This window comes from Corynebacterium sp. S5S1 (assembly GCF_001913985.1).
GTDB lineage: Bacteria > Actinomycetota > Actinomycetes > Mycobacteriales > Mycobacteriaceae > Corynebacterium > Corynebacterium marquesiae.
The window spans coordinates 1-57,671 of sequence record NZ_MKXT01000010.1 but is presented as its reverse complement, the minus strand read 5'-3'; the positions used below and the strand labels follow the sequence as shown (position 1 = coordinate 57,671).

Here is a 57,671-nt window from a genome sequence, read left to right as displayed (position 1 = left end):
CAGCGCCTTGGAAACCTGTTCGGGCTTGGTTTCTAGCAGTTTGGGGCCAGTGGCGCCGTCGGAAAGCTGCTTTACCGAATCTGGGGCGCTAATAATCAGATCAGAGGTAAACGGCGAGGTACCTAGAATGTGCATGAGCCGCTGGCCCACAATTCCTTCATCGCGCAGCATGCGCAAGAACCACGATCTATCGTTCGCGGCCTCCGAGAGCTTGCGATAGTTCAACAGGCCCATATCGGGGTCTGCGGTATCAGCCAGCCATTCCATCAAGGTTGGCAGCAAAATCGCCTGGATGCGTGCCTTGCGCGAGGTTCCCGCCGCCAAGGAGGTCAGGTGCTCGAATGCGCGGTCGGGGTAGTTATAGCCCAGCGCGGCCAGCTGTAGCTTGGCGGCCTCCGGTGAAAGCTTAAGCTCATCGGCGGACATGGTGACCACGGAATTGAGCAGCGGCCGGTAAAACAGGCGCGAGTGCAGCTCGGAGATCCGCAGGCGGATCCGGCGCAGGTGCGACAGCATGCGCTCGGCCGCCGACTTGGTGCCCTGCGGATAAAAGCCGGCGATGCGCGCCAGCCACTTCATCCCCTCTTCGTCGTCCTTTTCCGGCAGCGTGTGCGTGCGGCGGAAGCGCTCTAATTGCAGACGATGCTCAAGCAGGCGCAGAAACTCATAGGCTTCAATGAGCTGGGTGCCATCCTCTCGGCCGACGTACCCCGCTGAAATCAGCGCCTCCAGCGCCTCCACCGTGGAAAGTGCGCGCAGCGTCTCATCGGAGCGCCCGTGGACCAATTGCAAGAGCTGAACAGCAAATTCGATATCGCGCAGACCGCCCACGCCTAGCTTCAGCTCGCGATGTTTAAGGTCATCAGGAACATTGGCCAGCACGCGGCGGCGCATGGCCTGTACGTCCTCCACGAAGGACTCGCGCTGCGACGCCGTCCACACCATCGGGCGGATCTGGTCCAAATAGTCTTGGCCTAGCGGGAGGTAGCCCGTCATAGCGCGTGCTTTAAGGAGCGCCTGGAATTCCCACGTCTCCGCCCACCGTTTGTAGTAGGCCACGTGGGATTCCAAAGTGCGCACCAATGCGCCCGACTTTCCCTCGGGGCGCAGGTTCGCATCCACCTCGAAAAAGGTGGTGGATCCAATGCGATTAAACTCCGCCGCTAGCCGCGTGGCCCTAGGGGTTGCCTCGCTGCCGACGAAGATGACGTCCACATCGGAGATATAATTCAGCTCGCCTGCACCACACTTGCCCATCGCCATGACTGCCAGCTGTGCATCCAAGGGTTCATCGCCGTAGATGGTGCGCACGGCGCAGGCAAGGGAGGCGGTTAAGGCGGCGTCGGCAAGCGCGGTGGTCAGCGCCGTAATCTGGCGGAATCCTACCTCCGGCTGCTGCCTGGTCTGGCCCTTGCGGGAATGGAAGGTGCCCGCCACATCGCAGGCGGCAATGCGCATCATCAAAGTGCGGTAGGTCGTGCGCAGCGCCTGCTTATGCTCCCCCTCGCCGGCGCGGTAAGTGCCCGCCGCGCTCAAGTCCTCGCACGCCGGATCGGGCCGGTCCACGTCGTGAGCAAAGTCCGCAGGCTGGGCATCGACGGCACCAAGCAGGTTTTGCAGCATCTCTTCGGGCTGCGGAAGGGGTTTTTCTAATTCTCGCCACAGTTCAGGGTGCGCCGCGAGATGATCGCCAAAGGCGGTCGACGCCCCCAGTAGTGCGAAGAGGCGCACGCGCAAAGTTTCATTGGACCGCACGGCATCATCTAGCTCTGGGGCTTGTTCATAGATGCGGATCAGATTATTGAGAGCCAGGTCTGGGTCACCCACGGCAGCGAGGGTCCACAACAGATCCGCTGATTCCGGATTCTTCCACCCCAGCTGCTCAATATCTTGCGCAGCATGCGGGCGGGTAAGACCTAGTGTGGCCGGTGAAGGCACAGCAGCAGGACGCATTTTTCTCCTAGAAGTCCAGGTTATTGCGCAGCTCAAAGGTGGTGATTTGGCTCTGATAGTGGTGCCACTCATCCCACTTAGAGCGCAGGAAGAACTCAAAGACGTGCTCGCCCAAGACTTCTGCCATGAACTCGGATTTTTCAAATTCTCGCAAGGCCTGATCCAAGCTGGTGGGTAGATCCTTATAGCCCATTGCCCGGCGCTCGCGGCGGGTGAGCTGGTGGACATCGTCCTCGGCCGGATCATCAAGCTCGTAGCCCTCGCGGATGCCTCGCAGGCCTGCTGCCAATAGCACCGCATACCCTAGGTAGGGGTTCATCGAGGCATCAATGGAGCGGATTTCTACCCGGCGCGATTCTTCCTTGGTAAGCCGGTAGGTGGGAACGCGGACCAACGCGGAGCGATTCGATACTCCCCAGGTGGCTGCGCCCGGCGCCTCGTTGCCGAACATCAGACGCTTATAAGAATTGGTCCACTGGTTCACAATCGCGGACATCTCCGTGGAGTGCTCCAAGATACCGGCGATGAACTGGCGGCCGGTCTGGGACAAAGAGAATTCATCATCCGGATCGTGGAAAGCATTGGATTGGCCTTCAAAAAGGCTCAAGTGGGTGTGCATGCCAGAGCCCGGCAAATGTTCGAAGGGCTTAGGCATGAAGGTGGCGCGCACGTTGGAATTGGTGGCCACCTGCTTGATCACGTGCCGGAAGGTCATGATGTTATCGGCCACGGTGAGCACGTCCGCATGGCGCAGATCAATTTCTTGCTGGCCTGGCGCGGTTTCGTGGTGGCTAAACTCCGTGGCAATTCCCAGCGATTCCAGCGCTAACATTGCCTTCCTGCGGAAAAGCGGGGCGGTATCGTGCGTTGCTTGATCAAAGTAACCGCCGTTGTCCGTGGGCACCAAGTCTGTAAGTTCGCGGCCGCGCTCGAAAAGATAGAACTCGATTTCTGGCGAGGCCATGCAGGTAAATCCATCGTTGGCGGCCTCTGTGACCTGGCGGCGCAGGATATGGCGCGGGTCCACCATGGAGGGCTGGCCATCTGGCTGGGCGATATCGCAAAACATGCGGGCCGATTGCAGGTCCGGCTCATCCATATCAAAGGGCAAAATTTGGAAGGTGGAGGGATCTGGCAGGGCGATGGTGTCAGACTCAGAGATACGGGAGAACCCTTCCACGGAAGAACCATCGAAGCCAACACCTTCTTCAAAGGCCGATTCCAGCTCGGACGGGCTCATGACCACGGATTTGAGGGCGCCCAGAATATCCGTAAACCACAGGCGGATAAAGCGGATATCGCGTTCCTCAACGGTTCGTAGGACAAATTCGTGTTGGCTATTCATGCCTTAGACCTTACCGGCTTACCTCCGAGGGATGTACAGTTCATGCGACAGTTTTTCCAGGGAGAAAAGCGCAGGTCGCAAGAGTATCTAGGGGGTATCTAGCGGGGGCTTTTCCTTCACGTGCCAATTGGTGCGCATGCTTTGCTGAGAAAGCAAGCGAACACACGTACACCTGTTAAAGGACTAAGTTTTATGACCTCACACTGCGATGACCTTTCCGCTCACGTAATCGAACGCCTCATCACCGCCGCGCAACATGGTTGGGCACCGGCGGATTTAGAGCATGTCTTAGGCCCACACGCCTATCCCATTATCTACCGTGCTAGCCCCCATGTGCCGGCACGGATTACCTCCCCTGCCTTACGCAAGGCTTGGCTACAAATGGCACCGCCGGAAGAAAATTTCATTCCGCGCGATAAGCTGCGCGCCATTATTAAAGAGCTAATTCATCTGCCTAGGTTGCGCGATACTGAACTTTTGGCCTCTGGCGAATCCTTGCGAGAAGACGGCCTTAGCGATAAACAACGCAAAATTCGTGCAAAGGTCCTAGGCCTTCTACGCAAGGCTGAGTCCACCAGTTTTGAAGATGAGGCCGAGGTTCTTATTTCTAAAGCGCAGTCCCTGCAACAGAAGTATCGCATCGAGGATCTGCTTACGTCCGAACTCCCCGATCTCATTTCTCATCGCGTGCACATACACCCGCCCTATATCAAGCACCAGGCTTCCCTGCTCAGCACCATCTCCGACGCCAATGGATGCACCACGCTCCTCATCCATGACAAAGGTCTAGCCTGTGTGATTGGCGCTCCTGCCGATGCCGCCCATTGCGCCGACCTTTTTGCCTCCCTCAACCGCCAATGTGACTGGTTTATGCGTAACGGCGATGGAGCGGAAATCGCCCGCGCTACTAATTCCACTGCCGCTTATCGCCGCAGCTTCCGTCTGTCTTATGCAGCCCGCATCGGTGAATTGCTCACCCAAGCCAATGAGGACGGAATTGCTGAAAACCTGCGTGAGTCTCAGTATTGCTCACACCATGCAGAGGCTGTAGCCACCCAAACGCTTCCCGCATTGCAAGCACGCACCGATCACGCCATCGATACCCGCAACCGTCTCTTCCCCAATCTCACAGAGATGTCACTATCAATGAACAGTCTGCACGGCATCAACGATGGCATTGCCGCTGCCGATAAATCTCACTTAGGAGGAGACGCTTCAGGGCTCGGTTCAGTTCCAGAAATTACACGGTAATTTCCCCTGTTCAATACGCATCTTCGCCCCCGTTCCCTGCTAGCGAACGGGGGCGAATAATGGCACCACAACGAGGTCATTACAGGTAAGATCACCGATGAGATTGATTAGGTCTAGAAAGTAGAAGGTACGTGAATGTCTACACAGTCTTTTCTCGAAGTTGAAGCGAAATTCTCCGTAGCCGAGTCCACTCAGCTCCCTGAACTGACCCGCCTTGAGGGAGTTGACCACGTCGCGGACACGCGCCACCACGCACTATCCGCCATCTACTACGACACTGAAGACCTCCGCCTCACCCACGCAAAGATCACCCTCCGCCGCCGCACCGGTGGCAATGATGATGGTTGGCATATCAAGATTCCTAGCGAGGCTGGCCGCACTGAAATCCACGCCGAGCTGGGAGAACCTGTAGATGGCCGCTACGAAGTACCTGAGGAGCTTCTCCACCAGGTCCGCTCAATTGTCCGTCACAATGAGCTCGCCCCAATTGCTCAGGTAGACAACAAGCGTACCGAGATGGTCCTAGCGGATACCGAGAATAAGCCGGTAGCAGAATTCTGCGATGACCACGTCACCGCCTTTTCCTTCCTTCCTGGTGGCCAGCAGCAGTCGTGGCGCGAGTGGGAAGTAGAGCTCGCGGGTGAGCTACCTGGTACCGAGGAAGGAACGCAGTTCATTCGCCGTGCTACTTCCCTGCTTATCGGTGCCGGCGCTCGCGTATCTTCTTCCCCATCCAAGCTGAAATCGGCCTTGGGTGATTCTTATGCCAACGCCCCGCTTCCCCCGGCCTTGGTAACGCCGGACGTGGACTCGGACTCCCCTGCCGCCGCCGTGATCACCGCGCTGCAAGCTAACCGCGACAAGCTGGTTGATTATGATCCACGTGTGCGCCGCGATGAGTGGGATTCGGTGCATCAGATGCGTGTAGCTACCCGCGAGCTGCGCAGCCACCTTCAGACCTTCCACGGCATTGTGGTCGGCCCAGAAATCGAAAAAATTGAAGCCGAGCTCAAGGAGCTCGCCGGCATCTTGGGCGTTGCTCGCGATGCGGAAGTTGTGGAAGAGCGCTGGCAGAAGCTGTTGGAATCCGAAGATTCTGACACCTTGGATGACTCCACCCGCGAGCACATTGCACAAGATATGGGCACCGCCTACCGCCGTGCGCACCGTCGCGTTATCGCTGCCCTTGATTCCGAACGTTACCTAGAGCTGCTGGAGTCCCTTGACCGCCTGCTCGCAGACCCGCCAACGGCCGATAAGCAGCAGGAGTCCGTTCGGGCAGCAAGCGAGGCGGAGGCGACGGAGGAACAGTCCTCTGCGGAAGAGGACGCCGCTACCCCTACCGAATCCAGCGAGGACAGCGCGCCTGCTGCGGAGAAGTCCGAGCACAAGCCGGAGAAAAAGAAGTCCAAGGACAAGTCCGCCGACATGGATACCGTGATGGCGCAGCACCTTGAAAAGGCCTATAAAAAGCTGGTTAAGCGCCATAAGAAGGCCGTGGAGAACTGGGATAACCAGGAATTGTCCCTGCACGAGCGCGAGGATTATTTCCACGATATGCGCAAGGCAGCAAAGAAGCTGCGCTATGCAGCTGAAGCAGCTGGTTCTGCCACCAACCTCAAGACCAAGCGCCTCTACAAGGCCTGCAAGCAGATGCAGTCGGTGCTCGGTGACTTCCAGGATTCGGTGACTTCGCGCGATAAGCTGCTCGATCTGGCAGAGTCCGCTCGCCGTCGTGGGGAAAATACCTTTGGCTACGGTCTGCTCTATCAGCGCGAGCGCACCATCGGGCTAAAGGCTCTTGACGATTACGCCGAGTCTTTCAAAGACATCAAGGCGGCGTTTAAGCCGCTGCGTAAGAAACTAAAGTAGCCGCGCTTCCCAGACAGTTACTGGGAAACACGGCGTAGAAAAAGATGGCTGGAGGTTATTTACTTCCAGTCATCCTCTTTGTCTGCGGCATCTGCCGCATCATTGCGGGCTTGGGCGATTTCGATGGCGTTTTCTGCCTCTTCGCGGGTGTCATACGGGCCCATCCGATTTTCCCAGCCAGAAGTTTTGCCTTGGCTGACTTCCTTAGTGGCGGGATCAAAGAACCACTTCTGGTCTGCATCGCTCATGAAACTATCCTCTCAGTCGTTGCATCAGCGGCACCGGCTAAGTGCTGCCGCTGATATGGCTTGTGCCCACACTACCTACGCCGTCTCACCGATGCCCGCTAGAATGTGGGCAGCACAATTCTTTTATACGAATCCATGTCGTATTCCCCGCCACCGCGCACATAGGTGGCGGGCGTTCGTTGCTTTAAACGCACCACCGCGTGTGTGGGGCAACGAAGACTACTGGTCTCAGAACCTGGAAAAGGAGCTTTAGCACCCATGCCACTGTGGTCAACGCCTGCAGAGCCTGTAGCCGAGCGCGCCGCCCAAGCACATACCGAGTTCACGGGCAGCGCTCCAACGCATACCGCCAGCGCGCCGGCAACGTGGTCCCTCATTGGTGAACACATTGACCACTTCGGCGGCATTGTTGCCATGTGCGTGGACAAGCTACGCACCGCTGCTGCAGTAAGCCCGCGCACCGATGGCGTGGTGGCCGTACATTTCCACCCATCTCAGGGCGAGACTGCTCATGACTCGATTAGTCTGCAAGCGCTCGCAGAGCTGGCAACAGCGCAACAACCCACCACGGATGCAGAGGGACAGCCAATCATTCCACCGGCACCGGAAGGAGGTCTGGCCGCTCGCGTGGGTGGCATCGTCCACACGATGATTAACCGCCAGTTGCTCTCTCGTGAGACAGCCGGCGCGGATATCACCATCGCCTCCGATATTCCGGAAGGTGCGGGTTTGGGTGCAGATGCCGCCGCGGATGTCGCGGTAGCGCTGGCCCTCATGGGGGCCGATGCGGACCTGGATGCGCCGCTAAGGGCCCGGGTGGCGGATGTATGCACCCAGGCCGTTACTACCTTTGGTGCGCGGCCGCCTTTGCGTGCCCGCCACAGCGCAGCCCTGCGCAGCACGGGTGAGGGCGTATGCATCATGGATTACGCCGATGGTTCTGTTACCCACGCCCCGCACCTTGTAGGCCGCGAGATAGCTGCCTTCGCAGTGGCGGTGCCGGAAGATTTTTCCGCGCAGGAGGAAAAGGCTATCGCCGATATCCGCCAACGGCAGCGCTTTATCGACGATGCGTGCCACTCCTTTGGCACCGATTCACTGCGCTTGCTTCCAGACGCCCAACAGCGCGTCCTCGACTGGCTCAAAGCCGTCCACAAGGTCTACGGCGAGGAGGGCCGCCCGAGTATCAGCGCCGCCACGGAGTGGATGGCCTTTTATGAGGAAGAAACTGAGCGCGTAGAAAAGTTCACTCGCTTCCTGCGCTCGCACCGCGGCGCGGAGCTCTTCCCTATCCTTTTGCAGTCGCAGTCTTCCTTGGCCAATATCTACGGCTTGGATTCGGCGGAAAAGCTCGCCGAGCTGGTCACGGTCCGCGGCGCCGTAGCGGGCCGTTCGGCACACGCGGGGACTTCAAATGCGGTCATTGCCTACGTTCCGGCGAAAAGCGCGCACAACTTTGCGGCCGACTTGGCGGAAGACGGCCTGCTCGTAGTCGAGTTGCAGCCAGGCGAGGCTGCGCGCGGCGAAAGCTAGTAGCCTCTCCGGCTAATCAGCAGGCCACGCAAAGAGCACCTCGCGCGAATTGGTATCCGCTGTCACCAGCGAGACGGTGGTTTCGCTGCCGGTTTCTGGCGCGCCTACAGATTGGCCGAAGACGGGTGGCTCCGGAACAAAAATCCGAGCTTTATCCCGCTTCGGATCGCCGCTGACAACGGTGGCCGGGAAATTGGTGCCCAGCCAAGGGCGCAGCACGGTGGCCTCGGTGAGGTTAAGGCAGGCCTTATCCACCTGGGAGGCAAGCTGCGAAGTAGAGCGCATTGCGCCAATGACGTCCGTGGCGCGCTCCCCCACCCAGCCGGGAACCTCGTAGTCGCCGCATAGGGCTAGGCAGATCTCAGTGGCGAACCTATCGGACAGGCGCCGCAGCGGCGCGGTGACGTGGGCATAGTAGCCACCAATACCGGCGTGTACCTGCGCCTCTTGCTCGCCTAGCCAGGCATAGTCGGCGCCCCGCAAAAGGCTTTGGGCCTCACGCATGACGGCCATGCCCCGCGGGGAATCGGCGTCGACGGTAAGGAGAAACTGGGGAATGGGGGCATCGCCAAGCGCAAAGCCTAGGGCTTGGGCCTCGGCGCGAAATTGGTGCTCATGCTCCGGCTCGGCCGCGGGCAGGGTGCGCAAGAAGCCCACGCCGGCTTCCTGCATGAGGCGCCCAGCGCACATGCCGGCGAGCAGGGAGATCTCCGAGTTAAAATCCATGACCTCATAGCGCGGCTCGATGATGAGCTCAAAGGTGCCGTCAGCATTTTCCACGACGCGCTGGGAGGGCAGGCGCAAGGAAATGGCCGCACGGCGCAGGGAGGATTCCTGGCGCAATCGTCCGACCTCCGGCAATAATGCAATGGACGGGTGCAGGCTGCCGGCCGCGAGGTCCGCATGCGCGCCTTCATAATCCAGGCGGGCCTGGGAGTAAATCAGCGCGCGCTCGACGTGGAAGGACTCCACCTCGCCGTTGCCATCCAAGTCAAAGGTCCACAGCACGGCCGGTTTATCGGTGCCAGGCAACAGCGAGGCTCGGTCCTCCGAAAGCTCGGGCGGGTGCAGGCGCGCGGGTTCATCGGGAAGATAGATGGTCTGGCCGCGGCGGAAGGATTCGCGCTCCAGCTCGCTGCCGGGCTCAATGAAAGCAGCAACGTCCGCGATGGCATAGTAGACACGGTATCCGCCCTCGCGTTCTTCGATGTAAACCGCCTGATCCAAGTCCATGGAGCCGGCGGGATCCAGGGTCACGAAGGGAATTTCGCGGGCGTCGCGGCGCGAGTCGGCGTATCGGTCCTGCGCGCGGACGGCCTGGTCGGTGACCTCGGCCGGAAAATCGGTGGCTACCGAAAATTCTGTGGCAATGGCGCGGAAATCAAGCGGGGCGGCATAGAGCTTCATGCCCACCACCATAAACGTAGTAGGGCGAATGAGTCGGCCTATAAGCCGGATTCTGTCTAACCGCGGCACTCCCTGGGAAGCACCGCGCGGTGAACATCCATCTAGACCAACCGTTGCCAGTTGGTTCCAGCAGCTACCTTCAGGCTCGAGCGAGCAGCCTTAAAACGCCTGATCGGGCCCCGCAACGTGGCGGGGCCGTGATGCCTTGCTCCCGGTGGGGTTTACCCAGCCACCGCCATCACTGACGGTGCTGGTGCGCTCTTAACGCACCGTTTCACCCTTACCTTGCTGCTCCAACTTGGGCCGAAGCTCAAGCGGAGGCACAAGGCGGTCTACTTTCTGTTGCACTTGCCCGCGGGTTTCCCCGGGTTGCCGTTAGCAACCACCGTGCTCTGTGGAGTCCGGACTTTCCTCGGCGCCCACGCGGCAGCACGTGGCTACCCGTTTGAAGCGACGCGATCACCCGGCCGGCTCATTCGCGTTCCTTATTCTAGCGCAGGCCTGCCAGGTGGCCCACATCGTTAAATCCGTGCACCATAGAGCCGCCATCCCAGAACTCCACCCGCGAAATAGCAGCCAGGTCGAGGAAGAGGTGTCCAAAGGTGGCTGGGCCGGCATCGAGCGCCTGGCGGATGAAGGACTTAATTGGGTTGACGTGGCTAACCACCAACACGGTCTTGCCTGCGAAGCGCTCTTGGAGCTCCTTGCGGGTGGTGCGCACGCGGCGATTGACCGCTTGCAGCGATTCGCCGCCCGGACAGGCGACGCTCGCATCGTGCAGCCATTCCTCGTGGAGTTCCGGATCGCGCTGGTGGGCCTCGGCTGCGGTCTTGCCTTCCCACGCACCGAAGTCCACTTCGATGAGGCCTTCGACGGTTTCTACCGCGATATCGCGGCCATTGGCTACGGCCGCAGCGGTTTCTTGGCAGCGCCGCAGGGGCGAGCAGACGATGGCATCAAAGTCGGTGCCGGCAAGCGCTTGGGCAGCAGCAAGCGCCTGCTTTTGTCCGAGCTCCGTAAGGCCCGGATTGGCGCGGCCGGAGTACTGCTTGGCGGCCGACATCTCCGTCTGCCCATGGCGCAGCAAGATAAAGCGAGTGGTAGGTCCACGATCCCCCAGCCAATCGGTGGGGTGCGGCGCGGTGGTGTCCTGCTCTGCGGCTGGGGCTGACTCGGAGTCTTCTTCGCCACCAACAATGCCTTCTGGGTGCCCGGCGGCCGCGGCATCCATGGCGTCATTAGACAGGGCGTCTGCCACCTTGTTTTTGGCGCGCGGTACCCAGTCCAGGCTGAAAGAAGAAAAGCCGTTGATGTATTCGCGGGCGCGCAGGGCCAGCTTCTGCATATCAGGGTGCTTGATCTTCCAGCGGCCGTTGATCTGTTCCACCACCAACTTGGAATCCATGTGGAATTCCACCTCGGTAGCGCCCAGCTCGGTGGCGGCTTCAAGCCCGCGCAACAAGCCGTTGTACTCAGCGACGTTATTGGTGGACTTGGTACCTACCACATAGACAATTTCGCGCAGGATGTGCTGCCCACTGCCGTCATAAATGACGGTGCCGGAACCGGCTACTCCGGGGTTGCCGCGGGAGCCGCCATCGGCGTAAATGATGACCTTCATTAGACCAGGCGCACCAGGTAGGAGCCGCAATCGCCGCACTGCGGCAGCTCATCGGCCGGGGCATTGCGCACAGCGTTTTGCTCGGCCGGCGGCAAGACGATGAAGCAACCGCCGCAGGCGCGGTTGGCCTTGAACTGGGCAGCGCCTACGCCATTTTCCTCGCGCTGGGTATCGTACTCGCTGAGCACTCCGGCGGGCAGTTGATCGCGCAGCTCGCCGATGCGCACGGCCGGATCTTCTTGATTGGCGGCCGCTTCCTTAGCCGCCTCGGCCGCACGGCGCAGCTTTTCCAGCTTGCGCTCGGAATCGGAAACGCGCGCGCCGTGGACATCCAGGTTGGAACGCAGCGCGTGCACCTCGTTATGCGCCTCCTGCAGCTCGCTCATGAGATCTGCGATGCGGGACTTGGCAGCGTAGAGGTCGTGCTCCAGATCCTTGCGGGTTTCTGGGTCCACTGCGGCGCCGAGCTGGCGCTTATCATCGCGCTCGCGCTGGCGCAGCTTGCGCTCATCGGCCTGGATGCGCAGGATTTCGGTCTCCATGTCATCGACGGCCATCTGCGCAGAACCGGAGGCATCCAGCAGGCGCTTGTGCTCCTCCTTGGCCTTGTCATACTCGGCTTGTTCCGGGATTTCCTTCTTTGCGCCATGGCCCTGCGAGCGTTCCAGGTTGGCCAGCTCCAGCAGTACCGGCTGTAGTTCTTGCGATAGTTTCACTTATGACTCCTTTGGGTGCGCAGAGATAGTCCACGGGTCGGTGCGCAGGCTAATAATTTCCGTATCCAGTTCTAAAGCATTCTCTACGATATCGCGCGCCTGGGCCGTCCACGGAAATTCGCTGGCCCAGTGGGCGGTATCGATGACGGCGGGGCCGCCGGCGCGCAGGTGCTCATCCACCGGGTGGTGGCGCAGATCCGAGGTAACGTACACGTCCACGCCTAGCTTCGCGGCCGCGGAGAGGAAAGAATCTCCCGAACCGGAAGACACGGCCACGGTGCGCACCTTCTGTTCCGGATCGCCGGCGGCGCGGATACCCCAGGCGGTCTCCGGCAGGGCATTGGCCACCTGCTGGGTGAACTCGCGCAGGGTCATCTCCTGCGGCAGCTCTCCCACACGCCCCAGGCCGAGCGCATTTTCCAGGTCGTGGTGGCCGGCGGTTTCCGTGATGTCATAGGCCGGCACCTCATAAGGGTGGGCGGTATGCAGGGCCTTCAGCAAAGAAGAGCGAAGTGCTGCTGGGGCGACGAACTCGACGCGGAGTTCCTCGCCGCGATGCAGCGCGCCGATCTCGCCTTCGGTGGGGTCAGCACCCTCCTCGGGCTGGAATTGGCCCGTGCCCGCGATATCGAAGGAGCAGTGGGAGTAAGAGCCGATGTGGCCCGCGCCGGCGTCGAAAAGCGCCTGCTTTACCTCCTCGGCCGCGGCGACCGGCACGTGCACGCCCCACTTATCCACGCCCTGGGGCTCCGGCACGATGGGCCGGCCGGGGTTGATGCCTACCAGCTCCGCGAGCTTATCGTTGACGCCCGGCCGCGCCTTATCCGCGTTGGTGTGGGCCGCAAAGAGCGCAACGCCATTGCTGACCAACGTGTGCACTACCTTGCCCTTGGGCGTATCGGCCGCCACGGACTCCACCCCGCGCAAAAGCAACGGGTGGTGAACCACGAGCATGTCCGCGCCGAGCTCCACCGCGCGCTCGGCCACCGCTTGGGTGCAGTCCAAAGCGAAAGCCACCCGCTTTACCTCCGCGGTCGGATCCCCGCAGATAAGCCCCACGGCATCCCACTTTTCCGCCAGGTGCGGCGGGTAGGCCTCATCGAGTACGCGGCGGACATCGCCCACGCTCACAGTGGACATGGAGGTGCTCCTTTATGCTCGTTTCATGGAATAGTTACTACTGCTATATCCTATCTTCCGCACCACAGTACTATTCGCGCGAAGGGGTTTTCCGCATGACCGAGACCGATACCCGCTCCGGCCTTTACCTCGTTTTTGTTTGCACCGGAAATATCTGCCGCTCCCCCATGGCAGAGATCATCGTGCGCGATGAAATGGAAAAGGACATGCTAGACCTCGTCGCCACCGTAGATTCCTGCGGCCTCGGCGGCTGGCATGTAGGCCAGGGCGCGGACGAACGCGCAGTTGCCGAACTGCGCCGCGGCGGTCACGATGGCGGTTCCCACCGCGCGGCCAAGCTGGGGGCAGAGCACATGGACGCTGATCTCTTCATTGCTATGGACAAGGGCCACCGCGCGGCCCTCATTGAGCACGGCATCGATCCCGACAAGATTCGCCTGATGCGCAGCTTCGACCCCAACTCCCCGGAGGACGCGGACGTGGCAGACCCGTATTACGGTTCCGCAGCGGATTTTGAAACCACACGCAAGAATATCGAGGCCGCCGTGCCTGGCCTGCTGGATTGGATTCGCGCTAACCGCGACTAGACTAGGCCCCATGCTAAAGACGTTCCTTAAGCCGGGTTGGGTTCTACTGCTACTTTTCGTCGTGGCTTTTTCCTACCTTGCTTTTACCGTCCTTGCCCCGTGGCAATTGGGCAAGGACGATGACATTGTGGAACGCAACGAGCTCATCACCCACGCCTATGAGGCTGACCCCCAGCCGGTGGAAGACCTCGTGGATGGCAACGGCGCCATCAAGGACGATGAGTGGTCCCGTGCCACCCTGCACGGCCATTACCTGCCGCAGGATGAGGTGCTGCTGCGCCTGCGCCCGGTCGATTCCGGTCCGTCCTACCAATCTCTGGTTCCCTTCCGCACCGATTCCGGCCTGACCATCCTGGTTAACCGCGGCTGGGTCAAGGCCGGCGAGGCCAACGCCGTGCCAGATATCCCTGATGCTCCCTCGGGCGAGACCACTCTCACCGGCATGATCCGCGCCGATGAGGCCGAGCACCAGTCCGCCCCCATTAAGCAAGAGGGCTACCAGCAGGTCTACTCCATCCATACGGAGCAGATTGCCTCGCTTATCGACGCCCCCCTGGCCCACGACTACATCCAACTCTCCGCCGACCAGCCCGGCGTGCTCAACCCCATGCCGATCCCACAGCTAGACCGCGGCAACCACCTCTCCTACGGCTACCAATGGATTGCCTTCGGCATCATGGCCCCGCTGGGCTTGGGCTACTTCGTATGGTCCGAAATCCGTGAGCGCCGCCGCCTGCGCGAGGAGGAAGAGGCCCTCGCCGCCCTCGACGCCGATGCCTCAACCCCATCCGATCCCGCCACTGCTGAGGCCCCTGCTGCGGACCACAGCCCCGCAGAGCCAACAGCCGGCACCGACTCCGCCCCCCACGAGCATGCAGCCGCGCACGACGATTCCTCCGCCGTTGCCGCCGCATCCTCCTCGCACGCCGCCAGCCGCCGCAATCGCTCGCGCTACGGCGACTCCAAACCAGATCACTACGCCAAGCTGAACAAACGCCGCCGTGAGCGCTACTAACCCCTCTCCTCTTGGAGCATAACGTGGCCACAAGTTAGGGCTAAGGGTCAAAAAGTGTGTCTGGGATCGGGGATTTCTAGGGTCTGTCCTGTATATTCTCGCAGGTGCTGTTCAAGGGCAATTTGCTTATAGAGGCTCACCCACGGGTCTGCCTTTTCCTGGGCTGATTATGGCTATATTTCCGCGAGCTCATGTTTTGAGATAACTAACCGACATCACTGTTGTGCTGAGGTGCTCTTGGTGCTCCCGGCTCGCCTGGCGGCTCGTCGGGTTGCCGTCGAAAGTACAGGTGATACTGCTTTCTGAGAGACATATGTCCCGCCATATAGCAAGAAATATGTCAGGGGCGACGGTGGTTAGTGGTATGCCCTACAGGTAAATATTGCGCCGGTGGCCAACATCGATGACGTTAATGACTACGACATCTTCGTAAATAGAGGAGGTTACCCGGTAGTCTCCTACTCTCCACCGCCACAAGCCAGACTTGTCTCCAACGAGTCCCTTACCGCCCACGCGAGGATCGTCTAACTCTGCTACCTCGCGGAGAAACTTACTGATGTGTTTTTGTACTGGCTTATCAAGCTTCCGGAAAGATTTTGCAGCACGCGGAGTAAACCTAATCGACCAAGCCACACTCGTCCTCTAGTTCCTGGAGCGAAATCGTCTCTAGCTCGCCGCGTCGAGCTGCCTCAGCTTCTGCCTCAAGTATGTATACGTACTCAAGTTGATCTAAATAGGAATCAAGGGCCTTGCGAAGATAAAACGCTCCAGATCGCCCTGTTCGAGCAGCAAGCGCATCAAGGCGCTCTTTTTGCTGGGCATCAACGCGCAAGCTAATTACCGATCCACTCATGTAAACATGTTTACATGAGGTAGAACGATTTGTACACCTATAGCGCCGTTGTTCAAAATAAAACTCACCGTGGGAGGAGTTTCGCCGTTTTTCAAGAGACCTCTTCCTGTCCCCAAAGATAGCTTCGGAGAGCCTCCCCCTCTTTCATACGCGCGGTGGAAAATGGGCGCATCACGCTTGCAGAGCGTCTTTTATTTCTTGATTAATCTATAAAAGCCCAGATGGCACTTAAAAATCGGGGCATTTCAAGTTGATATGCCTAATCCTTTTATAGAAAAAGGGGTAATTGGCATTAGCTATTGCGTTGACTCTTTCGGTGGCGGAGGCATCTACGGATTCCATTTCGGTAAAGCGAGCCGGTGAACGTGGTGTCTACGCACGAGTTGAAAAGACAAATGGTGATGATAGTGTTCCTGCCGTTCAACCGTACGCTGCGACTCCAGATTATGGACCGTGCGTACTCGAGCCTACAAAAGTTCATGTACGAACTAGGGCCTGACCCCCGGAAAGTGGACACGTCGGGGGCCAGACCCAAGAATCACCCCGATGTCACCAGTGCAGCAGCATTTTCCCAGATCATCGCCTGCTGCGCTGCGCTGACAAGCTGAACAGCACTAGCTCAATGAATTGGCTCTAGTGTCGCGCACGTTGGGGCGGTGGCGTAGTAGTTGCTGCCTGGCCGGCATTTCCTAGCGCAGCGTCAGCCGTACTGATTAGCCCAACGATTAGGACTTCGCTGACACCGTCTATCCCCAGTCAGCCGGCCTGGAAGCTGGAAAATCTAGCCCCAATGACGCACCCATCCAGACACATATTTTGACCCTTACCCCTCGGGTGTCGTGGGATTGTCGTGGATATGCGTAAGACCCCCTCTCCGATTTCTCAAAAAGGGGGTCTGACCTGGTGCGGCCTGAGGGGATCGAACCCCCGACCTATTGGGTGTAAACCAATTGCTCTTCCAGCTGAGCTAAAGCCGCATGCGCTCTTGCGCTGTTAGAAACAGTAGCGCAGGTTGCTAAAGCAACACAAATCGGCAGGTAAAGCCCTACTTCTTAGTGTAGCCGCGCTGCACCAAGCACGAGCCTTGCCACTCGCCTAGGCGCTCCGCCTTGGTCTGCACTAGGCCTGCCAGCTGAGCGGACTCAGAGATGAGCCCAGGCTCTACGGTTCCCGGCTTGCCGGCACCCGGGGTAAGCAGCCAGACTGCGCCGTTATCGGCCAGCGGGCGGCTCGCGTCCACCAGTCCATCCACAAGGTCGCCATCTTCTTCGCGCCACCAAAGAAGAACTACATCGCACAGCTCGTCATTTTCTTCTTCCAAGAAGTCATCACCGAGCACGGCCTCGATCGATTCAGAGATCGCGGTATCGCAATCCTCGTCCCAACCAAGCTCCAGGGCGATTTGCCCTTCCTTGATTCCGAGCTTGACTGCAGCGTCAGCCACTATGCATTTCCTTCCTGATTTAGTGAATGTCTGGTCCGCGTATTGCCCACATCCTGCGGGTAAATCGCGGCTTAATAGAAGTATTTTAACGCCCACCGGACCCTTTTACCCGCCTAAGGGCCACAATTCCCCCATTTTGCAGGCCCTCCCGCTGCCGCAACCGAATCCACAGAGTTAGCAAACTACCCTCTTTTACCCCACCGAACTTCGCAAAGATACTGGTTATAGCAATGTAACGTACCGCACGTACCCTTAAGTCGGACTTCACAACGACTGTGGATCTGTGAGCGCGTATCGTAGTAAGCAAACTGTGCAGACCCTTAAATAGGAGGTTTAAATGGCCGAGAAGGACGCCCACCAGGGCGACTCCAACTTCCCCCTCATCCGCGACGGCGTTGCATCGTATCTTCACGATAATGATCCAGAAGAGACTCGCGAGTGGATGGACTCCCTCGATGGTCTGCTGGACCACTCCGATCCGGAGCGCGCACGCTACCTGATGCTGCGCCTGCTCGAGCGCGCTACCGCGAAGCGCGTTGAGATGCCATCGCTGACGTCTACGGACTTCGTCAACACCATCCCCACCACCATGGAGCCGGAGTTCCCAGGTGATGAGGAGCTGGAAAAGCGCTACCGCCGCTGGATTCGCTGGAACGCAGCCGTCATGGTGCACCGCGCACAGCGCCCAGGCATTGGCGTGGGCGGACACATCTCCACCTACGCAGGCGCTGCCCCGCTGTATGAGGTCGGCCTGAACCACTTCTTCAAGGGCAAGGACGATCCTTCGGGCGGCGACCAGGTCTTTTTCCAGGGCCACGCTTCCCCAGGCATGTACGCGCGCGCATACATGGAAGGCCGCCTTACCGAAAAGGATCTGGACAGCTTCCGCCAAGAGGTCTCCCGCGGTGAGGGCGAGGGCCTGCCCTCCTACCCGCACCCGCGCCTGATGCCATGGTTCTGGGAATTCCCCACCGTATCCATGGGCTTGGGCCCGATTAACGCTATCTACCAGGCGCGCTTTAATAAGTACCTGGAGACCCGCGGCATCAAGGACACCTCCAATCAGCACGTATGGGCTTTCTTGGGCGATGGCGAGATGGACGAGCCAGAATCCCGCGGCCTGCTGCAGATCGCATCCCTCTACGAGCTGGATAACCTCACCTTCGTGGTCAACTGCAACCTGCAGCGCCTCGACGGCCCGGTTCGCGGCAATACCCAGATCATCCAGGAGCTGGAATCCTTCTTCCGCGGCGCCGGCTGGGAGGTCATCAAGGTTATTTGGGGCCGCGGCTGGGATAAGCTGCTGGAAAAGGACACCGAGGGTGCCCTGGTCAACGTCATGAACACCACCTCCGATGGTGACTACCAGACCTTCAAGGCGAATGATGGCGCCTATGTACGCGAGCACTTCTTCGGCCGCGATGAGCGCACGGCCAAGCTGGTAGAGGACATGTCCGATGATGAGATTTGGGCACTGCGCCGCGGCGGCCACGATTACCGCAAGGTCTACGCCGCCTACGCTCGCGCGCTGGAGAACAAGGGCACCGGCAAGCCAACCGTCATCCTGGCGCACACCATTAAGGGCTACGGCCTGGGCCATAACTTCGAGGGCCGCAACGCCACCCACCAGATGAAGAAGCTCACCCTGGATGATCTGAAACGCTTCCGCGATAAGCAGGAGATTCCGTTCTCCGATGAGGAGCTGGAGAAAGATCCGTACCTGCCGCCGTACTACCACCCGGGCAAGGATTCCCCGGAGATCAAGTACATGCTGGAGCGTCGTAAAGAGCTCGGCGGCTTCCTGCCGGAGCGCCGTGAGGACTTCACCCCGCTTGAGGCACCTGCGCTGGATAAGCTGCGCTCCGTGCGCAAGGGCTCCGGCAAGCAGGAAGTAGCTACCACCATGGCCTTGGTGCGCACCTTTAAGGAGATCATGCGCAACAAGGAGCTGGGCAAGCGCGTCGTGCCGATCATTCCGGACGAGGCCCGCACCTTCGGCATGGACTCCTGGTTCCCCACCATGAAGATCTGGAACCCACGCGGCCAGAACTACGTCCCGGTTGACCATGACCTGATGCTCTCCTACCGCGAGGCCACCGACGGCCAAATCATGCACGAGGGCATTTCTGAGGCCGGCGCCGCTGCCTCCTTCACCGCGGCAGCAACGTCCTACGCCACCCAGGGCGAGGCCATGATTCCGCTGTACATCTTCTACTCGATGTTTGGCTTCCAGCGCACCGGCGATGCCTTCTGGGCAGCTGGTGACCAGATGGGCCGCGGCTTCATTATTGGCGCTACCGCCGGCCGCACCACCCTGACCGGTGAGGGCCTGCAGCACATGGACGGCCACTCCCCTGTCCTGGCCGCTACCAACCCGGCTGTAGTTTCCTATGACCCGGCCTTTGGCTATGAGGTTGCCCACTTGGTCACCCGCGGTATTGAGCGCATGTACGGCGAGGACAACGAGGCCGTCATGTACTACCTCACCGTCTACAACGAGCCGGTGCACCAGCCGGCCGAGCCGGAGGATCTGGACGTGGAGGGCCTGCACAAGGGCATCTACCACTTCAACACCGCTGAGGGCGGCTCTATTGCTGCCAATATCTTGGCTTCCGGCGTGGGCGTGCACGAGGCGCTGCGCGCGCAGCAGCTGCTTGCCGACGACTTCGATGTCAAGGCCTCCATCTTCTCCGTCACCTCCTGGAACGAGCTGGCCCGCGACGGTGCCCGCCGCAACAAGGAGGCCCTGCGCAAGGGTGAGGAGCCGACCGAGGCATTTGCTACCTCCCAGCTCAAGGGCTACGAGGGTCCGTTCGTTGGCGTCTCTGACTTCACCACTGAGCTGCAGGAGCAGATCCGCCCATACGTCCCAGGTACCTACATCACCTTGGGTGCGGATGGCTTCGGCTTCTCCGATACTCGCGAAGGCGCACGCCGCTACTTCAACATCGATGCCGAGTCGATCGTCGTCGCCGTACTCGACGGCCTGGCTCGCGAGGGCAAGATTGAGCGCTCCGTTGTGGAGAAGGCAGCCAAGGATCTCAAGCTGGATGATCCGACCGCTACCACCCACATCGAGGACTAACCCCCGCAGTGGTGCGGGCTAGACCCGCACCACTGCGTTGCAAGTAAGGCGCCGCCGGCTTCCCGCCGCGGCGCCTTTTGCGTGCCTTAGGAAGTGCTCTGGGGCTGGCCAGCTTAAATCGCGTCGAGGACGCGGCCGAGGGCCGTGGAGATAGCCTCAGGATCTTCGAGAATCACCATGTGCCCTGAGCCTTCTACCGTCTGCAGGCTCGCGGCGGGCCAATTCTCACACAGGACTTCGGATTGCGACCGCGGGGTGACAATATCGGCGGTGCCCACTACTACCTCGCCGTGGAGTTTCGCTAGCCTTTCGGCGGCGCCGTACTCAGCGTGTTGCAGAAGATCGTCGAAGAAACCGGAGTAGGAGGCCAAGGGGGTATCGAGAAGCATGGCAACGTGAAACTGCAACTTCTCCATTTGAGGAAAGCCGGCCAAGGTCACGGCAAAAAGCGGGGCGATAAAGCGAGCAACTTCAAAGCGGGCGTTATCGACGCGACCTGGCAGGCGCAGGCACAGGCGGTAGAGCGCGTGCAGGGACTTGGATTGCAAAATCTGGGCCACGCCCTTGGCCGCAAAGCGGCGCATAGAGGTAGAAATCAGCAACGCGCCCTTGATACGCCCATAAACCTCGGTCGGCGCACGGCGGATAAGATTCAAGGCAACCATGCCTCCCAGGGAATGGCCCACGATGACCAAGTTGCCGCGGGGAGCGCGCTCGCGGATGACGGCTAGGACGTCGTCGGCAGCCGCGTCAACGGTGCACTCTTCCGGGTCGACCGTGGAGGACTGCCCATGCCCGCGCAGGTCCACCAAGAGTGCGCGCGCATTGCGGCCACGCAGGTAATTGGCCTGGTCATAATAGGCTTCTGAGGACAGGCAATAGCCGTGGATGAAGACCACCGTCACCGGGGCGTCCTCCTGGCCAACTTCATACCAGGCAATGTCTAGGCCATCGTGGTCCACGGTGCCGGACGCGCTGATGTGGGTAAGCCCCGGCTCGGTAGAGGGATCATGCAATCCGCCATAGAGCTTTTCTAGCTCGGCGCGGTGCGAGGGGCGCAGGCGCTTGAGCCAACTACGCGCCACAACGGAAGAACGTTTTCTCAATGCCATAACGCAATCAATACTAGACTGGTGGGCATGGCAAACGACCTCAGTGCCCAATTGCAGGCAAAATTCAATGCAAGTGCGCCGGACAAGGAGCCGGAGCGAGATACTCTCGGCCAGCTCATCGCACTCATCCACAAGGTCACCGGGACCGAGGAAGACTTGGGCCGCGAGACCCGCCTGAAGGATATCGGGGTAGAGTCGCTTGATCTGGTGGAGCTCACCGTGCGCGCGGAAGAGACCTTCCAGGTGCGCTTTTCTGAGGAAACGATGCTCAACTGCGAAACCATCGGCGATATCGCCGAGTATGTGGAGGATCACCAATGATTTCTTATCTATCAGACATGGACGGCGTGCTCATCAAAGAAGGTGAGATGATCCCTGGCGCCGATAAATTTATCCAGGCACTCAAAGACAATGACATCGAGTACATGGTGTTGACCAATAACTCCATGTCAACCCCGCGGGACCTATCTGCACGCCTGCGCAATACCGGCCTGGATATCCCTGCAGAGCGCATCTGGACCTCCGCTACCGCTACCGCGAACTTCCTTTCCAGCCAGGTAAGCTCCAGCAAGGCCTACGTAGTGGGCGAATCCGGCCTGACCACCGCCATGCACGAGGCGGGCTGGATCCTCACCAACGATGACCCGGACTTCGTTGTACTTGGCGAGACCCGCACTTACTCCTTTGAGGCGATTACCACCGCCATTAACCTCATCCGCGATGGTGCGCGTTTTATTGCCACCAACCCGGATGTCACCGGCCCCGCCCCCACGGGCGTGCTTCCGGCTACCGGCGCCGTAGCTGCGCTCATTACCGCCGCCACCAACCGCGAGCCTTATTACGTGGGCAAGCCAAATCCGGTCATGATGCGTTCTGCGCTGAATACTATCGGCGCCCACTCGGAGCACACGGTTATGATTGGTGACCGCATGGATACAGACGTGAAGGCGGGCCTTGAAGCCGGTATGCGCACGGTGCTGGTGCGCTCCGGCATTTCCGATGACCACGAGATTTCTCGCTACCCGTACCGCCCGTCAGCCGTGCTGAAGTCCGTGGCAGAGCTGCCAGACAAGATCCTGGATCCTTTCGCAGAGGCGGAATAGTCCATAGCCGAGCGCACCACCCGGCGGCAGAAAAAAGGGGTTGGCCAGCAACAGCTGGTCCAACCCCTTTCGTGCCTTCTACGGCAGGCGCACGGCAGCACTAAAGCCGTGGCGCTGCGCGAGGTAGCGCACGACGCAATCAAGCGCGTCCAGCTCCTCGCGGGTGCCAGTAAGCACCTGGTGGCAGCCGATACCGCTGCCCGCGTTGGCGCAGGCGCTGCCGCCTTGGGCAAGCGCCGCTACGGAAAGCCCATCCCGGAACCAACGAGTGCACCACTGAGCGGTCAGTGGGTCATCGCCCGGAATGATAAATTCCGACTCGGTACGGATGCACCGATCCATGGCGTGTTCAATCTCCGAGCGCAGCTTGCGCGGCATCCCGGAAATCTTGAGCACACCGGTGACCACGGTGGCGCCACCGTTGACGGAGGGCCACGTGGAGGTGGAGGCCGGCTGTTCAACCGGCGCGGGGTTAACGCACGTATTCATAGCCGATTCTCCCTCGACATAGATCACCACCGCACGAGGCCTGCCGGCCCGGCGCGATGCAAGACGAGCTTCGTCTTCCCCAACGAACTGTCTGATGCGTCTGCTCACAATTTTCCTTCGTCACACCCCTCCCTACAACCCTCAACTTTCACTTCAACCCCCATTCGCTAAACCTCAACCCTAGGTACAGACTGGGGCTAAAGTTGCAGGTGAAACCAATGTTACAAATGTGAAATTCGGAGTTCGTTGAGAAATTTCAGACCCTCCTTGACGGCAGGTGACAGAAGCCCTGCTCACGCACCGGAAAGCGCAACTAGGCTCTCACGCAACAGCCGCCCATGCGCTCATGCCAGTTTCCCGCGCAGGATGGCCCCCTTTCGCACGAAATTCCCCGACTCCTCCCCGCCCCCACGGGGGAGCCTTCCACCGCGCCACTTCCCCCAGTGGAAGGCGCTCGCTCCGCCACAGCTGGCAGATTACAAAGAGTTCCAGATGGCGGTGTTTGTATCGTGCCAGAGGGGCTTGCACCACTCGCCAAAGTCGCGGTTTGTGAGCGCAACCATGGCATAGTCGCCGGCGACCCAGAGGTAGGTGCCGGACATGCCGAAGTGACCGACGGCGTCGGCAGGCAAGGAGCCCATCCAGTGTTCCTTATCGCCGCGGATTTCAAAGCCCAGGCCCCAGGTGCAGTCTTTGAAGCTGCCGTAGCCCGGAACAATGCCGCGCAATCCATTGAAGTGAACGCGGCGCATGTCGGCCACGGTGGAGGGGTGCAGGAGTTGTGGGTCCTGAACTTCCGCGACAAAGGCCGCGAGGTCCTCCACTGTGGAAACCAAACCGTGCCCGGCCGAGCCTTCGAGCCGGGTGGACTTCATGCCCAGCGGGGTCAATATGCCTTCACGCAGGTACTCGGCAAAGTCCATGCCCGTAGCTTCGGCCACGGTATCCGCGGCCCACTCATAACCGGCCGAGGAATAGATGCGGCGCTCGCCCACTGGCTTCTGCGGCTCTCGGGAGTCAAAGCAAATGCCAGAGGCGTGGGCAAGCAGGTGCTCGAGAGTGGAGCCCTCCGGACCAGCCGGCTGCTTCAATTCCACCGCGCCTTCTTCCGCGGCCAGCATCACACCGTAGGCCGCAACCAGCTTGGTCACTGATGCCACCGGAAACTCGCGAGCAGTATCCCCCACCGTTTCTGTCACCTCACCTTGGTGTAGTAAGGCTCCGGCCACCGTATCCGCGGGCCACTGGCTAATTTGGCTAAATTCACTCATACCCTCTAGCCTACTGAGCCGCATTCGGAAGGACTGGACCGCTTTGGGCGCGCCTTCTCGAGCCGGTCACTCCTTTGGCCTACTGGGCCTGCGTACGCCTTGGGTGCACGAATCCCACATACCTTAGGTCTACTGGGTCCCGCACACCTTAGGTCCAAGGTGATCGGGCCGATCTGAGCGAATGAACCCCTCAATTCAGCCCTAAAGACCTCAAATCAGCCCGATCAGACTGGACCTAAGCCACAGAAGCCGGCGAAAGCCCCTTGAAACCGCCCAGCCGCCAGACGCGTCAGGCCCACAGGCGGCCGGCCAAGTAAACCACCGGTTAAAACAACAAGAACATTTTATGGAATCGGGCAGGAAACGGTTGCACACCCATTAGACATGAGAAAACTTTCAACCATGTCTAATGATTCTAAGAACACGGGCAGCGCAGTCAATCGCCGCCGCTTCCTGCAGACCACCGGCACCGCCGGTGCCGCTATCGCTTTGTCCACTGCCGCCGCGAATACCGCCAATGCCCAAAGCAGCCTCTCCCCGCGCGTGGAGCAGCACATGGTGGAGCCCAAGCTGGGCGAGCGACCCTTCCTCCACGGAGTTGCCTCGGGTGACCCGATTCCGGATTCGGTCATCCTGTGGACCCGCGTGACCCCGGAGGCCGATGCCATGCCGGGCTCCGGGCTGGGCGAGGCCACCCGGGTGGAGTGGGAAATTGCCAAGGATGAGGGCTTTGGGGACGTCGTCAAGCGGGGCGAAGTGACCACCGACGCCAGTAAGGACCACACCGTGCATGTGGACCCGCACGGCTTGGAGCCGGAGACCGTGTATTTCTTCCGCTTTAAGGCGCAGGATAAGTACTCGCCCATTGGTCGCACCAAGACCGCCCCGGCGCTGAGCGCCTCCCCGGAGGAGCTGACCTTTGGCGTGGCTAGCTGCGCCAATTGGGAGTCCGGCTTCTTCAACACCTATGGCGATATTGCCCAGCGCGGCCGCGCTGACCAGCTGGATTATATGATCTTCTTGGGCGACTATATCTACGAGTATCCGCAGCGCGAATACGCCGGCTATGGCCCGGTGCGCCTGCACCACCCTGCGCACGAGATTATCTCGCTGGAGGATTACCGCATCCGCTTCGGCCGCTACCGCACCGATGAGAACCTGCAGGCCGCACACGGTGCGCTGCCGTGGGTTGTGGTGTGGGATGACCATGAGGTGGCCAACGATAACTGGCGCGAGGGCGCCGAGAACCACACCGAAGGCAAGGAGGGCGCCTTCCTAGACCGCCGCAAGGCCGCCATGCAGGCCTACTTCGAATGGATGCCGGTGCGCGCGACCAACCCGTCGGAGCAGGGCCACCTCTACCGCAGCCTGACCTTCGGCGACCTGGTGGAGCTGACCATGATGGACCTGCGTACCTACCGCGATGAGCAGGTGCGCTTTGGCCCGCGCAAGATGGCCGCCGAAGGCCGCACGATGCTCGGCTCCGAGCAGTACAACTGGCTGCTCAATAAGATTGAGACCTCTTCTGCCAAGTGGAATATGCTGGGCAATTCCGTCATGTTCTCCCCCATGAACCTGGCTACCCTGCAACAAGATGACAAGACAAAGCCGGTTTCTTCCTCGCTGTCTTCCAATATCACCGGCATTCCGGTCAATGGCGACCAGTGGGATGGCTACTCGGCGGAGCGCCGCTTGCTTATCGACGCCCTCTCTAAGCACGACTCCCACGCCCTCTTTGTCACCGGCGATATCCACTCCGAGTGGGCGCACAATATCAGCAAGGATGGCCGCGTTTTCGGCGCCGAGATGGTCTGCTCCTCCGTGTCTGCGCCGAACGTGAACGAGCAGCTGAAACTTCCGGAAGGCAATGAGCTTTCCAAGCTGGCCGAGCGCTACCTGCTAGGTGCCAACCCGCACACCCGCCACGTGGATCTGGACCACCACGGCTACAGCTATGTCACCGTGCGCCCGGATTCGGCGGAAATGCACTGGTTGCGCGTGGATAACCTGCTCACCGCCAAGTCCCCGGTGCGCGAGGCCGTGACCATGACCTGGCGCCCGGGTGAGGGCTACACCACGTAGTTGTAAGTTCTGTCACATGACAGGTACTCGGTGTTAACGAACGAGTAGTACACCTTCGATAGTCATAGTGAAATACCCTCTCTCTGGGGAATTTCACTACCTATCACTCGCCCGCCTTTCGGGCCCCCTTTGGTGCCGCGGATTCTTCCCTAGTCCGCGGCATACTCATAGTCGATGTAGCCGCGCTCGCCGCCCAGGTAGAACGTATCCTGGTCCGGCTCGTTGAGCTCGAGGCCCTCGCGCCAGCGGCGCACTAGGTCCGGGTTGGCGATGAGCTGGCGACCCACCACTGCGGCGTCCACGTAATCCAGCTCGATTTCGCGCTGGGCATCTTCTTTAGAAGTCACCGTGGGGAAGCCATCATTCATCAGCACCTTGGTCACGCCATTTGCGCGGGCCTTTTGCGCCAGTGTGGCGATAAGCTCGCTTTCCGGCTCGCTGTGTAGCAGGGACACATAAGCCAGGTTCAGCGGTGCCAGGGCATCGAGCAGACCACCGTAGGTGGCCAGCATATCGTCCTGGTCATCTTCAATAACACCCTGCACATTGTGCGCCGGGGAGAATCGCACGCCCACGCGGTCGGCGCCGATTTCCTCCGCCACGGCGCGGATGACCATTTCCGGCAGGCGCCAGCGATTTTCCGGGCTGCCGCCGAATTCATCCTCACGTTTATTGGACGAAGCCGCCATAAACTCATGCAGCAGGTAGCCATTCGCGTTGTGGATTTCCACGCCGTCGACGCCGGCGTCAATAGCCCGGCGTGCGCCCTGGCGGAATTCCTCCACGATGCGCGGCAGCTCTTCCTTCTTCAGCTCGCGCGGCACCGGCGCATCCATCTTTCCAGCGAAGCCACGCACGGTTCCGCCCCAGTCGAAGGCGCTCGGCGCCTCCGGGGCCGCACCGTCAATCAGGTCCGGGTGGCTAGTGCGGCCACCGTGCATGATCTGCATGAACAGGGTGCCGCCTTCCTCGTGCACGCGGTCTGCGACGGCGCGCCAGCCTTCTGCCTGCTCCTCGGTGGCAATGCCTGCCTGCCCTGGGAACGCACGGTTGGTCCATGCCGGGAAGGTTCCCTCCGTGACCACCAACCCGGCCGTGGCACGCTGCGAGTAGTACTTCTGGTGCAGCTCGGTAGGGACACCGCTTTCGCCTGCACGCTGGCGGGTCAGCGCCGCCATGGTCACGCGATTGTCTAACGTGTATCGGCCGAGTTCCAGTGGTTCGAAAAGTGAAGTCATGCTCAGTGCAACACGCGGCCGAAGCGCACTATTTCATCTTTGCCACACAAAATCATTCCTGCACGTCAATGGCGATGACATGAGCGTTTATGCCGGCTTTGCCAACCACAATAGGAAGCAGTGGTCGAGATAGAGGGCACGGCCTACTAACGCGGCTCAACCAGAATCTCTGTGCCCGTACTACCGGCGGTTCCCGAAACTTGGGCGCCGTCGCCAGCATCGCCTCCCGCAGCGGGCGCAGTGCCGGCGCCGGTCCCGTTCCCGGAATCTGTCCCCGCGTTGTCTGCACCGGTGGCTGCGCTCTGGGCCGGGGAGCCATTACCAGTAGCGCCCGGTCCCTGCCTGTCACCGGCAGGCGTATCAGTCGTGCCAGCGTCATTAGTGCCCTGTGGGTTGGTGGCCTCAGAAGGAGCCGCGCCCTCCTCACTCGGCTCGCTCTGTGTGCCGGATTCGGTGGTTTCAGGGATGGGTTCGGTTGAGGGGGCTTCGGCAGGCTGCGAGGAGGAGGTTTCCTTGCCGCTATTGCGCCAATGCTCGGGCGAGAGCCAGCCAGCGTCGGCATCGTCCGGGTTGCTCGAGGCCAGGGTCAAAGCACCGACAACAAGAAGCGCGAGGATAAGGCCCGTGGTAGATGCGCGGACTCGGCCACCAAAGGTGGCGATCTTTTGAAACTTGCTATTGGTCTCCACGCCACGCCAGATGCCCTGGGAGGGCTCTGATTCTTGGTCATCCGCATCAAGCAGTGCGGGTTTTCCAGGGCCATCGCTATCCGGGCCATCCACCTCAGCGCCCTCGGTGTCGGCACTGCGCTCCACCCTCGTCTCTGGGTGGGAGCCCTCCCCTGCGGTGGAAGCATCCTTGACGGATTCCTGAGCCGCGGTAATTCCCTGCGATGACGTCAGCGGGCGCTGCAGTTCATCGAGATCGGCCACGTTGTAGTGGTCCCAGAATTCCGACAACAACGCGGAGCGGATGGCACGCTCCACCGCCCACTGGCGGGCCGGGTTAACGGTGACCAGCACGCGGTAGGTCACGTGCCAGGATTGGCCGGCAGCCTGCGGGGCAACCAACTGGGTGGCTGGCAGCACCTCCAGCTCGCCATTGACATCCACGGCGATGGACGGCTCTCGAATCGCCTGCTCGGAAATGGTGCGCACGCGGCGGGTAATTTCTGGCAGGGTCTCGCCCTCTTGCACCGGCACGTCAAAGTTGACCACGGCGCGCGACCATTCCTGGGAATAGTTGGTCACCGCGCCGGCCGAGCTATTGGGCACGGTGACGAGCTCGCCAGTGGGAGTGCGCACCTTGGTGGTGCGCAAGGTCAGCATCACCACGGTGCCTTCCACATCGGTCACGCCATCAAAGCTGACGTAATCGCCCACACCAAATTGTTTTTCCGAAAGGATGAAAAAGCCAGAGAGAAAATCCGCGATGATGGACTGGGCACCAAAGCCGACGGCGGCCGAAACTATCGTCGCCGGCACCGCCGCGCCTACCGCGGGTACACCGATATTGGTCAGCGCGGCCCAAATGATAAGGAAGTACGCGATGGCCTGCACGATGTAGACCAGCGCACCGGTCAGCGCTAGACGGGCCTTGGTGGCTTCTTCCTCTTCATCGAGGCGGCGCTCCATAATGCGGATCGCCAGCCTACCGATGCGCGGTATCAAAATACCGATCAGCAGCAGCGCGATAAGCGGTAAGCCGTGGTCGACGAAGAGGCTCCACAGCTCGTAGAAGTAATACTTCAGATTCATGTCTCTAAAATAGGGCGCGCGCCTGAAAACTGGGTGCCAGTTTGCTGCCAGCAACCGAGCAAACACTCCCCCTAGCACAGTCACTACTCCCCTATGCCCTGCACATACTCCAGCATCGTCTGCCTTGTTTGTCTACTGTGCGGGGCATGAAGAAATCATTCCTTATTCCCTTCTTCGCCCTAGCTCTTTTTGCCACCGGTTGCGGCGGCAGCGACGAAACCGCCACCACCATTTCCACGGTCAAAGAAACCGTTACGGAAACGGCCTCCGAGACGAGCTCTACAGAATCCAGCACCGAGGAAACACACCCAGAAGCGACCACGGAAGTAGCAACCACCGAGGCCGCGCAGCAGGCCGAACCGCAAACCGAAAATCAGGAAGCCGTGCAACAGGCTACCGAAAACCAGCAGCAGGAAAACACCGCGCAGTACCAATGCGCGGACGGCACCTGGGTGGAGTTTGCCGCGTTATGCAAGGAATCAAACGCTCAACCGCCAGTACAAGCGCCCAATGGGCTGAGTGCAGAGTGTCCGGCCTACCTGTGCGGCTACGGCAACGATGCCAATGGCAACCGGAATAAGAGCTCCGGAGAAATCCAGACCCAATATGGCTGCGAGCAAGGCTATATCACGGACCCGCAGCTTTGCGGTGCGGTTGGGCGCTAAGCCTATCTCCTAGTCGCGGGAGTCATAGCGCTTCATGAGGCGATCAATGAGTTCATCAGTAAGCTTGTCATCTTCCAAAATGGCATCAAGGAGGCGTTGAGATTCCTCGTGGGAGGCCTGTTCCTCCTCGTTGTAGGAATCACCGGTGAGGTCCACGCCGAAGTCCGTGTCATCGCCTTCTGCTACCACTGCGCTGAGCTGATCCACATCGGATTCGAAGGACTCCATAAACTCGCTAGCCTCCGCAGCAGCCTCCTTGCGGCGCTTGCCGGAGCGCACTTCCTTTTCAATGCGGCGCTGCAGCGCGGCCTCCATCTGGCGGTGGCGCCAAGAACGTAGGCGGTGAGGTTCTAGGCGGCGGCCAACCGCACGGCTTTTATTTTCGGCTTTCTTGGCCAACACTTTAACCTGTGCGGCGGTGTCATTAATAGGAGCCCAATCTTGGTAGGCCGGCACCCGCCAACCAGCCCAAATGCCCAGCAGCGCCAAGAAGATAGAAACTAACGGCCCGATGATCATGCCCACCGCCATCATGTCGAAGTGGTGGCCCACCAAGACGATGACAGCACAAGCAACAGCCGGGATAACCGTCGGCTGGTTATCACCAAATACGCTCGGCTCGCGCCCCATCACGATGTCACGAATCATCGATCCGCCCGTGGCAGTAAACACGCCCATCATGATGCATGGAATAAGCGGCAGGCCGTAGGTAATGGCCTTCACCGCGCCGGTGGCGGCCCACAGGCCGGAAACGACGGCGTCGCCATGCGCCTGCAGATAATCCCAGGTCTTGCCTTTGAAATAAACAAAGCGAGCGATCAGCGCACCGGTAAAAGCCAAGTAGAGGTATTCCGGCTGGCTCATTGCCGCAACGGTGCCGCGGTTAATGAGTACATCGCGCACCATACCGCCGCCCAGGGAAGAAAACATCGCAATGAAAAAGAAGCCGATGATATCGTAGCCGCGCTTGCGCGCCATAGTGCCACCGATAATTCCCATCAGCAGCACACCACTGATATCGGACCAGCGGTAGAGAGATTCAATGAGCGGATCTACTTCAACCATATGGTTATTAGACTTCACCGCCCGCGCTTGCGCAATCAGCACACCCAAATGCGCAGCGCGGCTATACTAAATGTTTTTGTCTCCCTATCTCTACGCATTATGAAAAAGTATCTCCCCTTGCTCTCCATTGCTGTGCTTAGCGCTTGTTCCTCCCAGCCCGAGGCAGACGAGCCTAGCTTTGCCGACCCTGCTGCGCACAGCAGCGAGGATGAGCAAGCCTCGCTTGCCGACGCCCCAGAAGGCGACCCCGACCCCGACCTTGCCCAACAAATTGGCGGCGACTGCGGCGTTCGCGACTACGCGCTTATCACCGCCCAGGATGACACCAACTGCGCCTTTGCCATGGAAATTTATAAGCGTGCAATGAAGGCGACCTACCAGTTAGAGGCCACCGATCCCTCCGTTACCCCAGCGCGGTAAAGCGATATTACCGCCAAGGCCCCAGTTTCTGGCGACAAGCACGATCTGCATTGCATCATCTCCACTAACCACAAGAATCTCTCCTGCCTTGCAGACGATTCCGCGATTGGTGCTCGGCTCGAAATCACCGTCCAGCCGGGTTTTGCAGACCGCGTGCACACCAAAGATTAAAGGCGCCGGCACTACTTGCCGACGCCTCCCATTAACAGTGGGGCCAGCGGGGCTCGAACCCGCGACCAACGGATTATGAGTCCGTAGCTCTAACCGACTGAGCTATAGCCCCACACAGATTGCACCGCCCGCCAGGGCGATTCTCTGCCCTCAAAAGATTAGTCAAAGAGCGGCCAAAGACCAATTTGCCCCCCTACCCTTTTGAGTATTTGTACGCTTCCTACCCCCTGAGGGTAGAAGTTAATTATGCGCAAACTACTCTCTTCTCTCATCCTCGTCTCTGCACTCACGCTTACTTCCTGCTCAAATAGCGGAAGTGACAACCCAAAGGCAAACGACTCCAATAATTCCACGGCCGGTGCACAGGCCGATGCGAAGTCCGCAATTGGAACGTGGAAACAAGAGGACAGCGCTTCTGAAGATGGCTGGATGGAGGCCAGCATCACCGATGACGTCATCACCATCGAATGGGTCATGGACAACGGCGAAAATCGCATGATCTACTGGATCGGTACCTTTGACGCTCAAGCCGCTGCATCCGGTGAAACCGTTTCCTCAAACCGCGATACCGTTGCCACCGCCTCTAAGTGGATGGCCGCTTCGTCCGATAAGAAAGACTTCTCTATCGATGACGACTCCTTAACTTTCAAGGTCGCGATTGAAGATAAAGAATTCACCACACACATGAAGAAGGTGAAGGATGATCCGACAACCGTAAAAGAGCTAAAGAGCACAGATTTTAGCCAAACCTTTAAAGACGGAGTTCTGGATGTTCCAGCCGCCAAGTTCGAAATTACCGATCACCGTGTTGTTAAACCTGGTGAGCCCGGCAACGAAATAGGTGAAAAGCCACTTCTCGTCTTTAACTATGACGTAACGAATAAAACGGATGAGACCCTAACCACCACTGACTTCGTCGTGTACTTCACCGCCATCCAAGACAATGATCCGAATAAGGTAAACGAGCTCGACCTCGGTTCCTATATTGATCCTGAAACTTCCGATACTCAGCTTGAACAGATTAAAAAGGGAGGCACTGTCGCCGGCACAATAGCCTACGAGCTCGATGATTTAACTACACCTGTGGACCTTGTCGCGACTAAGTCCTTCAGCCAAGACGAAATCGGCCGCCAAACTTTCGAGCTCGAATAGCCGTCCACCAAAGTGTCAGCAAAGCTCCGGCTCTATCTAAGTGCAAAGCGAAGCCAGCTGCATTGCAATGCCACGCATGAACCGGACCTGCTTCTCACTGACGTGGGACCCCCACCGGGGGATACCGTCATGTGATGTGTCTCGCGCTCATCCCCGCTTACGCGGGGAGCACGAGGGTCTGGTGGCCTGGTGCCCGTGGGGAGGCGGCTCATCCCCGCTTACGCGGGGAGCACACCAACTCATCTCGCCGCGCCGCACGCTTCTCGGGTTCATCCCCGCTTACGCGGGGAGCACGCGTCTTGGCGTCTCCTGCGGTACTAGCTCCGGGGCTCATCCCCGCTTACGCGGGGAGCACCTTCGGACGCAATCGAAGCGCTAGGCGCGATGCGGCTCATCCCCGCTTACGCGGGGAGCACGTTTTAGGGAATCTTCAAGCACCCACAGGTATGGGCTCGTCCCCGCTTACGCGGGGAGCACTAACTGAATTTAGTGAGGTGTGAGCGTGGCCGAGGCTCATCCCCGCTTACGCGGGGAGCACCAGGGGTGGTTTTCTGGCAGTTCGATGTAGCCGGGCTCATCCCCGCTTACGCGGGGAGCACGGTCTTATCGGATTGTGCGTTCGGCTAGTGAGGGGCTCATCCCCGCTTACGCGGGGAGCACGCTGCGGCGGCGAGGTTCATGTCTGCGGGCCGGGGCTCATCCCCGCTTACGCGGGGAGCACTTTTGAAGTTGGGTTAGCCGGGGGGCTTCCGGGGCTCATCCCCGCTTACGCGGGGAGCACCAGCGGGACGATTTAGCCCGCAAGGTTGAGGACGGCTCATCCCCGCTTACGCGGGGAGCACGCCAATAATCACCTCACTGCCCACAGTGACCGCGGGCTCATCCCCGCTTACGCGGGGAGCACGAGATAGAAACCCGAGGCCCCGAGTGGGAATCCGGCTCATCCCCGCTTACGCGGGGAGCACGTGACCGTGTACGCGCAGGCCAGCAGATAGGAGGGCTCATCCCCGCTTACGCGGGGAGCACACGTAGCCAACCGCACGTGGTGGGTACGTGGTGGGCTCATCCCCGCTTACGCGGGGAGCACAAATGATCTCCATGCCTAGCTCCCTGCGATGAGGGCTCATCCCCGCTTACGCGGGGAGCACGGGGATGACGGCTACGGCGCGCTAGGCACACTGGGCTCATCCCCGCTTACGCGGGGAGCACAAGTTTCTGCCGCCACTTTGTCCGCCTGGCGACGGCTCATCCCCGCTTACGCGGGGAGCACACTTACTGAGCAGGAATGATACGAGCCTAAAGGTCATTTTACATACGGCTTCGGGTGGGAGGTCGAAAGCCCATCTAATCGAATACGCTAACTTCCTCCTTTCTGCCGGTTGTACATTTTGCGGGCTCGGCGCGCTTTCGACCAACCTGTCCGACGCTTCATTTGTTTAGGTTTATGTGGGCGCATCATTAACGTGACGCCATCGAAATCGGTGGGTTCCCAGTGATGCCGATGAGTTCGAAACTCCATGCCTTGCTCATTAGCGGCGGGATACACCAATAAGGCACGACCGTCTTTACAAAGATCCACGGTTCTCTCCCAGAGCAATTCCCGTACTCGCGCGGTAGGGCGTCCCACAAATGTTCCAGGGGTCAGCTCAATGAGCCACTTGCTGAGATCACCTCGCAGGCCTGCTGGGCAGGCTGTAACGACCAGCACCATCATGACAACGACTCCTCTTCTGCCCAATTCACCCCGGAGGCAATAACTTCAAGCTCACTCCACAACATGAGTTCGGCATCGCTAACTAGAAGTTCATCAGGGACGTCGAAAAGGGCCTTAAGGTCGCGCACCATCCGGGGCATCAAGCGACGAGATACCACCTGATCGCGAATCCGGCGGCGCACCTCAATGGAAGGACTTCCCTGCTGTGCTGCCACGGCATCGAATGCTGCTGGAATAGAAATCTCCGCTTTGTACAGGTCGGCAACATCATAGACAAAGGAGCGATCGGTGCCAGTATGAACAACGCCCAACGCCGGAACGAAACCCCGTGCTGCGATTACGGCATGTGCGACGCCATACAAAGCAGCGCTTCCTGCCGTAAGTGCCTGGTTGATGGGGTCCGAGGAATCGAAATCATTGGGGTCATAAGATCGACGATTCCAATACACACCTGTGCGCTCCGCTTCGGCGGCGTAAATCCGCTTCATACGCGCCCCTTCGCGGCCGCGCAACTGCGACATCGTCAACCGAGAGACATCTTCGCCCGGAAACCGCAGTGCATACATGCGGCGAGCACAGTCCAACCGCTTGCGTTGGTTACTGATAACCTGCGCATGGATTTCAGTCATACGGGAAGACTTGGCCGGCGGGCGACCATGGGCGTAATAGCGAACCCCGCGCTCACCTACCCAAAGGGTGGTCACACCGGCGTCGCCAAGCAGGGCCATAGCAGCGTAGGTGATCTTCGTGCCAGGACCGAGCAATAAAGCAGCCACCTGGGTAGCAGGCGCATAAGCTACCCCACGTTGATCGGTGATGGTAAGGGAATTCCCATCCCTATTGACCACGCACCGCTCAGCGTAAAGGAAGCTTATCCGGTCCGATATCCGCGCTAAAGCTTGGCGCGTAATGGGGACTTCACTTGGTGTGGACATTATGCACCTGCCGGCCGGGCCAAGGTCAATAGACCACAGCCATAACCACGAGCCCTACCAATGCCATTGACTAAAGTCCCGCGCAGTGCGTCTGGATTACTGACCTCCAAGGTTCCGCGGTAGCGTGCAGTAGCGATGTGCACGCGACGGCGGCTATCGCCTTTACGGAAATCCAAGGATTTTCGCTCCACGATGGTGGTCTGCTCATGTACGAACCAGCGGTCACGTTCGGCATCACTAGCCTCATCTTGAGCGCGCGGGGCGAGCTTGAATCCGGCCTGTTCAGAACGCTGGTACAGCCAGCCCAATTGGTGATCTACTGAAACGTGCGCCTTAACTTTGCCTCGCTTTCCACCATTAGACTGCGAGTATGTGGGATTGGCCAAGAGCTCAAAATGCCACCTCTGCCCTTGAGTCAGAGAACTCAAGAGGCGGTCATACTCGACTGATTGCGCAGGCCTTGTATCCCACCCTGCCTGCTCAGCTATCACGCTACCAGTCGGCTTTTCAGGCCCAACGACATAGAGCGCATGGTGGTGAGCACTTTCGTCAAGGCGCCACAATATGCGACCAGAAGACTGGTCTACGTCGGGCGGGAAAGAAGCCGCCACAGCCGCATGCATAGCCTGCGGGTTAGTCAAAAGCTTCCGTCCTTGGCGACGACGCGGGTTAATCAAAATCTTCGTCAGCGTGCTCATACGTTCATCACCGCTTCCAGGAAGGGATCAGGGCGCCGGTTTTCCGGTTCAATCGGATTTTTCACCGAAGCGAATTCCTTTTGAACAACGGTGCGCCACGAATACTTACGATGCTCAGGGGCGAAAGAAACTGGCACATCCTGGCAGGCTATACCGGCTTCGCCGGCAAGTGAGTCGCGGTAAATGGGCAACTCTACTTCCTGCCCACACGTGCGCATATAGTCCTTCGTTGCATGCCACGTCGAGTGGTTCTGCAGTGCTTCCACCGCAGACCCATTAACCACACCGAGCACGATATTCGGCGGAGCTGGGCACGGCCGGCGGCCAAGGAAAATGGGATAGACCGGCCGTTTCAGACTCTCAGCAAAGCTTTCTAAGAGATCTTGGTCTTCGCTTTCGATAGCAGCAACAAAGGCAGCGTCGGTTAAAAAGAATCGGGTAATCAGCTTAGCTGGGCTCTTCGGGTTATTCTGCCAATCTTGGGCAGTCTGATAATCGCGAAGCAGACTACCAGATTGATCCACGCGCACTGCGAATCTCAGTCCTGCTAGATCTTCTACTCCATCGGTGCGACGCCTGCCTTCAGCTGCAGCAAGCATCCCCAGTACACCCGACTTAGAAGGAACAGTAGATGTAGCTCGCGTGGCGTAGCGAGACTCGGTTCCCCACGACTGCATCGGACCTTTAAGGAGCAATAACAACGAATATGTCATTGTCGGCTTCCTTCCTACTTCTCCAGGGCGGCAGCCAATCGATCCGCGAGCTCAGGAAGCGTTACTTCTTCCGCAAGATCCGCAAAGGCCTTACGAGCTTCAGTAACACCTACAACGAACGAGGCCTGTGGCTTGAGACCATAGTTTTCCTCAAACTCCGCCTCTTCCTTAGCCAAGGTTTCTGCACCGGCTACGCGAAGGCTCTTTCCACCCGTCGCCTCTACCGGCTCTTCAAAGGCGGTGACAAGGCTTACTGGACGGGTATCGCGTACTGCGATATAAACCAGCTCTGGCAGGGTCTGGTTGGCAAAAGTATTGATCTTGCCGGTAGGCATGGACTTGATGAACGCATCCACAAAATCAACAGCAGCTTGCTTTGCATTTTCCTCAGAATCCAGGTTCTTGCTCAAACCACTCAAGTTTACTGTGGCATAGCGGTAGAGCGTCGAAGACATCATCTGCACGGTGCCGATCATTCCGGCACCTGTCTCCTGCCCTTCTTCCGCCAAATCGTCTACTGCGGTGAAGTAATCAAACTCGGGTGCACTGGCATGAATGCCAAGGGCGTGTGCTACCTGCACGGAGGCATCAATATTGAAAGCAGCATCATCCGCGACCATACGGCCAAAGAGCGCCATATCCACCGAGTGCTCGGTATCGAGGATTTTTTGCGCATCCTTCTTACTGATTTTCTCGCCGTCTGCCTCGACGATGGCTGCTGCCGCGCGGTCGATCTGGTGGGGGCTCAAGAAAAGCAGGTACTTAGTCTGTGGGTACTGTGCTGCCTTTAGCTCTTCCAGCGTAGTCTCTTCCGACTCCTTGAGAGCCTTAAGCTTCTTGGAATCTACTTCCGTCGTTATGCCGGCGGACTTGAAAAGGCCGGCCACTGCAGCCTGAGCGCGCTCAGCATCCCACCCCTCGTGGTCTTCTACCTTAAGGGCAATTTTTTCCGGGATGCGCTTCGAACGATCTCCCACGGATTCCGCATCAACATGGGTCTCGAAGTACTTACGGATTGCGCGCTTCCACGACTGGGAAGAGACACGCTGGCGTGGTACCCCGCCATAGACGGCAGACTTTGGTGCACCGGTATCGTCACGGTTGATTAGCGATGGCGGAAGGGTGTGCAGAGCGTGGATGTCAATGATAAGAGACATGGTTTTTAAGTTCCTTTCAAAGAGGGAGGGATTAGGATTCTGACTCGTTGTGGGAGGAGACGTAAACGCCAGTGGCGAAATCGCGACCCCACCGCAGGAGGACGCCTTGGCGGCGAGCCTGTTCTTTCTGGGTTACTGTCTGGTCGCCCAAGACGCGAAGGTCATTGGCAAATTGTCCATAGTCAAACCCCAGCTTGGCGCGTCGTAGCAGCATGACCAGAGAACGAATGTGAATTATCCGGGAGGCCTCATCTTGTGCCACCATCATCGCGTCGAAACGGGGCTTGGTGGACTGGGATTGGCTTTGGGTATACAAACGCCCGCACGCTTTAGCAAAACTTTGCCCAGCGATGTGGGCATCAGTGGTTGCGCTTTGCATATGCACGCCAAACATCGTGAGGGCATGAAATGCTGCTAATTCTGCGGCGGATGGATCTCCTCCCTCTTCCAACTCCCACGCGCGCAAGGGTGGTTCCAGTAGAAGCAGAACTTCCTCCAGGGCAAGGGGGTGGTGCTCCAGTTTTACTGCTGAGTACTTACGCAATGTCGCTAGCACAGCTCGGGCGTGCGCCTGTTTAGCGTGGTTCGGCGAATGAAGAAGATCTCGTTGTAGCGTATCTGCAGTCCGAGTCACCGAGTCACGAAGCCTAGGGCCGCCGCTACGTTGCGAGCCTGTATTAGAGGTGTCTTGATTCTCATGCATGGGCCTTGCCCTCCTTCAGAGATGAATCGTTATTCCGGCTATCAGCCGGTGGTGCGGTAAGAGGCAAGTCTTTATCGAGGCGGCGAAGAAGTTGCCGATACAAAGAGCCCGCAGAAATGATTCGGCCCTTTCCTTCTTCTCCGGTATCAATTTCCCTACCAATGACCGCCTTTTGACCAGCTCCACGGAGCGATTCTCGAGCGTGCGCCAAAGCTACGCCCCTGGCACGCTTTTGCCATACTTTTTGAGATTCATCGGTAGTATCCACCGCAACGGTAGACATCCACTCGATAAACTGCGGTTCTAGCTGAGCATAGAAGCGATCTTTGGCTGCTACTCCAAACTCATAGTCATCGCCCGCGGCTACCCGCAATTGGCCAGCGAACCAGCCCATGCTGATCGCTGCCTCATAGGTCTGCTTAGCGGAGGTGCGTACAGCATTTCTCACCTTGCGGCCTGCTTCATCGTCACGAAGCACCACAACAGGCAGACCGATAGTGGAGCTAAACGTGCTGGCCACTGAAGACTCTTGTGGCCCGTACTCCATGGAGACTAGAGTGACATCGAAGACATGCTTTTCCAAGTATCCATCGGCATCTAGAGCCGCGAGGTTACTCAGGTTTTCGGGGCGTAGCGGAGCCTTATCCTTCTTTTGATCAAAGCCGGGGTCATCCTCAAGCGCAATTAGGGAATCAAGACCACGCCACATGGTTTGCGTCGAGTCGTAGGGGCGAGCGTAGTACGCTGTCACGCCCTTCTTTGACTGATTCGGACTATAACGATACGGCGTCATTGGATCGGCCAGCACGTTCTTTCCTGCATCCGGAATGCGGTCCCCGTTGGAAACTACTACTCGAGTAGCCTTGCCGTCCTCGACCACGAGACGCACTCGCCGTGCTTGCCAGGTTGCCAAGTCAGCAGCACCGCGGGGAATTGCACCGAGCTTATCGTCGGATCCAGGGCGCTGCGCTGCCGTATCGGGTTCACGCTCCCACACCGGCCTATCGCCTTCGATGGGGTTTGAATCCTGCTTGGTGGTGACAACATACTGGGAAGTGTTAAGCAGCAACGTCTCTAATAATCCACCCGTCCCAAGAACGAGTGTTCCGCCCGTTCGGCCGGTCCATCCGGTACCGATGGGATAGCCCTTACCACCTTTGACGCGTGGATCGCCCTCCGCGCCGGTCTTAATACCGGAATAGTCATAGGCTTGCAGGTGGATAAGCCACCGAGCAGCCTCAGCTAAAGACAAGCTTTGGCGGCCGTCCCCGGTCCGCATGGTGAAGAAATCTTCCGCGGCCTCGGGAACGATATAGGAGATGGGGCGAGTGTCCCCCTTCTTCGAATGCAGGGTAGCTACCTGCATAAAGGGTTGAGTTTCAGAGAGAAGATCAAAGCGATCAGCAAAGGCGTCGAGATAATCCAGAACAACCTCATCGCGTTGCTCACTGAGCAGGGTTTCTCGCTGATCAGCGAACCATTCTCCCCAATCAAAATGGACCCGCCGAGAATTGTGCGAATAGGCACGAGCAATATCCAGAGCATGGGCCCGCCAGAAGATCGCTAGCAGTACCCGGATTACCGCATAGTCCTGGGTGGGTGAATCGCCTAAGACTTTTTGAGCGTCGCCGCGGCCAGAAAATATGTCCCGGATACTTAATGCGACCGAAGTGTCTGCACTGTCAATGCACAAAATCCACGGCTCATCGAGCAAGTTAAACGTTGGTTTTTCAGTCATTATCTTTCGCCTCCTTTCTGTAGAGATGGAATAGTGGTGCGTAGTGAATACTCCTGGGGCGGAGGTGCTCTCAGAGTAGCTTTGGCCTTGGACATGCTAACCTCTACCGTCGCTCATTATTTCGATTCCAAGCTCTGAGGAATAGCGAATTTCAAAGCGCCCAACCGTAGCTTCGTTGCTTTCATTCAGAACCAGAGCTAGTTGCCCTCGCAACAGATAGTTGTCTGCCCATTCACCTGGTGTAGATTCCTCAAGCTGGCTTACTACCACGTCGAAGTCTGTTCCATAACGGGTCATCCGCCCAGGCAAGCGCACTGTGCTCGATGCCAAATGAAGGGCCAGTTTGTATGAAATTTCGCCGCCATCAAGAACTTCACTGTTCCAACTCCAAGGCCGATATCCATAATCGGTAGCGATAATGGGGATGACCTCCACGCTCGGCTCAATATCACGTACTTGTGCCGCTCCCCCTTCCCCAGCACTGCGCTCAGAATCATCGACCAATCGCTCAAAGAGCGCTTTAAATTGCAGACCATGCCGAGGATCAGGCAATCGGTAATCTGTGGACTTCAAGTGAGCCGTAGCTTCCCCATGTCGCCTCTCATCTTCTGCTTCGGTCCACGCTTCCAGCCACGGTGCTGGGGGTTTAAAATCTGGGTTATACGCCTCAGCCACGAGCTTGGCAGTATCCTCTGGTCGCCGAAATTTCTCGGGCAACACAGCCAAGGTGGACATCAAGATCGCTCGACCATAGATTGCTTCCGCACCAGAATCAAACTCCGGAACTGGGTCTTTCTGCAGCACACCGCGAACAAAAATCTTCGGCTCCCGGAGACGGCGAGGTCTATCAGTTTCGGGGCGCGCATGACGGTGCAACCTACCGATGCGTTGGATGAGCAAGTCTATTGGCGCGATATCCGTGATGAGAACATCGGCGTCAATATCGAGACTCTGCTCGGCCACCTGGGTGGCTACCACAATTTTGCGCCAAGGACGACCAGCTCCACGGTGAGCATCAGGGCCAAGCTTTTGTCTTAGCGAGTCTTCCTTTTCCGCTCTTTCCCAGGCAACAAAACCCGCGTGGTGCAGCTCCACACACTCGCCATACATTTCCGCCAGGTGAGAATATGTAGCTTGAGCACGGCCGATAGTATTGCAAATAACAAGGGCACAGCCGCCCTCATCAAGTAGTTCGTCGAGCAATGTCGAAAGCGGACGCTCTTCCTCATTAAATAGCTGAATATCTCCCACCAGGTTGGTAGGCGATGGTTCCACGGAAGTAGCATGAATCTCGTCTGCCGTAGCTACGGTAATGAGCGGATAGCCCTGCTCACCTTCCGGCATATCTCCCCATGAATAAGCCTCCACTAGCTCCTTGCGCTTGTGCGGCGGTAGGGTTGCGGACATCAGGATGACGCTGACCCCATAATGCCCCAACCAGGCAATGGTGCTGCGAAGATAATCAGAAGAATACGTGTCGAAAGTATGCACCTCATCAAATATGACGACTTTGCCTGCTAGTCCCACGTGGCGCAGCATGGAATACCTTTGCTGCAATGCCATCATCAGCACCTGGTCCACAGTTCCCACGACGAAATTCGAGAGAATACCCAAACGGCGCCCGGACATCCATTGCGAGGCCACTACCCCACCACCGGATTCTTCTTGGTCATTAATACCGTTAAATTTCAGCTCCGTAAACGGCTTAGACAAGGCATTTTTAGAGTGCGCAAGGTACATGGACCGCACCGAGTTCCCTGCCACATTTCCAGCCCACTCAATTGTTCGCTCTAGCAGCCCATTAGCGGTAGCCATCGTCGGTGCCGCAAAGAACACTCCTTGCGTACCGTTGCGTGCCGCTAAAATCTCCGCGGCAGCTAGCGCCGCCTCCGTCTTGCCCACACCGGTCTCCGCTTCCAGCACCACAAGGGCCGACTCATCTAAGCCTTGGACCGCCTCGACCATCGCCCGCTGAACCCGGCGTGCCTTAAACTCCGCGGGCCAATTAAACGATTGCCGAAAATACTCATCAATATCCTCCCCACTAGTACCCTTCGGGGCCCACGGTAAGGTGAGGTCTATAAATTCGGCTGCGGTAGCAGTTCGCTCTAACTGACTGCCCTCCGCTCTGAGGGTAAAGGCTTTTTCATTGGAAGCAATCCAATCCGCCATCACCACCAGTCCGGCCAGCACCTGCGCGACGGAAGCGAGCATCTTCGGCATTGACGCCACTAGCTTGCCAATGCCTCTTTCCACCCCGCACAATTCCTCCATCGCCTCCACCAACTCACGGTGGACGGCTTTCCATTCAGCCGGGTAATCTTCTATCAGATTGCGCACTGCGGGGTTCGGCCCAGTCGCAATGCCGTGGTGCGCGTTCACTACGCCAGCTACCGCATTAGCTTTTGGTCGTCGAGCCCCCTGCTCCTCTAGCCATAGGGCCAAAATTTCTCCGGAGACTATACTGTGAGGAAGCTTGCTAAAGTTGGCTTCATCAACGCTGAGCTCCGTAGCCAGCCCGGCATCATCAACAGCGTTAACAAGGTGTTCCAACCCTTCCCGGGTCAGAATTTGCCGCTGGAAGGTTTTTAAAACTTTCCCCAGGTCATGACACCCCGCCAGCCACAGGTACAGCCCTTCCAATTCGGATTCTAATATCTGCAATTCTCTGCTCAGGAAGTCTTTGACCGGCTGCGATACCCAAGAGTTAAAGATCAATGATGCAGCGCATGCCGAATCCACCAAGTGCTGCGGCACATTAAGGAAATCAACCCCATCTCCCGGTTTCGCCCACAAGCTGCGCGCCTGAGGACTCCTTTGCTGCACCCAACCGTCGGCACGCCCACAGAATTCAACCGTCATCGCCGGCAATTCCATCTTCTGCTCCTCCGCAAGACTCTCACGCCACCGAATCTTCGACCTCAGTGGCTAAACAATTCACTACCCAAGACGTTAGCACCTCTAGCACCGCAACGTTCATTATTTTTCTACATTAAAATGAAACCGCATTAGAGTACACTCTTTCGCAGGTGTCAACACCACCTTCCCGTAGCAAACGGGATGAGCCTGTTGCAGTGCTCAAAGCAGCTTTTGAGCTGTCTCCCTCCCCGCGTCAGCGGGGCTTTTTACTTTCCACCCCGTAGTGCAGTCAATTCCTTATAAAGCCTGAGCACTCCCGAGAACACGGAAGATCCCAGATTGACTTCCATCCCGCCAGTGCAAACGTTACCCCTGCTTTTACCTCCCATTTTCCGCGGCATAGAATCATCAGTGACATTGACCCCAATGTCACTACTTCTGTGATGGGAGATGCATATGGCCACACTAGATTCCCTCTTAGCGCCCGGTGCAGTGGAGCTGCACGGCACCGCCAAGGACTGGCGAGAAGCTATCCGGCTGGCGGGATCACTACTGAAAGAAGCCGGCACAATCACCGCGGACTACACCGAGGCTATGGTGCGCTCCGTGGAAGAAACGGGCCCATATATCGTGGTGGCCCCAGGCTTCGCTTTTGCGCACGCACGCCCTTCGGAGGCAGTAAAAGAAACCTCACTGTCGTGGGTGCGCCTGGATAAGCCGGTGGAATTCGGGCACGATTCCAATGATCCTGTAGACCTCGTCGTCGCGTTTGCAGCACGGAGTGACTCCGAGCATCTGCAAGCGATGAGGCAGCTCGCAAAACTGCTAGCCACCAAGCGCAATGAGCTTGATCGCGCAGAATCCGAAGAAGAGCTCCGCACAGTCCTCACGGCATCGACTTCGAATAAGAAACGCGCAACTTCCACAGCACCGACGGAGCCGGCCCACCCAGCGAAACAAAAGGCCACAGATTCTGTCGCTTCCAAGGGAAAGATCCTCACCGTATGCGGCAATGGCCTGGGCACGTCGCTATTCCTTAAGAACACGCTCGAGCAGGTCCTTGATGAATGGGGCTGGGGACCGTACCTGAATGTAGAAGCCACAGACACCATCTCCGCCAAGGGCCGTGCAGGCGAGGCAGATTTCCTGCTCACCTCCGGCGAAATTGCGGCAACGCTGGGTGATGTCGGGGTCCCTGTGTACGTCATCCAAGACTTCACCTCTATGTCTGAAATCGATGGGGCTCTGCGCGAGCTCTATGACATTTAAGGAGCATCCTCATGGATTTTCTTCTTGCTATAGCAAATTTCCTGGTTAATGAGATTCTCTCCGTACCGGCATTCCTCATCGGTATCATCACCGCGGTCGGCTTGGCCGCGATGGGACGCGGCACCGGCAAAACCATCGGCGGCGCCATCAAGGCCACGCTCGGCTTCTTGCTCATCGGTGCCGGCGCCGGCCTTGTCACCGATTCGCTCGAGCCGCTCGGCGCCATGATTACGGGCGCTACTGGCGCGCAAGGCGTGGTGCCAACCAATGAGGCAATCGTAGGCATTGCACAAGACCAGTTCGGCAGCCAGGTCGCCTGGATCATGATCCTTGGCTTTGTGGTCTCGCTGCTCCTCGCCCGCTTCACGCCCATGAGCTACGTATTCCTCACCGGCCACCATGTTCTCTTCATGGCGACGCTGCTCACTATGGTGCTCGCGCCGGCCGGGTATTCCTCATGGATTGTGATTGCCTTCGGCGCTGCCCTACTCGGCATCCTTATGGTCTCGCTCCCGGCTATCGCCCACCCATTTACCCGCCGCATTACTGGAGATGATTCCGTCGCCATCGGGCACTTCGGCACTGCGGGGTATTTGGCTGCGGGCGGCGTCGGCAAGCTAGTGGGCGGCAAGGGTAAGAAAATGTCGCCGTCCACTGAGGACCTCAGGCTGCCAGAAGGCCTGCGCTTCCTGCGCGATTCCATGGTGGCAACCGCGCTGTCCATGGCGCTGATGTACGTGGTCCTTGCCGTGCTCTTCATCGCTCGCGCCGGTTCGGAGGAAGCCTTTACTGCTTTCCCGGATGGTGCTAGCAACGTGGGCAATTTCTTGATGCAGTCGGTTACCCAAGGCCTCCAATTCGGCGTGGCCGTGGCCGTCATCCTTTTTGGCGTCCGCACCATTTTGGGCGAGCTCGTACCCGCATTCCAGGGCATCGCAGCCAAGGTGGTGCCCGGCGCGATCCCCGCACTGGATGCGCCTATTGTCTTCCCTTATGCCCAGAACGCAGTTCTCATTGGGTTCATTTCCTCCTTCCTCGGCGGACTCGTCGGCCTTGCCGTCCTTTCCGCCTGGCTCAATCCGGCCTTTGGCATTGCGCTGATTCTGCCTGGTTTGGTGCCGCACTTCTTTACCGGCGGCGCAGCAGGCGTTTACGGCAATGCCACCGGTGGGCGGCGCGGTGCCGCATTAGGCGCCTTTGTTAATGGCCTCATTATTACCTTCCTGCCGGCATTCCTTCTCGGTGTCCTTGGTTCCTTCGGCTCCGCGAATACCACTTTTGGTGACGCTGACTTTGGCTGGCTCGGTCTACTGCTGGGCTGGTCCATCCACGCCGATGGCGTGCTGGGCCTCGTCTTCATTGCCCTTATCGCGCTGGCTATTTTGGCCTTGGGGTGGGTGTGCCAACGCAAGCTTGTCGACGCCCACTGGGACCCCACTCCCCACCGTCCTTCCCCCATCAGCAACGCCGATGCCGCCGCAACCAGCGGTGCACCCGGCGCGGCTACTTCTTCTGGAACAGCCAAGAAGTACCCGAAGGTGCTGCCGCCCGAAGGTGCGCCAGTTCCACCCGCCCGCATAGATCACTAGCCGCGCGCCACGCCCCGAAGGGCGCTACAGTATCCCTATGCAGCGCCCTTCCTTATTCCCCGTAGCGTCGATCCTTCTCGCCGCTGGCCTCACCGTGAGCGCCTGCGGCACCGGCTCCGATTCCGATAACAACTCCGCGCCGGAAAACGAGCCGGCCTTCTCCACCGCACAGGACAATAGCTCTGCCGCGGGCGAAGCCGAAGAAGAATCCAGCCCGGAGAAGGACACGAAGCAACGCCGCACCGAGACGGTCACTAAACAGGCCGAACCGGATCAGCCCGCTCCGCCAGCCGACGGCAACCACAACATCACCGTAGGCCAGATTGGCGGCTACTGCGGCACATCTTCATCAGGCGATTCCATCGACGCCGGCGATGCCACCTCCTGCGAATTCGCCGCCGCGGTCTTTGACGCCGCGATGCAGGCTAGCTACACCATGCGTTCGAAAGATCCCACGGTGACGGCGGTGTACCAGGCAGATATCACCGCCAGCAGCCCGGTGACCAAGCAGTCCTATAACTTGAAGTGCCACATGGGCAGCGACCAGCGGAATCTTACCTGCGAAAAGCCCGGAGATACTACGGTGCGCGCCTCTTTTGAAACCGCGGACCGAAGCGTGTGGACCAAGCGCGTGGCCACTACCAACTAACCGCTACTCTAGGAACTAACCAGACCGAACTAGATCAACCGTTCAGCAAACCATTCTGCAATGAAGCCTTCCTTCTTATCGCGCGCAGCGGCCACGGTTTCAACGAGCTCCACAATCTCTTCATCGGCGATTGGCCCCAGCCCAAAGCCTTCGATTTCTAAATAGGTGGAGGCACATACCCAGGCGATTCGCTTATTGCCGTCGACGAATGCATGCGCTTTTGCCAGATAGTGCAACAACGCTGCAGCCCTATCCAGTGCAGATGGGTGCAAGTACTCTCCGCCGAAGGTCTGTAAAGGGGTGGCCAATGCTGACTCAAGTTTCGAGCGATCGAGGAGGTTGCCATCCCGACCGATGAGTTGACGGTTCAGTCGAACTACCTCTTCCACCGGAAGGCAGTACTCATTCATCGGGTTGCAAGGATCTCAAGAGCGCCCTTCCAGCGTTCTATTGAAGCTTGCAAGCGCTGCTGCAGGTCGGCACCGGAAAGATTCTGCACAGAAAGCATAGGCCGCGTCGGCCCTTCAACACCACGAGCTTCCTGCAAGGCATAGTATTTTTTCATTTCCAGCTGCGAAATCGGCTCGTTAGCATTCGCCTCGGGGCCCATCTGACCACGAGCGACGATCCATGGACGTTCCGAGTGCGTAAGTTCAATCAATTCATCGGATGTCTTATCACCATAAAAGGCAATCACGGCATCGATGATCTTTTCGTCTTCGTCCCCTATAGCCTCTACATCAGCTCCCGGTAACACCGTAGAGGTTTTCTCGGAGCGTTGATATTTATTCTCGCGATAGAGGTCGGGTTCAACCGGACCGTCTTTCCACGCCTGAAACTCATTCGAGACAAGAGGTCGCCCGTACCAGCCCAGGCTCCATGCTTGGCAGTAATACGTAAGCTTCTCCAGCTTCCAAGCATCAACCCACCCCAGTTTGTTGTAGATAACCTGCGCGACGTCTACTGCTGTAGCCATGGCCCCTCCTCTCATAGTGCGAAACAATTTTTACGTGTATAAAGCCAAAATTCTTAAGCCAGTATAGCCTTCCTCATCTGCTATATGAAGATCACACTTTAGCCCTCAAAGTCATCCTCAGAAGGCCACGGCAGCTCCACGTCCACAGGCACGCCCGCCAGGATGTCCAGCGATTTCTTGAACTCGGCAAGGTCAAGGCCCACCTCCTTATAAGCCTCAGCCATGGCTTCCGGGATACATTCGGCACGGGTGCGGAGGGAGGCGCCATCGGCAGTCAAGGCAGCGAGGGTGCGGCGCTCATCGTTGGGGTCGCGCCAGCGCTCCACATAGCCTTGCTTTTCCAGGCGCTTGAGCAGCGGCGTGAGTGTGCCGCTATCCAGGCCCAAGCGGGAGTCGATGAATTTCAACGGCACCGGCTCATCCGCCTCCCACAGCACCAGCATGACCAGGTACTGCGGATAGGTCAGGCCAAGCTCCTCCAATAGCGGGCGGTAGGAGCGCACCACTGCCCTATTGGCGCGGTAGAGCGCAAAACACAGCTGACTATCTAGGGCGAGGTGATCTGTGGGCGCGTCATTCATGGCAAAAAGTATAGACGCCAACAAAACATTGCAGCCAATTTAATTGTGTACAATCAAAACCGTTTCGAGCACCTACTGAAAGGAGACAACATGGACGCCATGTACACCACCGAGGCACTGGCCACCGGAGCAGGCCGCAACGGCCACGCCACCGTCAAGGACTCTGACCTCGACTTCACCCTTGCCATCCCTAAGGAAATGGGCGGCAGCGGCGAAGGTGCCAACCCGGAGCAGCTTTTTGCCGCCGGCTACGCCGCTTGCTTCCACTCCGCGCTGCAGGCCGTGGCCCGCAACCAGAAGGTCGAGTTGGGTGACTCTGCGGTGGGGGCACGAGTGGGCATCGGAAAGCAGGGCGAGGGCTTCCAGCTCGCGGTAGAGCTGGAGGTATCCATCCCCGCCCAGGACAAGGACACCGCCCAAAAGCTTGCCGACGCCGCCCACCAGGTCTGCCCCTACTCCAATGCCACCCGGGGCAATATCGAGGTCACCGTGACCGTCGTCGAAGACTAGCGTTCTTGCGTACAATCGGCGGACGTACAAAGACCCGATAGAAAAGGAGTCATTATGGACGCCGTTTACACCACCGAAGCACTCTCCACCGGAGCAGGCCGCGACGGCCGCGCTGTAGTCAAGGATTCCGATCTGGACTTCACCATGACCGCCCCAAAGGAAATGGGTGGCAGCGGTGAGGGTGCTAACCCAGAGCAGCTCTTCGCTGCCGGTTACGCCGCTTGCTACCACTCCGCACTGAAGGCAGTGGCCAAGGACAAGGGTGTTGACGTGGAGAATTCCTCCGTCGGCGCCCGCGTTAACCTGGGCAAGAACGACGAGGGCTTCTACCTCGGCGTTGACCTCGAGGTCACCATCCCAGGCGTTGAGGACGACAAGGCACAAGAGCTTGCCGACGCCGCCCACCAGATGTGCCCTTACTCCAAGGCCACCCGCGGCAACATTGAAGTCAACGTTGGTGTTGCGCAGGACTAATTTCTAGTCCTCTCCCCCAGCCCACGCCGCGCCACCAGGCGCTCAGCGTGGGTATTTTTATGCTTTGCGCAACCTCTTTTCTCGGCGCCCCGAAAGACCACTCGGCACCGCAACAAGGCGAAAACCTTATTCTTTACAATCGGCGATTTTTAACAATTAGGGTTCCTCTCGGCCTCCCCTTAACCGCACTGATTGATCGATTTGGACCTCGCTAAAATAGTCCCAGCCGAGCTCGAGCTGTGAACTATAGATTTCTCCGTGAAGCTGAGAGCAGCGATCCCGATACAGAGGTCGCCCACATCTCTGCTCCGTCTTTGGCGTCGGTGAAAAATCCAACTCCCAGTATTTCATGGGAGTCGTTCACATCGCCGACGATTCGGACGGGCTAAATGACCTGTCACAGGCACGGCGAATACTGCCACATGTCGCGCACGGATCCTCTTTATACCTCTACTCGGATACCCAAAAATCGAATAAATGAGCCAGACACCACTGCACATGTCCGCCACAGCTGCCAAAATCGAATCATGTCTGTTGAAGCTAGGGCCCTCTCACTGCGACGGTTAATGCACAATTCTGCGGCGGTACGACTGCTTGCGGCTGATAACGCGCCGGTAATTTTGGCGCTGATTGCAGAGTACTTCCCCCGCGGTACCCGAGCACGGCCAGCGGCGGAGGTATACGAGTTGATGGTCACTGATTTTGAGGTTATTGCCAACGATTTTGCCATGCCCCGTACGCCCCAGAGTTACTGCACTGACTGGGTAAAAGCAGGATGGTTGGTGAGAAAGTCAGGTAAAAGTTCACACGGCGAGACGTTGGAACCAAGCGAAGACGCGCTTTCTGCTCTAGAGGCCGTCGAACGGTGGGAGTCACCGGTATCTGCCGTCACAGCATCACGGGTGGAATCCATTAGCTCCGCCCTGCAGCGGTTAGCAAGGGACACGAATAAGGATATCGCCAGCCGCGTTGCCAGTCTTGAGGCAGAGCGGAACCGCATTGACCAGGAAATTGAAAAGGCACGTTTAGGGCAGTTCGAATCCTTAACCTCCGCAGAGACAGAAGAACGTGTACAAGACGTGCTTAATATGGCATCGGCGGTACCGAGCGATTTCGCCCGGGTGCGCCACGAACTTGAGGCGCTCAATCATCAACTACGCCGCCAGCTATTAGACCCAGAGGGATACCGCGGCGATGTGCTCGAAGAGATCTTCACCGGCGTGGACCATATCGCTGAATCTGAGGCTGGACGCAGTTTCCGCGGATTCTATTCCCTCCTTATGGATAGGGAACGCAGTGCATGGTTGGACCAGTGGATAAAAGAAGTTCTAGAAAGCGATACCGGGCGGGAGCTGGCGCCAGAAAAGCGGCAACACCTGCGAAATCTTTTCCGCGATATGGAAGACACGAGTTTCGATGTCAACCAGACGATGACCGGCTTGGCGCGTAGCTTGCGCAACTACGTTTCCTCAGAGCAATTCGCAGAAGACAGGCGCATGATTGAGCTACTAAGAGAGGCGCGCGGTATGGCCATTGATGCCGCGCAGAACTCTGAGCTTAAGGCCTTTCACCGAATGGAGACGCCGCTGCAGCGCATCGGTATGTCCATCCACTCCGTTTCCCGCATTCGCTTAGCCAACCCAGGCCGGGAGGTAGTAGAGGAATCACCTGAGGCGTTCCAGCCAGGCGAGGAAAACGCAGAATCATTACTCGCGCTAGTTCGCGAATCAGAGATTGACTTTGAAGAGTTGCACGAGATGATTCGAAGGGCCGTCGATAAGGCAGGACCGTGCACCATTGGCCAAGTATTGCAGGCCTACCCTGCCACGCAAGGCCTAGCTAGTGTAGTGGGTTTGGTGCACATTGCGGATCAGCACCCCCTTCCTGACTTAAGAAATTCCACGGAGAAAGTCTTCTGGACCGAAGAAGACGGCACAACACGCGCCGCTTTTATTCCCACTATGTATTTCGACCGCACCACCATTGAGGAGCTATTGTGACCACTGCACTTAATCACCGCGTCGATTCCGAGCATGAACCGCCGCTATGGAATAGCGATAAAGGAACGCTGACGTATAACTCACGCCGCGCGTTGGTACAGCTGCTAAAAGGACCACTTATTCGAGCGCAGAAGGAACCTGTCCTGTGGTCCGCGATCATTTCAGACGAAGAAAACCTGCGGGCTAGACTGCACGAGTTATTTCTCGAGCTCGTTATCGATGAAGCAGAAGGATTCGCCTTCACCCGAATGGTGGAAGAAGAAACGTTAGCTATTCCGCAGGTGCTGCGCACGGATAAGCTCAAGCACATCGACACCGCCATTTTGCTAAACCTGCGCCAAGAACTGGGGTTGGCGCTACCCGGCGAACGTGTAATCGTGGACGTGGAGGATCTGCGAGAGGGAATCGGGTACGTACGCGCAGTTGATAACCGCGACGAAGCCGGATTCAATAATCGCTTCAATGCAGCAATCAAACGCATCCGCAATGAATATTCACTGTTAAGCGCTACTGAGACAGAAGGCCGGTTTGAGGTTTCGCCCGTATTGCGGCAGCTTTTCGATGCCGCCACGGTTACCGCCATCCGAGACGAGTACGCCCGCCTAGCGGAGACAGGGCATGACCAAGAGGATGCTTCCAATGACTAATATTTACCCAGGCCAATACCGGATAAGCCGCATTCAACTAATTAACTGGGGCACATTTCACGGATACTTTTCCATCCCCGTAGCTAGAAAGGGTTTCCTGATCACCGGCGGATCGGGTTCCGGCAAATCTACCTTATTGGATGCAATGTCAGCGGTGTTAGTACCGCAGAAAGATCTGAAGTTTAACGCGGCGTCGCAACAAGACCTTGGGCGGCATGATGGTCGCAATCTCGTATCCTATGTGCGTGGTGCATGGCGGCAACAGGAAAATGCACAGACGGGCGAGATTGCTCCGGAATACCTGCGAACGGGCGCAACGAATTCAATTGTGGCGCTGACCTACGATAACGGAGCTGGAAAGCAACATACCCTCATTGCCATTTTCCGTCTCAATGGCGGTGAAAATTCCGTGAGCCAGGTTAAAAAGCTGTACGGAGTGGTGCAGGGAGACGAGGACATCGATAAGTTGAGTTCCCTGCTCACGCGAAGCCTAGATACCCGCAAGATTAAAGCTTTGTATAAAGGACCAGGGGCTTCTTTCACACAGACGTATAGTACGTTCGCAGATCGCTTTCGTAAGCGCCTTGGGATCAAAAGCGAACTAGGCCAGGTGCTCCTGCACCGCACTCAATCCGCTAAGTCCCTGTCCAGCCTGGATCAGCTCTTCCGAGGCTACATGCTGGACAAGCCCTCTACTTTCGAGCGAGCCGATGAAGCTGTGGAGCAATTCGAGGACCTCCGCCAAGCTTACCTACGGGTGGAGGATGTCAAAGCACAGATTGACACACTCGCTCCCCTTCCCCGTCTGCATGCGCAGCGAGATGTTGCAGAATCTGCCAAGCACAAGGCCGAGGCCATGAGTGAAGCGCTACCAGCGGTCCGAGCTCACATGGTGGCAGAGGAATTGGATTATCAAATCAGAGCGCTTAACGCGCAATTGACTGAGGCGCAATCAGATACAGAGTCTCTCGAGGAAGAGGTCAAACACCTCGACGAGGCGGAACGGTTAGCAGCAGTGGCTGTGTCTCAACTTGGTGCCGGTGAGCTCGATGCCCTGAGTGCAAAAATGGAGACTGCTGAAAAAGAAATCGAGCACCGATCCAAAGAATTCCGGCGCTTGGCCGCTGCAGCCGGCCGATGGACCGACAATTATGAGTTCAATCCGCACGGCTTTGCGGAACTTCAGGCTAATGCGAAGCTGCGCATCGCGGACTTCGAGGCTGACTCTGCCAAGCTCATCAATCAGCAGCAAGAGGCTGGAGTAGCTGCTCGCGACGCCGCGACAACGTTTGCCACTCTGAAAAGCGAACTCGCTTCTTTCGGTTCGCGAAACACCAACATAGATAGGGCATTGGTAGAGCTACGGTCCCAGCTCGCTCACGATACGGGGTACGCCGAGTCAGAACTTCCCTTTGCTGGTGAGCTCATGGATATTAGTCCGCAGCAGACGGAATGGGAGCCGGTCCTCCAAAAGCTTCTTCACGGGTTTGCTGCTACCCTGCTGGTTCCAGAAAGCGCGCGGAAAGCGATTAATCAGTGGGTCAATTCTCGGAACGTGGGGACCCGGCTCGAATACCGCACCATCCCTGAGTTTGCACCGGCACCAGCAACTGCGCGTAGCCCACAACAACTCATTCACAAGCTGGAATTCCAAGACCACCCTATGGCGCCGTGGGTCCGCCATCATATTTCACGCCGATTCAATTATGAATGCGTCAGTTCAGTCGCGGCTCTGGAACAGGTAACTAAGACCCCAGCTGTTACTCGCGATGGCTTGGAAAGCCGCCCTCAGGATAAAGACGGGTCTACCCGCTTTATTAAAGACGACCGCAGGCGTTTTTCCGGCACCCGCTGGTACCGAGTGGGCTCTACCAATGACGCCAAGATTGAGCTGCTGCGCACGCAACTCGATAAAGCGAAAGCCCATGCCAGTGCCACCGCCAAGCTAGTTCAAGACTTAAACCGAAAAATGGATATCCTGCGCACTCAACGCGATAAAGCGAAACTGGTGTTAGAGACTAAGTTTCAGGATATTGATACCGCATCTGCAGAAACTCGCAAACGAGATCTGCAACGGCAATATGATTCTCTCGCCTCGTCACCCGAGGCGAAAGCCCTACATGCCGCGCACAATCGAGCAAAGGAAAGTCTTGCTGCAGCCCGTGCCCGCCTTAAGCAATCCCAAAAGCACCTTGGAAGCATAGAGGGCGAGCTCCAGCGCTCCACACAGCGTCGCCAGAACATCGGCACCGTACCTCCCATCGCTGACGAAACCATAGCCAAGGAGGTCAAAGAAGCCCTCCACAACGGAAGACGCAAGCTTTCCATCGATGACATCGATGCCCGGCGCGATGCAGTACAAAACAGCTTGCACGATACATCCCGCGCGGCTGCACGAAACATCGAGGAGATAAATGCCAAGATTGTCTCCGTTCTCCACAAATACTTGTCTCAGTGGCCAGCGGAATCTGCGGATTTACAGCCACAGGCAAACTTTGCCGGTGAAGGCATTGAAAAGTTGAAGTTCCTTCGGGCAGATCGCCTTGCCGATTTCCGCGCTCAGTTCCTAGAACTACTCAACGGAACAACGGTGCAAAATCTGTCTCATCTTGCTTCTTCGTTGCGCCACGCCCGCAGCGATATCGAACTACGTATGGAATTTATCAATAAGTCACTGCAGCGCTCGCCTTTTAATGGTGACCGCATCTTGCGAATTGATGTGAAAGACGCTCGCGGCCAGGTAGTACAGGAATTCCAGCGAGATCTAGATTCCGCGACTTCGCATAGCCTTGCCGAGATCAGCGCAGATGAGCCGGAAGCGGCGTTACGGCGCTACCATGCTTTGGACAAAATTCTCAGCCGCTTGGGTTCAACCCAACCGGAAGATATTCGCTGGCGCAACCTGGTTCTTGATACCCGAAAACACGTAAGCTTTATCGGCCGCGAATGCTACCCCGACGGAACTACCGCCAATACTTATCAGGATTCTGCTTCCCTCTCTGGTGGCCAGGCACAAAAGTTAGTTTTCTTCTGCCTGGCTGCGGCCCTACGTTTCCGGTTAGCGGAGCCGGATCAGGATGTTCCCACCTATGGTTCCATCATTTTGGACGAAGCTTTTGACCGCGCAGATCCGGCCTTTACCCGCACAGCAATGTCGGTGTTTGAATCGTTTGGTTTCCACATGATTTTGGCAACGCCATTCAAGCTGATTCAAACTTTATCGCCCTACGTCGACGGCACCATCGTGGTCAACTACGACGAGCCCATCATTCATGGCCGTCCACAGGCACGCACAGGCTATTCGCTTATCGACGCCGCCTCGTATCCCCAGGAGGACCCCAATGCGGATTCCTAAAGACCTACAAGCACATGCGGCAAAGCACCTGCGCAACCACTTTGCGGAGGCGCTATCTTCACCGGATTCCCTCCGCTTGGACTGGCCGCTTCATCCACCGACGGCAGCCACCGCCAAACGCGATTTACCAATGACCCAAGAATTCATCCGCGCCTGGCAGCGCTGGCCGCACCAGGAAGAGGTTATCTACGAGTCCCGCAATTGGTCGCGTACTGGGCTGGGCACCAATTCCGTTCCAGTACGCGTGGTAATTAATGGTGCAGAACGCATCGCTTCCACAGCAGGCATGGCCACAACATACTCGCATGCGGTTCAAAGAGCCCAAAAGATCGCCTCGATCTTCCCCGAGCGCCCTGACTTCGCTCACACCGTTCACCGTGCTTACAAGCAGTGGAAAAACTTAAGCGCCTACGACCTGCATTGCTTGGGACCGTGTTTGAACTGGTTGCTCACCCATCCCGATTCCGGCGAGTGGGAGCGCGCCGTCCCCGTAGAAGACGTTGATGGCAAGTGGATCGGATCCCACCGGCGCCTGCTGCTAACCCTGCTTTCTCCTTTCGGCATCACGGAACTAGGACTGCGCCGCAGCGACGCCCGTATTCGCTTGCGCTATCTCAACCACGCCCCGGTACTATCCGACCTCGAGATTCCACTCTCCCACGCCGCATCCCTCTTCCCCGCCAGGCCACCGCGAGTGCTCATCGTGGAAAATAAACAAACCTTTCTGGCTTTACCTACGCTTTCCGACACCGCCCCTCCCACTATTGCCGTTTTGGGCTCCGGCACCGCAGCGCAGCAGCTTCACGCCCTCGACTGGCTTCACCAATCCGAAATCACCTACTGGGGTGATCTCGACGCTGCGGGCTTCAGCATCCTCAACGCTGTGCGTGCCCGCTTCCCCCACACCACATCTCTACTCATGGATACTGCTACCGTAACTGCGTTTAGGCACCTCGCTGTCCCTGACCCTGGCGATGGTTCAGCCACCCTCACTCACCTCACCATCGAAGAGCAGGAAGCCTACCATCTACTCTTCACCAAGGGCAGGCTGCGCATTGAGCAAGAGCGAATCCCTTTCACACACGCGAGCGATGCTGTCCACCACACACTAGATTGATCCAAGGTCCAAAGTCACGCTCGGAAACCGAATGGTCGGGCCGCCACGTAATTGAGCTCAGAACTGTTACACATATTAGCTCTCAACATTGTCTGGCCCTAATCAATATGCTTAGGTAACATTCGAACATATAATTCAATCGTTCATTTGGAGATGCCTTTGCCAGACCGGATTCACCCTTCCCTTTTACGTATTTTCCAACGCTCGACACCTGATGACACCATTGCCTTCGTCGACGAAAGCTACGTTGCACCGGAGGAGGACTTTTCAGAATCTTTCTATATCTTGGTCGGCACAGCCATCAAATTCGAACACCTTGGTAGCACTCGGAGTCTCCTCAGGGAAACTGCGCAGTCGAGCTATTGGCATACAACTGAATCGATGCGTAGTTGTGATGGCCGCAAGAAAGTCGAAGAAATGCTCAAGCTATGCGATGACTTTGAGGATTTGCAATATATAGCCTGCCTTCGACCACTGCAACGAAATCAGGATATTGAGCACGCTCGCCAAGATTGCCTCGAACAGCTCATTACTACGCTCACCAAGAACGAGCCTTCTCTGAAAGGCATAATTTTCGAAGCACGCCACTCTCAGTCAGATAACGACAAAGACAGAAATACTCTCAAGCGCATGCGCAAGAAAAAGTTACTGCACCCCGAAATCAATTTGGCATGGGTTAGCCCTGCCGATGAAACTTGCCTTTGGATTCCGGACCTCGTCGCTTTCACTTACAGGCGCACTTTTACCCACGGAGGACAAAGCACATCTCTGTACCAAAAATACTTGGAAGAGCATTGCGAAATTCTAAAGGTAACTCCTAAGCAAAAATCTCCGAAGCCGAGCCGAGGCTGGAGATAAAATGACCCTCACCTGCCAGTAGCCTCGGTGAGGGTCGAGCGGCTGTACATGATGTAGGGCCGCTCCTGCTAAGGATTATGCCCTACCAACCCCTTTAGAGTCAATAGCATCTCTATAGGAGCATCATGACGCAGTTACATGCGCGCTGACGGAGTTAGTCAACAAATCCCTCTTGGCCCAGGCGGTCGAGATAAGAGTTCCAGTCCTCAAAGACATCTCTTAAGGCATGGATCGGGTCGACATCGATACCGCTGCAGTGCCTAAACTCTTGGAGGCTAAATGCCGCTGCACCGACCGCAATTGCAGTCCGAATAGCAATTTCAAAGGTTTCAACTGCATTCTGCCGCCCATCTCTATCTTGGGATAAAGCGAGTTCAATTTGTCTCACCACATTATGGTGCACAGATCGGTTGAACCGGCTGTACATTGCTCCGCCTGTCGATTTGGGGTAGTTGGTACCGCGAGTCTGCGTAGTTGGTACCGGTGTTCCACGTACCCGGTACTGCAAGGGGTTTTCTTTCATAGTTGATGTTG

50 protein-coding genes, 2 tRNA genes, 1 other RNA gene and 1 CRISPR repeat array (1 of these 54 running past the window's edge) are annotated in these 57,671 nt (G+C 58.0%); of the genes, 22 read left to right on the top strand and 31 right to left on the bottom strand.

Translation table 11 applies throughout. The annotated features are described in order from the left end of the window. Together BKN05_RS05605 and BKN05_RS05600 are read right to left on the bottom strand one after the other, a co-directional pair. A protein-coding gene (locus tag BKN05_RS05605; RefSeq protein WP_286688172.1) for a bifunctional [glutamine synthetase] adenylyltransferase/[glutamine synthetase]-adenylyl-L-tyrosine phosphorylase crosses the window boundary here: on the bottom strand, positions 1-1,953 show its 5' portion. It extends 1,119 nt beyond the left edge of the window; 1,953 of the gene's 3,072 nt are visible here — the first part of the coding sequence; its start codon is at positions 1,951-1,953; the stop codon falls past the left edge of the window. A 7-nt stretch (positions 1,954-1,960) separates the two neighbouring features. Then, a complete protein-coding gene (locus BKN05_RS05600; RefSeq protein WP_286688171.1) occupies positions 1,961-3,298 on the bottom strand; it encodes a glutamine synthetase family protein in 1,338 nt (445 codons plus the stop codon). A 192-nt stretch (positions 3,299-3,490) separates the two neighbouring features. On the opposite strand from BKN05_RS05600, the gene BKN05_RS05595 reads away from it, so the two are divergent. Next, positions 3,491-4,549 carry a DUF2786 domain-containing protein gene (locus BKN05_RS05595; RefSeq protein ID WP_286688170.1) on the top strand — a complete coding sequence of 353 codons (1,059 nt, stop codon included), beginning with the start codon at positions 3,491-3,493 and terminating at the stop codon, positions 4,547-4,549. Between the two features lie 135 nt (positions 4,550-4,684). Next, positions 4,685-6,421, top strand: a complete 1,737-nt coding sequence (locus tag BKN05_RS05590) for a CYTH and CHAD domain-containing protein (RefSeq protein ID WP_049377727.1) — start codon at positions 4,685-4,687, stop codon at positions 6,419-6,421. Between the two features lie 59 nt (positions 6,422-6,480). Here the strand turns inward: BKN05_RS05590 and BKN05_RS05585 are convergent, their stop codons facing one another. Continuing rightward, positions 6,481-6,669: a hypothetical protein gene (locus tag BKN05_RS05585; RefSeq protein WP_049377728.1), complete on the bottom strand. Its 189-nt coding sequence runs from the start codon at positions 6,667-6,669 to the stop codon at positions 6,481-6,483. A 258-nt stretch (positions 6,670-6,927) separates the two neighbouring features. Between BKN05_RS05585 and BKN05_RS05580 the strand changes: the two genes are divergently transcribed. Beyond that, positions 6,928-8,202, top strand: coding sequence for a galactokinase family protein (locus BKN05_RS05580; protein ID WP_049377729.1), 1,275 nt, complete (start codon positions 6,928-6,930; stop codon positions 8,200-8,202). Positions 8,203-8,214: 12 nt separating this feature from the next. Here BKN05_RS05580 and BKN05_RS05575 read toward each other — a convergent pair whose 3' ends face one another. The 5 genes from BKN05_RS05575 to BKN05_RS05555 form a co-directional block, all read right to left on the bottom strand. Then, positions 8,215-9,609 carry a ribonuclease catalytic domain-containing protein gene (locus BKN05_RS05575; RefSeq protein ID WP_286688169.1) on the bottom strand — a complete coding sequence of 465 codons (1,395 nt, stop codon included), beginning with the start codon at positions 9,607-9,609 and terminating at the stop codon, positions 8,215-8,217. A 25-nt stretch (positions 9,610-9,634) separates the two neighbouring features. Then, positions 9,635-10,084, bottom strand: an RNA gene (gene rnpB, locus BKN05_RS05570) — RNase P RNA component class A. Positions 10,085-10,099: 15 nt separating this feature from the next. Continuing rightward, complete coding sequence (locus tag BKN05_RS05565) at positions 10,100-11,230, bottom strand: bifunctional RNase H/acid phosphatase (protein ID WP_286688168.1); 1,131 nt, start codon at positions 11,228-11,230, stop codon at positions 10,100-10,102. Further along, positions 11,230-11,946 carry a zinc ribbon domain-containing protein gene (locus BKN05_RS05560; RefSeq protein ID WP_239273529.1) on the bottom strand — a complete coding sequence of 239 codons (717 nt, stop codon included), beginning with the start codon at positions 11,944-11,946 and terminating at the stop codon, positions 11,230-11,232. The genes BKN05_RS05565 and BKN05_RS05560 overlap by 1 nt, the downstream gene beginning before the upstream one ends. After that, positions 11,947-13,086, bottom strand: a complete 1,140-nt coding sequence (locus BKN05_RS05555; RefSeq protein ID WP_286688167.1) for a Nif3-like dinuclear metal center hexameric protein — start codon at positions 13,084-13,086, stop codon at positions 11,947-11,949. Positions 13,087-13,181: 95 nt separating this feature from the next. Between BKN05_RS05555 and BKN05_RS05550 the strand changes: the two genes are divergently transcribed. Further along, entirely contained in the window at positions 13,182-13,673 is a 492-nt protein-coding gene (locus BKN05_RS05550) for a low molecular weight protein-tyrosine-phosphatase (RefSeq protein WP_049377734.1), read from the top strand. A 10-nt stretch (positions 13,674-13,683) separates the two neighbouring features. Then, on the top strand, positions 13,684-14,688 hold the full coding sequence (locus BKN05_RS05545; protein ID WP_286688166.1) for an SURF1 family cytochrome oxidase biogenesis protein: 1,005 nt from the start codon (positions 13,684-13,686) through the stop codon (positions 14,686-14,688). Positions 14,689-15,057: 369 nt separating this feature from the next. On the opposite strand, the gene BKN05_RS05540 is transcribed toward BKN05_RS05545, so the two are convergent. From BKN05_RS05540 to BKN05_RS05525, 4 genes are all read right to left on the bottom strand, one after another. Further along, on the bottom strand, positions 15,058-15,321 hold the full coding sequence (locus BKN05_RS05540; RefSeq protein WP_286688165.1) for a type II toxin-antitoxin system RelE family toxin: 264 nt from the start codon (positions 15,319-15,321) through the stop codon (positions 15,058-15,060). After that, positions 15,305-15,541: a type II toxin-antitoxin system RelB family antitoxin gene (relB, locus tag BKN05_RS05535; RefSeq protein ID WP_286688164.1), complete on the bottom strand. Its 237-nt coding sequence runs from the start codon at positions 15,539-15,541 to the stop codon at positions 15,305-15,307. The genes BKN05_RS05540 and relB overlap by 17 nt, the downstream gene beginning before the upstream one ends. Positions 15,542-16,442: 901 nt before the next feature. Next, positions 16,443-16,518, bottom strand: a tRNA-Val gene (locus BKN05_RS05530). 68 nt (positions 16,519-16,586) lie between these two features. Continuing rightward, positions 16,587-16,985: a DUF3052 domain-containing protein gene (locus BKN05_RS05525; RefSeq protein WP_005324380.1), complete on the bottom strand. Its 399-nt coding sequence runs from the start codon at positions 16,983-16,985 to the stop codon at positions 16,587-16,589. A 337-nt stretch (positions 16,986-17,322) separates the two neighbouring features. Here BKN05_RS05525 and aceE point away from each other — a divergent pair, with 337 nt between their 5' ends. Continuing rightward, positions 17,323-20,070: a pyruvate dehydrogenase (acetyl-transferring), homodimeric type gene (gene aceE / locus BKN05_RS05520; protein ID WP_286688163.1), complete on the top strand. Its 2,748-nt coding sequence runs from the start codon at positions 17,323-17,325 to the stop codon at positions 20,068-20,070. Positions 20,071-20,183: 113 nt separating this feature from the next. Here aceE and BKN05_RS05515 read toward each other — a convergent pair whose 3' ends face one another. Further along, the gene (locus BKN05_RS05515) at positions 20,184-21,182 is read right to left on the bottom strand and encodes an alpha/beta fold hydrolase (protein ID WP_286688162.1); all 999 of its coding nucleotides are present in this window, start codon (positions 21,180-21,182) and stop codon (positions 20,184-20,186) included. A 27-nt stretch (positions 21,183-21,209) separates the two neighbouring features. Between BKN05_RS05515 and BKN05_RS05510 the strand changes: the two genes are divergently transcribed. Further along, the gene (locus BKN05_RS05510) at positions 21,210-21,503 is read left to right on the top strand and encodes an acyl carrier protein (RefSeq protein WP_286688161.1); all 294 of its coding nucleotides are present in this window, start codon (positions 21,210-21,212) and stop codon (positions 21,501-21,503) included. Next, positions 21,500-22,285, top strand: a complete 786-nt coding sequence (locus tag BKN05_RS05505; protein WP_200435399.1) for an HAD-IIA family hydrolase — start codon at positions 21,500-21,502, stop codon at positions 22,283-22,285. The genes BKN05_RS05510 and BKN05_RS05505 overlap by 4 nt, the downstream gene beginning before the upstream one ends. A gap of 78 nt (positions 22,286-22,363) precedes the next feature. On the opposite strand, the gene BKN05_RS05500 is transcribed toward BKN05_RS05505, so the two are convergent. Together BKN05_RS05500 and BKN05_RS05495 are read right to left on the bottom strand one after the other, a co-directional pair. Next, complete coding sequence (locus tag BKN05_RS05500) at positions 22,364-22,774, bottom strand: hypothetical protein (protein WP_200435398.1); 411 nt, start codon at positions 22,772-22,774, stop codon at positions 22,364-22,366. 476 nt (positions 22,775-23,250) lie between these two features. Beyond that, the gene (locus BKN05_RS05495) at positions 23,251-24,045 is read right to left on the bottom strand and encodes a serine hydrolase domain-containing protein (protein WP_286688160.1); all 795 of its coding nucleotides are present in this window, start codon (positions 24,043-24,045) and stop codon (positions 23,251-23,253) included. A 402-nt stretch (positions 24,046-24,447) separates the two neighbouring features. On the opposite strand from BKN05_RS05495, the gene BKN05_RS05490 reads away from it, so the two are divergent. Then, positions 24,448-26,127: an alkaline phosphatase D family protein gene (locus BKN05_RS05490; protein WP_286688159.1), complete on the top strand. Its 1,680-nt coding sequence runs from the start codon at positions 24,448-24,450 to the stop codon at positions 26,125-26,127. 149 nt (positions 26,128-26,276) lie between these two features. Here BKN05_RS05490 and BKN05_RS05485 read toward each other — a convergent pair whose 3' ends face one another. Together BKN05_RS05485 and BKN05_RS05480 are read right to left on the bottom strand one after the other, a co-directional pair. Then, on the bottom strand, positions 26,277-27,365 hold the full coding sequence (locus BKN05_RS05485; protein ID WP_286688158.1) for an alkene reductase: 1,089 nt from the start codon (positions 27,363-27,365) through the stop codon (positions 26,277-26,279). Positions 27,366-27,511: 146 nt separating this feature from the next. Beyond that, on the bottom strand, positions 27,512-29,122 hold the full coding sequence (locus BKN05_RS05480; protein WP_286688157.1) for a mechanosensitive ion channel family protein: 1,611 nt from the start codon (positions 29,120-29,122) through the stop codon (positions 27,512-27,514). 146 nt (positions 29,123-29,268) lie between these two features. Between BKN05_RS05480 and BKN05_RS05475 the strand changes: the two genes are divergently transcribed. Then, positions 29,269-29,787, top strand: a complete 519-nt coding sequence (locus BKN05_RS05475; protein WP_286688156.1) for a hypothetical protein — start codon at positions 29,269-29,271, stop codon at positions 29,785-29,787. Between the two features lie 9 nt (positions 29,788-29,796). Here BKN05_RS05475 and BKN05_RS05470 read toward each other — a convergent pair whose 3' ends face one another. Further along, positions 29,797-30,852: a trimeric intracellular cation channel family protein gene (locus tag BKN05_RS05470; RefSeq protein WP_049377760.1), complete on the bottom strand. Its 1,056-nt coding sequence runs from the start codon at positions 30,850-30,852 to the stop codon at positions 29,797-29,799. Positions 30,853-30,969: 117 nt separating this feature from the next. Here BKN05_RS05470 and BKN05_RS05465 point away from each other — a divergent pair, with 117 nt between their 5' ends. Beyond that, positions 30,970-31,272, top strand: coding sequence for a hypothetical protein (locus tag BKN05_RS05465; protein WP_286688155.1), 303 nt, complete (start codon positions 30,970-30,972; stop codon positions 31,270-31,272). Positions 31,273-31,481: 209 nt separating this feature from the next. Here BKN05_RS05465 and BKN05_RS05460 read toward each other — a convergent pair. Then, positions 31,482-31,555: transfer RNA gene (locus BKN05_RS05460), tRNA-Ile, on the bottom strand. A gap of 134 nt (positions 31,556-31,689) precedes the next feature. Between BKN05_RS05460 and BKN05_RS05455 the strand changes: the two genes are divergently transcribed. Then, positions 31,690-32,595 carry a DUF5067 domain-containing protein gene (locus tag BKN05_RS05455; protein WP_286688154.1) on the top strand — a complete coding sequence of 302 codons (906 nt, stop codon included), beginning with the start codon at positions 31,690-31,692 and terminating at the stop codon, positions 32,593-32,595. A gap of 144 nt (positions 32,596-32,739) precedes the next feature. After that, a CRISPR array of direct repeats spans positions 32,740-33,865; the repeat unit is 28 nt; unit sequence GGCTCATCCCCGCTTACGCGGGGAGCAC. 87 nt (positions 33,866-33,952) lie between these two features. Here BKN05_RS05455 and cas2e read toward each other — a convergent pair. From cas2e to cas3, 8 genes are all read right to left on the bottom strand, one after another. Then, positions 33,953-34,309 carry a type I-E CRISPR-associated endoribonuclease Cas2e gene (gene cas2e / locus BKN05_RS05450; RefSeq protein ID WP_286688153.1) on the bottom strand — a complete coding sequence of 119 codons (357 nt, stop codon included), beginning with the start codon at positions 34,307-34,309 and terminating at the stop codon, positions 33,953-33,955. Continuing rightward, complete coding sequence (gene cas1e, locus BKN05_RS05445; protein WP_286688152.1) at positions 34,306-35,244, bottom strand: type I-E CRISPR-associated endonuclease Cas1e; 939 nt, start codon at positions 35,242-35,244, stop codon at positions 34,306-34,308. Before cas1e ends, cas2e begins: the two co-directional genes overlap by 4 nt. Next, positions 35,244-35,942: a type I-E CRISPR-associated protein Cas6/Cse3/CasE gene (cas6e, locus tag BKN05_RS05440; protein ID WP_286688151.1), complete on the bottom strand. Its 699-nt coding sequence runs from the start codon at positions 35,940-35,942 to the stop codon at positions 35,244-35,246. Before cas6e ends, cas1e begins: the two co-directional genes overlap by 1 nt. After that, entirely contained in the window at positions 35,939-36,655 is a 717-nt protein-coding gene (gene cas5e, locus BKN05_RS05435; RefSeq protein WP_286688150.1) for a type I-E CRISPR-associated protein Cas5/CasD, read from the bottom strand. Before cas5e ends, cas6e begins: the two co-directional genes overlap by 4 nt. Before the next feature lie 14 nt (positions 36,656-36,669). Then, positions 36,670-37,812, bottom strand: a complete 1,143-nt coding sequence (gene cas7e / locus BKN05_RS05430) for a type I-E CRISPR-associated protein Cas7/Cse4/CasC (protein WP_286688149.1) — start codon at positions 37,810-37,812, stop codon at positions 36,670-36,672. A 31-nt stretch (positions 37,813-37,843) separates the two neighbouring features. Continuing rightward, on the bottom strand, positions 37,844-38,515 hold the full coding sequence (casB, locus tag BKN05_RS05425) for a type I-E CRISPR-associated protein Cse2/CasB (RefSeq protein ID WP_353743549.1): 672 nt from the start codon (positions 38,513-38,515) through the stop codon (positions 37,844-37,846). Continuing rightward, the gene (gene casA, locus BKN05_RS05420) at positions 38,508-40,253 is read right to left on the bottom strand and encodes a type I-E CRISPR-associated protein Cse1/CasA (protein ID WP_286688147.1); all 1,746 of its coding nucleotides are present in this window, start codon (positions 40,251-40,253) and stop codon (positions 38,508-38,510) included. Before casA ends, casB begins: the two co-directional genes overlap by 8 nt. A gap of 96 nt (positions 40,254-40,349) precedes the next feature. After that, positions 40,350-43,130 (bottom strand): CRISPR-associated helicase Cas3', encoded by a 2,781-nt coding sequence (gene cas3, locus BKN05_RS05415; RefSeq protein WP_286688146.1) that lies wholly within the window; start codon positions 43,128-43,130, stop codon positions 40,350-40,352. A 438-nt stretch (positions 43,131-43,568) separates the two neighbouring features. Here cas3 and BKN05_RS05410 point away from each other — a divergent pair, with 438 nt between their 5' ends. From BKN05_RS05410 to BKN05_RS05400, 3 genes are read left to right on the top strand one after another with little or no spacing between them, the layout of a single operon-like run. Beyond that, positions 43,569-44,381, top strand: coding sequence for a PTS sugar transporter subunit IIAB (locus BKN05_RS05410; protein WP_286688145.1), 813 nt, complete (start codon positions 43,569-43,571; stop codon positions 44,379-44,381). 11 nt (positions 44,382-44,392) lie between these two features. After that, positions 44,393-45,970, top strand: a complete 1,578-nt coding sequence (gene ulaA / locus BKN05_RS05405) for a PTS ascorbate transporter subunit IIC (protein WP_286688144.1) — start codon at positions 44,393-44,395, stop codon at positions 45,968-45,970. Between the two features lie 37 nt (positions 45,971-46,007). Continuing rightward, a complete protein-coding gene (locus BKN05_RS05400) occupies positions 46,008-46,619 on the top strand; it encodes a hypothetical protein (protein ID WP_225746645.1) in 612 nt (203 codons plus the stop codon). Positions 46,620-46,648: 29 nt separating this feature from the next. Here BKN05_RS05400 and BKN05_RS05395 read toward each other — a convergent pair whose 3' ends face one another. From BKN05_RS05395 to BKN05_RS05385, 3 genes are all read right to left on the bottom strand, one after another. Further along, complete coding sequence (locus BKN05_RS05395) at positions 46,649-47,008, bottom strand: type II toxin-antitoxin system death-on-curing family toxin (RefSeq protein ID WP_198491782.1); 360 nt, start codon at positions 47,006-47,008, stop codon at positions 46,649-46,651. A gap of 17 nt (positions 47,009-47,025) precedes the next feature. Then, complete coding sequence (locus BKN05_RS05390) at positions 47,026-47,595, bottom strand: Panacea domain-containing protein (protein WP_225746643.1); 570 nt, start codon at positions 47,593-47,595, stop codon at positions 47,026-47,028. Between the two features lie 98 nt (positions 47,596-47,693). Next, complete coding sequence (locus tag BKN05_RS05385; protein WP_225746642.1) at positions 47,694-48,176, bottom strand: MarR family winged helix-turn-helix transcriptional regulator; 483 nt, start codon at positions 48,174-48,176, stop codon at positions 47,694-47,696. A gap of 90 nt (positions 48,177-48,266) precedes the next feature. Between BKN05_RS05385 and BKN05_RS05380 the strand changes: the two genes are divergently transcribed. From BKN05_RS05380 to BKN05_RS05350, 7 genes are all read left to right on the top strand, one after another. Then, positions 48,267-48,686 carry an organic hydroperoxide resistance protein gene (locus BKN05_RS05380; protein WP_198491787.1) on the top strand — a complete coding sequence of 140 codons (420 nt, stop codon included), beginning with the start codon at positions 48,267-48,269 and terminating at the stop codon, positions 48,684-48,686. A gap of 54 nt (positions 48,687-48,740) precedes the next feature. Next, positions 48,741-49,160, top strand: coding sequence for an organic hydroperoxide resistance protein (locus BKN05_RS05375; RefSeq protein ID WP_049377754.1), 420 nt, complete (start codon positions 48,741-48,743; stop codon positions 49,158-49,160). Positions 49,161-49,687: 527 nt separating this feature from the next. Beyond that, positions 49,688-51,160, top strand: coding sequence for a DUF3375 domain-containing protein (locus BKN05_RS05370; protein ID WP_286688143.1), 1,473 nt, complete (start codon positions 49,688-49,690; stop codon positions 51,158-51,160). Continuing rightward, positions 51,157-51,807, top strand: coding sequence for a DUF4194 domain-containing protein (locus BKN05_RS05365; protein ID WP_198491793.1), 651 nt, complete (start codon positions 51,157-51,159; stop codon positions 51,805-51,807). Before BKN05_RS05370 ends, BKN05_RS05365 begins: the two co-directional genes overlap by 4 nt. Beyond that, positions 51,800-55,162 carry an ATP-binding protein gene (locus tag BKN05_RS05360; RefSeq protein ID WP_286688142.1) on the top strand — a complete coding sequence of 1,121 codons (3,363 nt, stop codon included), beginning with the start codon at positions 51,800-51,802 and terminating at the stop codon, positions 55,160-55,162. Before BKN05_RS05365 ends, BKN05_RS05360 begins: the two co-directional genes overlap by 8 nt. Further along, complete coding sequence (locus tag BKN05_RS05355) at positions 55,149-56,279, top strand: DUF3322 domain-containing protein (protein WP_286688141.1); 1,131 nt, start codon at positions 55,149-55,151, stop codon at positions 56,277-56,279. The genes BKN05_RS05360 and BKN05_RS05355 overlap by 14 nt, the downstream gene beginning before the upstream one ends. A gap of 147 nt (positions 56,280-56,426) precedes the next feature. Continuing rightward, positions 56,427-57,137 (top strand): hypothetical protein, encoded by a 711-nt coding sequence (locus BKN05_RS05350; protein WP_286688140.1) that lies wholly within the window; start codon positions 56,427-56,429, stop codon positions 57,135-57,137. Between the two features lie 154 nt (positions 57,138-57,291). Here the strand turns inward: BKN05_RS05350 and BKN05_RS05345 are convergent. After that, positions 57,292-57,671: hypothetical protein (locus BKN05_RS05345; RefSeq protein ID WP_286688139.1), on the bottom strand; the 380-nt coding region annotated here is incomplete at its 5' end.

Excerpts from the sequence above, each read along its gene's own strand:
- BKN05_RS05600 (WP_286688171.1), bottom strand. The coding sequence starts at position 3,298 with ATGAATAGCCAACACGAATTTGTCCTACGAACCGTTGAGGAACGCGAT.
- BKN05_RS05595 (WP_286688170.1), top strand. The coding sequence starts at position 3,491 with ATGACCTCACACTGCGATGACCTTTCCGCTCACGTAATCGAACGCCTC.
- BKN05_RS05590 (WP_049377727.1), top strand. The coding sequence starts at position 4,685 with ATGTCTACACAGTCTTTTCTCGAAGTTGAAGCGAAATTCTCCGTAGCC.
- BKN05_RS05585 (WP_049377728.1), bottom strand. The coding sequence starts at position 6,669 with ATGAGCGATGCAGACCAGAAGTGGTTCTTTGATCCCGCCACTAAGGAA.
- BKN05_RS05580 (WP_049377729.1), top strand. The coding sequence starts at position 6,928 with ATGCCACTGTGGTCAACGCCTGCAGAGCCTGTAGCCGAGCGCGCCGCC.
- BKN05_RS05575 (WP_286688169.1), bottom strand. The coding sequence starts at position 9,609 with ATGAAGCTCTATGCCGCCCCGCTTGATTTCCGCGCCATTGCCACAGAA.
- BKN05_RS05565 (WP_286688168.1), bottom strand. The coding sequence starts at position 11,230 with ATGAAGGTCATCATTTACGCCGATGGCGGCTCCCGCGGCAACCCCGGA.
- BKN05_RS05555 (WP_286688167.1), bottom strand. The coding sequence starts at position 13,086 with ATGTCCACTGTGAGCGTGGGCGATGTCCGCCGCGTACTCGATGAGGCC.
- BKN05_RS05550 (WP_049377734.1), top strand. The coding sequence starts at position 13,182 with ATGACCGAGACCGATACCCGCTCCGGCCTTTACCTCGTTTTTGTTTGC.
- BKN05_RS05545 (WP_286688166.1), top strand. The coding sequence starts at position 13,684 with ATGCTAAAGACGTTCCTTAAGCCGGGTTGGGTTCTACTGCTACTTTTC.
- relB (WP_286688164.1), bottom strand. The coding sequence starts at position 15,541 with ATGAGTGGATCGGTAATTAGCTTGCGCGTTGATGCCCAGCAAAAAGAG.
- aceE (WP_286688163.1), top strand. The coding sequence starts at position 17,323 with ATGGCCGAGAAGGACGCCCACCAGGGCGACTCCAACTTCCCCCTCATC.
- BKN05_RS05515 (WP_286688162.1), bottom strand. The coding sequence starts at position 21,182 with ATGGCATTGAGAAAACGTTCTTCCGTTGTGGCGCGTAGTTGGCTCAAG.
- BKN05_RS05510 (WP_286688161.1), top strand. The coding sequence starts at position 21,210 with ATGGCAAACGACCTCAGTGCCCAATTGCAGGCAAAATTCAATGCAAGT.
- BKN05_RS05505 (WP_200435399.1), top strand. The coding sequence starts at position 21,500 with ATGATTTCTTATCTATCAGACATGGACGGCGTGCTCATCAAAGAAGGT.
- BKN05_RS05500 (WP_200435398.1), bottom strand. The coding sequence starts at position 22,774 with ATGAATACGTGCGTTAACCCCGCGCCGGTTGAACAGCCGGCCTCCACC.
- BKN05_RS05495 (WP_286688160.1), bottom strand. The coding sequence starts at position 24,045 with ATGAGTGAATTTAGCCAAATTAGCCAGTGGCCCGCGGATACGGTGGCC.
- BKN05_RS05490 (WP_286688159.1), top strand. The coding sequence starts at position 24,448 with ATGTCTAATGATTCTAAGAACACGGGCAGCGCAGTCAATCGCCGCCGC.
- BKN05_RS05485 (WP_286688158.1), bottom strand. The coding sequence starts at position 27,365 with ATGACTTCACTTTTCGAACCACTGGAACTCGGCCGATACACGTTAGAC.
- BKN05_RS05480 (WP_286688157.1), bottom strand. The coding sequence starts at position 29,122 with ATGAATCTGAAGTATTACTTCTACGAGCTGTGGAGCCTCTTCGTCGAC.
- BKN05_RS05475 (WP_286688156.1), top strand. The coding sequence starts at position 29,269 with ATGAAGAAATCATTCCTTATTCCCTTCTTCGCCCTAGCTCTTTTTGCC.
- BKN05_RS05470 (WP_049377760.1), bottom strand. The coding sequence starts at position 30,852 with ATGGTTGAAGTAGATCCGCTCATTGAATCTCTCTACCGCTGGTCCGAT.
- BKN05_RS05455 (WP_286688154.1), top strand. The coding sequence starts at position 31,690 with ATGCGCAAACTACTCTCTTCTCTCATCCTCGTCTCTGCACTCACGCTT.
- cas2e (WP_286688153.1), bottom strand. The coding sequence starts at position 34,309 with ATGATGGTGCTGGTCGTTACAGCCTGCCCAGCAGGCCTGCGAGGTGAT.
- cas1e (WP_286688152.1), bottom strand. The coding sequence starts at position 35,244 with ATGTCCACACCAAGTGAAGTCCCCATTACGCGCCAAGCTTTAGCGCGG.
- cas6e (WP_286688151.1), bottom strand. The coding sequence starts at position 35,942 with ATGAGCACGCTGACGAAGATTTTGATTAACCCGCGTCGTCGCCAAGGA.
- cas5e (WP_286688150.1), bottom strand. The coding sequence starts at position 36,655 with ATGACATATTCGTTGTTATTGCTCCTTAAAGGTCCGATGCAGTCGTGG.
- cas7e (WP_286688149.1), bottom strand. The coding sequence starts at position 37,812 with ATGTCTCTTATCATTGACATCCACGCTCTGCACACCCTTCCGCCATCG.
- casB (WP_353743549.1), bottom strand. The coding sequence starts at position 38,515 with ATGCATGAGAATCAAGACACCTCTAATACAGGCTCGCAACGTAGCGGC.
- casA (WP_286688147.1), bottom strand. The coding sequence starts at position 40,253 with ATGACTGAAAAACCAACGTTTAACTTGCTCGATGAGCCGTGGATTTTG.
- cas3 (WP_286688146.1), bottom strand. The coding sequence starts at position 43,130 with ATGGAATTGCCGGCGATGACGGTTGAATTCTGTGGGCGTGCCGACGGT.
- BKN05_RS05410 (WP_286688145.1), top strand. The coding sequence starts at position 43,569 with ATGGCCACACTAGATTCCCTCTTAGCGCCCGGTGCAGTGGAGCTGCAC.
- ulaA (WP_286688144.1), top strand. The coding sequence starts at position 44,393 with ATGGATTTTCTTCTTGCTATAGCAAATTTCCTGGTTAATGAGATTCTC.
- BKN05_RS05400 (WP_225746645.1), top strand. The coding sequence starts at position 46,008 with ATGCAGCGCCCTTCCTTATTCCCCGTAGCGTCGATCCTTCTCGCCGCT.
- BKN05_RS05390 (WP_225746643.1), bottom strand. The coding sequence starts at position 47,595 with ATGGCTACAGCAGTAGACGTCGCGCAGGTTATCTACAACAAACTGGGG.
- BKN05_RS05385 (WP_225746642.1), bottom strand. The coding sequence starts at position 48,176 with ATGAATGACGCGCCCACAGATCACCTCGCCCTAGATAGTCAGCTGTGT.
- BKN05_RS05380 (WP_198491787.1), top strand. The coding sequence starts at position 48,267 with ATGGACGCCATGTACACCACCGAGGCACTGGCCACCGGAGCAGGCCGC.
- BKN05_RS05375 (WP_049377754.1), top strand. The coding sequence starts at position 48,741 with ATGGACGCCGTTTACACCACCGAAGCACTCTCCACCGGAGCAGGCCGC.
- BKN05_RS05370 (WP_286688143.1), top strand. The coding sequence starts at position 49,688 with ATGTCTGTTGAAGCTAGGGCCCTCTCACTGCGACGGTTAATGCACAAT.
- BKN05_RS05360 (WP_286688142.1), top strand. The coding sequence starts at position 51,800 with ATGACTAATATTTACCCAGGCCAATACCGGATAAGCCGCATTCAACTA.
- BKN05_RS05355 (WP_286688141.1), top strand. The coding sequence starts at position 55,149 with ATGCGGATTCCTAAAGACCTACAAGCACATGCGGCAAAGCACCTGCGC.